This is a genomic window from Arthrobacter sp. AQ5-05, assembly GCF_003287975.1.
Classification (GTDB): domain Bacteria; phylum Actinomycetota; class Actinomycetes; order Actinomycetales; family Micrococcaceae; genus Paeniglutamicibacter.
Genome location: NZ_QMKQ01000028.1, coordinates 1 through 47,123, shown reverse-complemented (window position 1 = coordinate 47,123; position 47,123 = coordinate 1). Strand labels below are relative to the sequence as shown.

Genomic DNA, 47,123 nt, shown 5'->3' with positions numbered 1-47,123 from the left:
GCCCGGAAATGGGGTGGGAAAGCCTGCCGCCAGTGGTCAAAACCGGTTGCCGCCGGTGGTCAGTTCAATTGCCGCTGGTGGTCAGCGGGGATTGCCGCCTACGGTCACTTTAGAACTTCCGCTGACAGATGTGGACGGCGATGACCACCACGGGGAGCAGGATGATGGCTCCGGCCAGGAGCAGCGAGCCGGTGATTGCCCAACAACGCAGGCCACGTTTTTTCAAGCGCACGGCACTGCCCTCCTGGGTTCGCTGCCGAAGATGGCAACACTACCGCTTTGAGGGCCGAGGGCTCCCTCGACGACACGACGATGCCCATGCCCTTCGGGCCAACAGCATGCAGATGCCGGGAAACTGTGCCTTCGGGCAAAGCACAGGTGGCGGATGCGAGTCGTTCGCATCCGCCACCTGTGGTTCCCTGTCCGGGGCCGCGGCCCTCCCGGGTCGGGTGTTACTGGTTCTTGGCCTTCAGCTCCGCCAGACGGGCTTCGATTTCGGACACCGCCGGGGCGTCTTCGATTTGGGCGTCGGCAGTTCCCTGTTCCAGGATGTTCTTCTCGGCCTTCATGGCCGCCAGGCGAGCCTCGACCTCGGTGGACTCGCCCAGATCCTCAAGGGAGGCGAACTGCGCATCCAGGGAGGACGAAGCAAGTTCTGCCGCACCGCGCACGCGTGCCTCGTCGGAGCGGATCTTGGCTTCGAAGCGGCCAATCTCGGAGGTCGGATCGCTCATGTCCAGGGCCTTGACCGCGTCCATCATCTGGCCCTGGGTCTTGGCGTTGCGGGCGCGGGCCACCAGCTCGTCGCGCTTGGCCACCAATTCCTGGCGTTTGGTGGACATGGTGTTCAGGCCGGTCTTGAGCTGCTCGACCACCTGGCGCTGCGAGGCGATGTTCGGCTCGGCGTTCGATGCCTGCTTCTCGCTGGCCATCTGGCGCTGGATGGCCACGGTGGCCAGCTTGTTGAACTTCTCGGCGTTGGCGCTGTCGCCGGCGGCCGAGTATTCCTCGGCCTTGTTCGAGGCGGCCAGGGCCTTTGCGCCCCACTCCCGGGCGTCGTTTACCGCGGTCTTGTAGTCGTCCTCGAGCATGCGCAGGTTGCCGATAGTCTGGGCCACCGCGGTTTCGGCCTTGGCGATGTTGTCGGAGTAGTCGCGCACGTTCTGGTCCAGCATCTTCTGCGGGTCTTCCAGTGCGTCCAATGCCGCGTTGGCGTTGGACTTTCCGATGCGGAACAGTCGTGCAAAAATCGAGTTCTTCTTCATGGGGGGAGCGTTGCCCTTTCATAAGCCGCGTTGGAATAACTCTATGCGACACGCGGCCCCGACTGAACCCGGGACCATGGATTCCCCGGAGGCGAGGGGCATCCGCGGCGCGCCGGGCTGGACGAAGTGGCCGGCATCCGGTGGATCGGGTGTCCGGGTGATTGTTGCCTTGGGGCGTCGCAACTGCTTGGGTGGAGCCATGACCCCCGGACCGCTCCCGGTGATCTGGCAAGTCGTTCACCGGAAGCGGCTGGCCTTGGCCAACGACCTGGAAATGCTGGCGCCCGGGCACTGGGAGACGCCGTCGCTGTGCCCCGGCTGGTCCGTGCACGACGTGCTGGCCCACCTCGTCGACACCGCCAGGACCACCCGGCTGGGATTCGTCCGCCGCATGTTCGCTGCGGGCTTCGACTTCGACAAGGTCAGCGCCGTGGGTCTCGCCGGGGAACGCTGCGCGGACCCCCAACAGACGCTGGCCGGGGATCGCCGGGTGCTCACGCGTACCAGCACCCCGCCGGCGGCCTTGCCCACGCGCCTGATGGAGGCGTTTGTGCACGGGGAAGACATTCGCCGTCCGTTGGGAATCCGGAGCGACTACCCGGCCGCACACGTGGCCACGGCGTTGGAATACCAGGTGCGGACCAGCACCAAGATCGGTGGCGGCAAGGAACTCGCCGCCGGGTTCAGGCTGGTGGCCTCGGACACACGGTTCGAGCACGGTACCGGGGAGATGGTCAGCGGCCCGGTACCGTCCTTGTTGCCCGCTGTTTCCGGCCGGCCTTTGGGTGTTGGCGAACTTTCCGGGCCGGGCGCGGGGGCCTTCGTGAAGCACAACGCTTCCTGAGGCGGGTATAGGAGGTCCCGGACCACGGTGCTTCACCGCGGAATGCGCTTGATGCAGGCCCCAGGAAGTGCAGGGACCGGCGAACGGGGAGCGCGGTGCGGACCGAAAGGCAGTTAGCTGCCGGTCGGATCCGCGCCGCACTCCCCGCGCGGGGGTGGGTGCCTGGGCTACTTCCCGGCCGACGCGTGGTGCACGGCCTTCTTGGCGGCCTTGTCGCGGGCGATCAGCACCTTCTCGTCAACCGGGGCGTCGGCGCTGGCACGCAGCTTGCGGTAGTACTCCGCGGCTTCGTCCTGGCGTTCGGCTTCCCCGCCGTCGGCGATCTTCGCGCGCAGGTGCTCCGGACCGTAGCCAAAGGCATCGACCAGGTCCTGGGCGTGCGGACGCAGACGGGCGAGCAGGATGTTGATGTAGCCGGTGAGCGTGCGGGCCCGCTGCATCGACAGGCGCCCGTTCATCAGGTACCAACCGAGGTTTTCCTCGATCAGGGTCAGCGCGTACACATCGCGCAGCCAGGTCAGCACCGTGCGGGTCCCTGCGTCGGAGGTGTTGCCCAGGGCCGTGGTGAAGGCCTCCCAGCGCAGCAGTTCGCCGTGCGCGCGGGCCGCGGCGATCAGCGCGTCCTGCTTCTCATTGAAGGCGGCGGCGGAGGCCGCGCGGTCCTTGGTGCTGACCCCGCGCAGCGCGTCGGCGATCTCGGCGACCATGGTGTTGATCCGGTCGGTGAGCAGGGCGCGCTGGTTGGATTCGTCCTTGAAGAAGTTCGCGCTCTTGCGTTCGTCCCCGGTGTCGGCGACGGCCTGGGCGACCGAACGCAGCCCGGTGCGGTGCAGTGCGACGTTCTCGGCCTGCTTCACCACGTAGCGGGCCAGCACCCCGGCGTCGAGCTTGCGGAATTCCTGGCCGTAGTCGGTCAGCAGCCGCTTGCCCACCAGCTGCAGCAGCACGTTGTTGTCGCCCTCGAAGGTGACGTAGATGTCCAGGTCCGCGCGCAACGCGGTGAAGCGGTTCTCGGCAATGAATCCGGCACCGCCGCAGGCCTCGCGGGCCTCCTGCAGGGTGTCCAGTGCGTCCCAGGTGCTCAGCGGCTTCAGGGCCGCGGCGAGGGTCTCGAGGTCCTGGCGGTCCGCGTCGGTGTCGGTGGCACCGGAGAAGACGCCGTCGAACTTCGCCAGCAGTTCCTCGTGGGCGAAGGACGCGGCGTAGGTGCGGGCCAGGCGGGGGATCAGCCGGCGCTGGTGGCGCTGGTAGTCCATGATGTTTTCCTCCTGCGTTTCGGAGGAGGCGTTGAACTGGCGGCGCTGGTGGGCGTAGGTCACCGCGATCTGCAGGGCGATCTTCGAGGCGGCGGTGGCCGCCCCGTCGAGCGAGACCCGGCCCTGGACCAGGGTGCCGAGCATGGTGAAGAAGCGGCGTCCGGGGGAGTGGATGGGCGAGGAATAGGTGCCGTCCTCGGTGACGTTGCCGTAGCGGTTGAGCAGGTTGGTGCGCGGGATGCGGACGTTGGTGAAATGCAGCCGGCCGTTGTCGATGCCGTTGAGTCCGCCCTTGAGTCCGTCGTCCTGCCCGCCGATGCCCGGCAGGAAGCCGTTCTCGTCGCGGATGTCGACGTAGAAGGCGTGCACGCCGTGGTTCACGCCGCCGGTGATGAGCTGGGCGAAGACCACCGCGGCCTTGCCGTGGACCCCTGCGTTGCCCAGGAATTCCTTCCAGGCGGCCTTGAACGGGGTGTTGATGACGAATTCCTGCGCCTGGGCATCGTAGGTGGCGGTGGTGCCGATGGAGGCGACGTCCGAGCCGTGCCCGATCTCCGTCATCGCGAAGGCGCCGGGGATTTCCAGGTTCATGATGCCCGGCAGCCACTTGTCGTGGTGCTCGGCGGTGCCCAGGTGCAGCACCGCACAGCCGAACAGGCCCCACTGGACCCCGGCCTTGATCTGCAGGGACGGGTCGGCGGTGACCAGTTCCTCGAAGCTGGCGATGGAGCCGCCGTGGTTGTCCTCGCCGCCGAGGCGCCGCGGGAAGGCCCGGTGCACGGCCTTGGCGTTGACCAGTTCGTGCAGCTGGGTGAAGACGCGTTCGCGGTGCCCGTCCATGGACAGCCCGGGGGTGCCGCGCACGGCCTCGGTGCCGGCCAGTGCGCGGGCTTCCTTGCGGATCTCCGCCCAGCGGCCCAGCAGCTGTTCGCCGAGGGAGGCCACGTCGATGGCGACGTCGGCGGTGTCGATGGTGATTTGTTCCTGGGTCACTGGCGTTGCTGCCTTTCGGTTGTGCTGCCCTCGCGGTGCGGGGGAGCTGGCGCTGGATTTCTTGGATTCGTGAAGGTGGTCATCTTGCCGTGCGGCAAGGAGATGGGGCTATGGACGTTCGAGCGTGGTCTGGGAGGCCACGCCGTGGGTGAGCCACAGGGTCAGGCTCCGGGCGAGCTCCTCGATGCCGGGGCGCCCGGGGCCCTCGGGTGCGCGCAGCCACAGTTCCCCGGCGGCGCGGACCATGCCGATCGATGCGCGCGGCCAGAGCTCGAGGGCGGGGCTGGCCTGTTCTCCCGGCCCGACGCCCATGTAGGCGTGCATGCGTTCGCGCATCATCGTTGCCAGGTCCTCGAAGAAGTCGTTCAGTGCGCCGTCGCGGACCTGCCCTCCGGCACCGGCCGGGTCGGTCAGCACGTCCGTTGCGGGGCTGGCGGTGACGAAGAAGTAGATGTTCGGGGAAGTAGCGGCCATCTTCAGGTAGGCCAGTACCATGGCGTGCAAGGCATCGCCCTCGCCGCTGGATTTGAGGGCCGCGGAGATCACCTCGGTGCGGAAGTTGGTGATGACGTACTGGCCCAGCGCCTGGCGCAGCCCCTCCTTGTCGCCGAAATAGCGGTAGAAGACGGACTTGGAGGTGTTCGCCTGCGCGGCGATCTCCTCCATGGAGGCACCGGGGCCCAGCCGGTGGATGGTGTGCCGGGCGAGCTTGATCAGTTCCAGGCGCCGTTCGGCCCGGTGGGCATCCCAGCGGGCCGAACGGCCATCGCCTGCTGCTTGCGTGGGGGTGCCCGCGGTGTCGGGGGCTTGTGGGTTGTTCACGATACCCAGCGTATCAGGTACGCTGGGTATCAGTAACTCACCTCACATCTGCCCCCAGGAGCAACATCAGCATGTCCGACCAGACCCAAGCCATTCGCCCGGCCGTCATCATCGGCGGAAACCGCATCCCCTTCGCACGTTCCAACGGCGCGTACTCCAAGGCCAGCAACCAGGACATGCTCACCGCCGCACTCGACGGGCTCATCGCCCGCTTCGGCCTGCAGGGCCAGCGCCTCGGCGCCGTTTCCGCCGGCGCGGTGCTCAAGCATTCCAAGGACTTCAACCTGGTGCGCGAATGCGTGCTCGGCACCTCGCTCTCGGCCCGGACCCCGGCCTACGACGTCCAGATGGCCTGCGCCACCGGCATGGAAGCCATCGGCTCGCTGGCCAACAAGATCAAGCTGGGCCAGATCGACTCGGGGATCGGCGGCGGCGTGGACACCACCTCGGACGCCCCGATCGCGGTCTCCGAGGGCCTGCGCGCGGTGCTGATGGACCTTTCCCGCGCACGCACCACCGGCGCGAAGCTCAAGGCGGTCTCCAGGTTCCGCCCCCGCGACCTGGCACCGAACGCGCCGGGCACCGGCGAACCACGCACCGGCCTGTCAATGGGCGACCACCAGGCGATCACCACCAAGGCCTGGAACGTGACCCGCGCGGCCCAGGACGAGCTCGCCCTGGCCAGCCACAAGAACCTTGCCGCAGCGTACGAGAGGAACTTCTTCGACGACCTCATGACCCCGTTCGCCGGGGTCTCGAAGGACACCAACATGCGCGCCGATTCCAGCCTGGAAAAGCTCGCCACGCTCAAGCCGGCCTTCGGCAAGAACCTGGGTGCCGAGGCCACGATGACCGCCGGCAACTCCACCCCGCTGACCGACGGGGCATCGGCCGTGCTGCTGGGCTCGGAGGAATACGCCCGCGAGCACGACCTGCCGATGCTGGCGAACTTCGTGGACTTCGAGGCCGCCGCGGTGGACTTCGTTCACGGGGCCGACGGCCTGCTCATGGCACCGGCCCACGCCGTGGCCCGCATCCTGAAGCGCAACAACCTCTCCCTGCAGGACTTCGACTTCTACGAGATCCACGAGGCCTTTGCCGGCACCGTGCTGGCCACGCTGGCGGCCTGGGAAGATGCCGAATTCTGCAAGAACAAGCTGGGCCTCGAGGCACCGCTGGGTGCCATCGACCGCTCCAGGCTCAATGTCAACGGCTCCTCGCTGGCCGCCGGCCATCCGTTCGCCGCCACCGGCGGACGCATCGTGGCCTCGCTGGCGAAGATGCTCCATGAGAAGGGATCGGGCCGCGGCCTGATTTCCGTGTGCGCCGCCGGCGGACAGGGCGTCGTGGCGATCCTGGAGGCACGCTGACCATGGCCGACAAGTACCTGGAACTCGTGAACTCCGGCTTCACCAAGAAGCTCGCCAAGTCCCTGGGCGCCCCGCGCCCGGCGATCCTGCGCCGCTACGCACCCGGGGCCCCGCTGCTGCCCGGCCCGCTGCTGCTGCTCGGTAACTCCTCCGCCGCACAGGACCTGGCCGACACGCTGCTGGGCTGGGGCCTGGACGTGCGCCGGCACGCCTCCGGCGAGACCAAGCTCGGCGGGATCATCCTGCTGCTCGACGAGCTGGCGGACCCCGCCGAACTGTCCGAACCGATGCTCTCCGCCGGCGCGGCGCTGCGCCGGATGGCCCCCGGCGGACGCGTGGTCTCCTTCAGCCGCCCCGCACTGGCCACCGACGCACCGGCCGTGGCCGCAGTGCGCCAGGGCATCGACGGAACCGTGCGCTCCCTGGGCCGGGAAATGCGTGGCGGGGCGACCGCCAACGGCATCGTGCTCGCCGAGGGTGTCCCGCCCACGGCACCCTCCGCACTGGCGGCCCTGCGCTTCCTGCTCTCCGGGCGCAGTGCCTACGTCGACGGCCAGTTCATCGCCGTTGACTCGGCCGACGGGACGCTGCCGGAGGACTTCGACAGGCCCCTGGCCGGAAAAATCGCCGTGGTCACCGGCGCTGCCCGCGGCATCGGGGCGGCCATCGCCGCCACGCTGCACCGCGACGGCGCCACCGTGGTGGTGGTCGATGTCCCGGCCGCCGGGGACGCGCTGGCAAAGGTCGCCAACGAGGTTTCCGGCACCGCCCTGCAGCTGGATGTGACCCGGGCCGACGCCGGGGAAAAGATCATCGAGCACGCGCGCTCCCGCCACGGGGCACTGGACATCGTGATCCACAATGCCGGGATCACCCGCGACAAGCTGCTGGCCAACATGGACGCGGCCCGCTGGGACTCGGTGATCGCGGTGAACATCTCCTCGCAGCTGGCCATGAACGAGGCCTTCCTGGCAGCAAAGCTGCCGGGGCTGCGCATCGTATCGCTGGCCTCGACCTCGGGCATCGCCGGGAACCGCGGGCAGACCAACTACGCGGCCTCCAAGGGCGGGGTCATCGGCATGGTGCGGGCCTCCGCGCACGCATTCGCCGCCACCGGGGGAGGCATCAACGCGGTGGCACCCGGTTTCATCGAGACCGACATGACCGCGAAGATCCCGTTGGCCACCCGCGCCGTGGCCCGCATGCTGATGCCCTCGCTGATGCAGGGCGGGCTGCCGCTGGACGTGGCCGAAGCCATCGGGTTCCTGGCCTCGGATGCGGCCGCGGGCATCAACGGGCGCACCCTGCGGGTGTGCGGACAGTCGCTGGTGGGGGCATGAGCGACCGCGAACGGGTGGTCATGGATGCCGCGCCGTCGCTGGGCGCGCTCTACGCCAAGGCAGCCGGAAGCCGGCTGCGCGCCCTGCTGCCCGGCGGCAAGGCCGAAGGCGGAACGCTGCCCCGCGCCGAGCACCACCTCGAGGCCCTGGTTGCCGATCCCGCACGGCTGGTGGCCTACCAGCGCCTGATGGGCGACACGGTGCGCGACACCCTGCCCAGCGTCTTCGTGCACGGCATGGTGTTCCCGGTGGCGATGTCGGTGATGGTGCGCGAGGACTTCCCGCTGCCACTGCTGGGCATGGTGCACCTGTCCAACCAGGTCGACCACCTGCGGCCGATCTCCGGTGCGGCGACGCTCTCGGCCACCGCCTGGGCGGCTGACCTGCGCGAGCACCGCGCCGGAACCCAGCTCGATGTTCTCGTCGAGGTCGCCGAAGGCGGCGAACCGGTGTGGCGCGGGGTCTCGACCTACCTGGCCCGCGGGATCTGGCCCGGGCCTCGGCCCGGTGCCCCCGCCGAGGCCCGGGCGCCCTTCGACATCCCTGGACGCACCGCGTCGTGGAAGCTGGCCGCTGGCACCGGGCGCGCCTACGCGGCGGTGCTGGGGGACTACAACCCCATCCACCTCTCGGCGGCCTCGGCCAAGGCACTGGGCATGAAGCGCGCCATTGCCCACGGGATGTACCTGGCCGGACGGGCGCTGGCCGGCAGCACACCCCACGACACGGGCTACCAGTGGGGCATCGAGTTCGCCACCCCGGTGTTCCTGCCCTCCACCGTCGATGTCGCCTTCACGGACCGCGGGGACCAAACCGTCTTCAGCGGGTGGGGCGCGCGCAGCGGAAAGCCGCATTTCTCCGGATCGATCACCACCATGGCGCAAGCGCCGGGCAGCGGCCGGTAGTCGCCACGGCCATGAACCGTTGGGCCCAAGGTGCCCCGTGAACCAGACGCTGGTTTGCGGGGCACCTGGCTTTTGGCCCGAAGCACGTTCCCCGCGGCGGTAGGTGCCGCCAGGGGCGTTACTCGACCGGTGAGGTATGCGGGAAGCCAACCGGGCCGCGGGCTGTTGCCCGGCGATACGAACCAAGGGCGGCAGCGGCGGTCTTGTCCCAACCGTGCCCGGCGGCGAATTCGGCGGCCTGCGCGCCCAGCCGCCGGCGCAGCGGCGCGTCGGCGGCAAGCTTCGCCAGTGCCACCGCCCAGGCTGATGGTTCGGCGCCATCGACCAGGATTCCGGTGTGACCGTCGCGCACGGCATGGGGCAGCCCCCCGACGCGGCGGGCCAGCACCGGGGTGCCGCAGGCCTGGGCCTCCAGCGCCACCAGCCCGAAGGACTCGCTGTAGGAGGGGACCGCCACGACGTCGGCGCCGCGGAACGCCTTGGCCAGGTGCTCCGCGGGCATCGGCAGCGAGAACCGCACCAGGTGCTCCACCTGTTGTGCCTCGACCAGTTTCTGCAGGTCCAGTTCCTTGGCCCCGGAGCGCGCCCCGATCACCGAGAGCTTCACATCGAGGTCCGGGCGGTCGCGGGCCAGGATCCCCAGGGCCCGCACCAGGATCTGCGGGCCCTTCAGCTTCTGGATGCGCCCGGCAAAGACCACGCGCAGGGAATCCGGTGCGCTCTCGCGCTGTTCGCACACCCCGGGATGGAAAGTGGACAAATCCACGCCGGGCTCCACCACGTCAAGTGCCGCCGGCTCGGCGCCGTAGAGGTGGATGAGCTCCTCGACCTCGGCGGGGGTGTTGGCGGTGAGCCGGTCGGCCTGCAGGCAAAGCAGCAGCTCCCCGCGGATGCGGGCGGCGGACTCCTCGGTGTGCGCCGAGAGCTTCTTGACCTTGCCCAGGGTGTGCATGGTGTGCACCAGCGGCACGCCCCACGCATCCCGCAGCTGCAGCCCGACGATCCCGGAGAGCCAGTAGTGGGAATGGATCGCGTCGTAGGATCCAAGGCCCGAGGCGTAGCCCTGGATCGCCGATGCGGCCTCCGGAAGGTGCCCGGCCAGCTCCTCCTTGGTCAGTTTCCCGGGCGGGCCGGCCTGCACCTCGTGGCACACCACCCCCGGCGCCATGTCGGTGGATCTGGTCTCGGTGCCGCGGACGAAGACATCGACCTGCACCCCGAGATCGGCCAGGGCGAGCGCCAGGTTCCTGATGTACACGTTCATTCCGCCGGCATCCCCGGACCCGGGCTGTTCCAGCGGGGAGGTGTGCAGCGAAATCATGGCGATGCGCTTGGGGCTGTTCGTGGGTTCGGACATCGGTGCTCTGCCGCCTGTAAACGAGAAATGTGCCATCAATGTGCCCGTCCCTTTCCCCGAGGGGCTCGGGAGATGACGGGCAAACACCTTCATCCTACGCAACAAGTCCCACCCCGGATCATGCTCGGCCGCGGGCCCGAAATCCCCGACTTCCACCCGTGGAATATGACCCTGCTCACAAACACCCGCACCGAAGGGATATTTTGGCTCCGGGGCACGCAAATTGCCTTGTAAACACGGGGTTCTTGGGGCAGGGAGCCGCCGAATTGAAGTGCGCCCCAAACCCGTGCTAGAGTCTTATCTCGCCGCGGACAACGGAAACAAAGTTCTTCACGAACTTCTTCCGGTGCAGCGGCCACCAGCGAGGGTGGCGGAATGGTAGACGCGCTAGCTTGAGGTGCTAGTCCACGTAAGTGGGTGGGGGTTCAAGTCCCCTCCTTCGCACAGACAGACCCCCGATCGGATGAGAATCCGGTCGGGGGTTTTCTCGTTCCCGCAAAAGGCCCCGCCGCCGGCCCTATCCAGCCTGTCCCTCGCCTGCGTGCGCCGGGCTGGATAGGGTGGGGGAACCAGGTTTCGTCACGAGAGGCAGAAGGATTCCCCCATGTCAGCTGCGCAGAGCACCCCGGACACCATTGTCGCCGAGGACGAGGTCGCCGGCATTTGCCAGGCGCTGATCCGGATCGACACCACCAACTACGGCAACAACGAGGGTGCGGGGGAGCGCAAGGCGGCCGAATACGTCGCCGAACTCATCCACGAGGTGGGTCTCGAGGCCACGGTGCTTGAATCCGCCCAGGGCCGCGCCAACGTGGTCACCCGCATCGAGGGCACCGACAAGTCCCTGCCCGCCCTCATCGTGCACGGGCACCTCGACGTGGTCCCGGCATTCAAGGACGAATGGTCCGTGGACCCGTTCGGGGCCGAGATCAAGGACGGGATGATCTGGGGCCGCGGTGCGGTGGACATGAAGGACATGGACGCGATGATCCTGGCGGTGATGCGCCAGATGCAGCGCACCGGCATCCGCCCGCGCCGCGATTTGGTCTTCGCGTTCTTCGCCGACGAGGAGGCCGGCGGCGACTACGGGGCCCGCTGGATGGTGCAGAACCACCCCGAACTCTTCGAGGGCGCCACCGAGGCCATCAGTGAGGTCGGCGGCTTCTCCGCGACCATCGACGGCAAGCGCGCCTACCTGCTGCAGACCGCCGAGAAGGGCATCGCCTGGCTAAAGCTCACCGCCACGGGCCGGGCCGGGCACGGCTCGCAGATCAACGAGGCGAACGCGGTGACCCGGCTGGCGGCGGCCATCACCCGCATCGGCGAGCACGACTGGCCGATTTCCTACACCGACACCACCCGCGCCTTCCTCGAGGGCGTTTCGGGGATGACCGGCATCGAATTCACCGAGGACAACCCGCAGGTGCTGCTGAATGAGCTGGGCAACGTCGCCCGCTTCGTCGGGGCGACCCTGCAGAACACCGCCAACCCCACGGTGCTCTCCGCCGGGTACAAGCACAACGTGATCCCCGGGGCCGCCGAGGCGCTGCTTGATGTGCGCACGTTGCCCGGGCAGCACGAGGCCGTCATGGAAACGCTGCGCGCGCTGGCCGGGCCGGACGTCGAGTTGTCCTCGTTGCACCTGGACCGCGCGCTGGAGGTTCCCTTTGCCGGGGGACTGGTCGATTCCATGGTCGCCGCGCTGAATCGCGAGGACCCGGAAGCCGTCGTGCTTCCCTACATGCTCTCCGGTGGCACCGACAACAAGGCGCTGTCCCGGCTGGGCATCACCGGCTACGGGTTCGCCCCGCTGCGCCTTCCGGCCGAACTGGACTTCACCGGCATGTTCCACGGCGTCGACGAGCGAGTCCCGGTCGATTCGCTGAAGTTCGGCACCCGGGTTCTGCGCGACCTGTTGACCACCTACTGATACCCGCCCAGGCAATGCCCGGGCCATCCGGTGGCCGGCTGTCCCGGCGCCCCCAGACAACAGGAAGCGAAGCGAACCCCACGTGAAGACGATTGACGAGGTGCTCGGCACCGAAATGCTCGAAGGATTCCGGGCACGTGCCGGAGGCTACGACGAACAGAACACCTTCTGCGCGCAGGACTTTGCCGAACTCGCCGATGCCGGATACCTGCGGGCCATGCTCCCGGAATCGCGCGGGGGCTTCGGCTGGGGCATGGAAACGATGACCGCGGCCCAGCGCCTGCTCGGCGCTTACGCCCCGGCCACGGCACTGGCCGTGAACATGCACCACGTCTGGTGCGGGGTTGCGACGCTGCTCGCCGCCCGCGGGGACCACCGGTTGGACATGGTCCTGGACTGGGTGCAGGCGGGGGAGGTCATGGCCTTCGGCATCTCCGAGGCCGGCAACGACCAGGTCCTCTTCGATTCCGTCACCCGGGCCGTCCCGGCGCCCGACGGTTCCTATGCCTTCACCGGCATCAAGATCTTCACCTCGCTGGCCCCGGTCTGGACCCGGCTGGGGGTCTTCGGCAAGGACGAAAGCGGTCAGGAGCCCAAGCTGGTCCACGGCTTCCTGCACCGGGATGCGCCCGGCATCGAGATCCCGCACAACTGGAACACCCTGGGCATGCGGGCCACCCAGTCGAACTCGACGATCCTCACCGAGGCACAGGTGGCGGCCGAGCACATCCACAGCACCCTGCCGGTGGGCCCCGTTCCGGACCTGTTGGTCTTCGGCATCTTCGCCTCCTTCCTCTCGCTCACCGCCTCGGTTTACGTGGGGCTGGCCGAGCGCGGCATGCAACTGGCCGCGGCCAACCCGGTCCGGCGGAAATCACTGAAGAACGGCGGGCGGAGCTATGACCAGGATCCGGACATCAGGTGGCAGGTCGCCAACGCCGGGATGGAGATCCTGGCCCTCGATGCGATGCTGCGGATGACCACCCGGGACCTCGACGACTTGGTGGACCACGGGGGATCCTGGTTCCCGCGGCTGGTCACGCTGCGCACCGCGGCCGGGGACGCTGCCCGCTCCTGCATCGACGTCGCCGCCAAGGTCTCCGGCGGCGGGCAATACTTCCGCGGCTCGGAGCTCGAGCGGCTCTACCGCGACGCGCTGGCCAGCCTGTACCACCCCTCGGATGCCGAATCGGCACACTCCACGGTGGCCTCCTGGTTGCTGGGACCGGTCAAGGACTAGGCCGCGGGAGCCCCGGCCGTTCCGCCGGGACAGAGGTGGATATTACGAAAACAGGATAGACCAACCAACTTCTTTGGCGGCTTGCTGCCCGAGGGACGCGGCCGAACCAACCTGGCCAAGCAGGCCGGCGTGGACAGCACGGATACCTTCGGCATGCTGGACTATGCCGGGTGGGATCTGCCGGGCGCCGTCAACGTCGGAAAGGATCCCGGCCCAAGGGCCGAGCACATTCGGGCGCGTGTCAGTGACGTCGAGCAGCTCCTCGCCCGGACCGCCGACCATGCCATGGGCACCGTCGGCGGCGGCGGGTCGCTGCCCGGTGTCCAGCCGAAGGCCACACTGGCCCTGTTTGACGGGCAGTGGCACATTACCAAGGGCGGCGCCGTCTCCACGCACATCGTCAAGCCGGTGGCCGCAGGCGAGGAGTGGCGCGCGCATTGGGAGGCCTATTGCCTGTCACTCGGGCGAGAGCTGGGCCTGCTGGAATTCGAGGCCTCGGTCATGCGTTTCGAGTCGCGCACCGCGCTGGTCGTGGAACGCTACGACAGGATCATCCGGGGTGCCGGCGACGTCGAACGGCTGCACCAGGAAGACTCGGCACAGGCCCTTGGCCTCCCATGGGACGGTGACGCCAAGTTCGAGGCCGTGGACCACGGGGCCGCGCTCAAGAATATCGCCGGATTGCTGCCGGCAGTGAGAAAGCTCTCGCCCAGCCGGGGAGACCGGCATCGCCTGCTGGCCTACACGACCTTCAATGCAGCCATCGGCAACACCGACGCCCACGCGAAGAACTTTTCCATCCGTCACTTCCGGGACGGAAAGGTGGGGCTTGCGCCGCTCTACGACGTCACGGCGTTGGCGTTGGCCCCGGACGGACAACAAGACCTTGCGCTGCGCGTCAACGGCGTCTCGTACCAGCCGGCGGTGACAGTTGGACATCTCGTCAACGAGGGCGCGGCGTGGGGGATTCCGGAGCCGGCCGCCCGCGCACAAGTGGTCCAGACCCTGGAGAAGCTTTTCGATGCCTTTTCAACCGTCGATCCGCTCGACGCCGGCGATCGCATCGGTCGGTACATCTCGCTTCAGGTCCGCAACCTCCTGGAAGGTAAGCCCGCAGCGGTGTCCAGTGAACCCGCCCACCTCGCGAGGTTCTGACCGGGCTTGATCCATTGGCGGGACGACGTCTGCCGCCCCGCCGTCGTCGATCGTCCGCGGGGAAGCGGAGATGCTCAGCCGCGGATATCCAGGGTCGGCTTGACCCTCATGATGCGCCTGCGCATCCAGTACTTCTGCCCGCCGCCCTCATAGAGGCAGGTGCGCACCAGCTCCCATTTGCCGTATTCGGAGTGCTCCCGCACCGCTGCCCGGGCCACCGACCTGTGCTCGCCGGGGCGGGCGGTGATGACCAGGTATTCGAAGCGGTGTCCGGGGTCCCCGGGCATCTGGTCGATCGGGCTTGGTGCCGTGATTTTCTTTTCGATCATGACCCTGTCCATAGTGTGGCTTGTGCATGTAACGTCGAACACATGAGTACAGACCCGCGTGTTGCCCTCAGTGTATTGATCAGCTGCCTCGAAGAACACCTTTCGGCGGTGGCGGCAAAGCGTGGTGCCCAGGACGCCTCGATCAGCGCGGCATTCCTTGCCGTGGCCGATGCCTATGAGGAGTACGAGGATGCACTTTACGAGTCCTACGAGGAGTTCCTGCCGCTGACCGTGGTGGACGAGGACGACGACAACGACCCCTACGACGAGGACGGGCCGCTTCAGGGCAGCGGGCAATAGGACCGGGGCAAGGCCGGCGCGCGGAACCGGCACCCGGGTACCGGTGGTGGCCAGCGGAGGGTGGGACCACGGTATTAACTTCGCCCCGCCATGGAGAGCCAACGGGCGTTGGCGCGCCTTGGTGAAGTAGTGTCGGTACGTGAATTGGTTTGAAGCGGCATTCCTGGGGCTGATCCAGGGTCTGACAGAATTTCTCCCCATCTCTTCCAGCGCCCACCTGCGCATCGTCGGAGAGCTATTGCCCGGCGCCGCGGACCCTGGCGCGGCGTTCACCGCGATCACGCAGCTGGGCACCGAAACCGCGGTGCTGGTGTTCTTCTGGAAAGACATCGTGCGGATCATCGGCGCCTGGTTCAACGCGTTGCGCGGCCGGATTCCGCACAGCGACCCGGACGCGAAGATGGGCTGGCTGATCATCGTCGGTTCCATCCCGATCGCGGTGCTGGGCCTGCTCTTCGAAACCCAGATCGATACCTCCTTCCGCTCGCTGTGGATCGTGGCGACCACCCTGGTGGTCTTCGGCCTGATCCTGGCCGTCGCAGACTACTACGGCAAGCAGGACCGCGAGCTGGTCTCGCTCACTCCCAAGCACGGCATCCTCTTTGGCTTCGCCCAGGCCCTGGCCCTGATCCCCGGGGTATCGCGCTCCGGCGGCACCATCACCGCCGGGATGTTCATGGGCTACACCCGCGGCGCCGCGGCCCGCTACTCGTTCCTGCTGGCCATCCCCGCGGTCTTCGCCTCGGGGCTCTACAAGCTGGCCAAGTCCTTCGACGAGCCCGGGGTGTACTCGCTGCCGCAAACGGGCCTGGCCACCCTCATCGCCTTCGTCGTCGGATTCGTCATCGTCGGCTGGTTCCTGAAGTACGTTTCCTCGCACAGCTACCGCCTCTTCGTTTGGTACCGCGTCGCCCTGGGCCTGGCCCTGTACCTGCTGCTGGGCTTCGGTGTGATCAACGCCTAGCAAACCCGGCCCCGCATCGTGGAATAAGCGCGGGGGTCTTTGGGCTTGTTCCAAGTAACTGCATTGCGCCCCGGCCTGTCCGGGGCAAATCCCTAAGAGAAAGGACGCCCCGTGCTTGCATGGTCCGCGCCCACCGTCCCGCACGTGCCGGGAAACGCACCGATCCTCCAGGTGCATGACACCGCCACGCAGCGGCTGGTTGACACAGCCCCCGCCGAGAAGTCCAACGCACCGGCGAGCATGTACGTCTGCGGCATCACCCCCTACGACGCCACACACATGGGGCACGCCGCCACCTACGTGGCCTTCGATTTGCTGCTGCGCACCTGGCGCGACGCCGGGCGCGAAGTCACCTACGTGCAGAACGTCACCGACATCGACGACCCGCTGCTCGAGCGTGCAGCCGCCACCGGCATGGACTGGCAGGTGCTGGCCAAGGAGCAGACCGACCTGTTCCGTGCCGACATGGAAGCCCTGAACGTGATCCCGCCGCAGCACTACGTCGGTGCCGTGGAATCCATCACCTGGCTCGTCCCGATGGTCGAGGAGCTCGTCGCCAAGGACCTGGCCTATGCGGTGCCCGGCGAAAACGGGGAACCGGACGGGGACATCTACTTCGACGCCGCGGCCGCGGCGTCCGACGCCTGGGAACTGGGCACCGTCAGCGGCTACGACCGCGAGACCATGCTCGGCTTCTTCGCCGAACGCGGCGGGGACCCGGCGCGGCCGGGCAAGCGCGACGCCCTGGATCCGTTGCTGTGGCGCGTGGCCCGGCCCGGTGAACCGGAGTGGGACGGCGGAACCCTGGGCGCCGGGCGCCCGGGCTGGCACATCGAGTGTTCGGTGATCGCCCGCCGCTTCCTGCCCGCCCCCTTCACCGTGCAGGGCGGGGGGTCGGACCTGATCTTCCCGCACCACGAATTCTCCGCCGGCCACGCCGCCGCACTGGACGGCAAGGCGCTGGCACAGTCCTACGTGCACACCGGCATGGTGGGCCTGGACGGCGAAAAGATGAGCAAGTCCCTGGGCAACCTGGTGCTGGTCTCCAAGCTTCGCGCCGGCGGCGTGGAGCCGGTGGCGATCCGCACCGTGCTGCTGGGCCAGCACTACCGCAGCGACTGGTTCTGGACCGACGAGCTGCTCGCCGGGGCGCAGGACCGCCTGGCCCGCTGGCGCAAGCGCATCGGTTCCGCCTCCCTGGCCGAGGCCACCGCGATCATCACCCGGATCCGCTCGAAGCTGGCCGACGACATCAACGCACCCGCCGCCCTGGCCGTGCTTGACGCCTTCGCCGCGCAGGATCCGGCCGAGGACGACGGCACGCAGGGTGCCGGCGGTCAGCTGCTCACCGATGCGCTCGATGCGCTGCTGGGCCTGAAGATCTCCTAGCGATCCGGGCCGCCGCCTCGGCAGCGGCCCGGAAACCGGAACGCGTCCCGTACCCGCCCTGCCCCTTCCCTGGGGCAGGGGCAGGGCGCGGGACGCGTTTTGCGTATCCCCGGGGGATCCTTCCGTGAACCGCTAGTCGGGAGTGCCCGGGGTCCCGGGGGTATCCGGCGTATCCGGTGATTGCGGCGTCTCGGGCCCCCCGGTGGCCGGATCGCGCCCTTCGGTCGGTTCGTGTTCCCCGTGCGACCCTGCCGCCCCGGGACGGCGCCGGCGCTTGAGGTAGCGCTCGAACTCCCGGGCAATCGCCTCGCCGGTGGCCTCGGGCAGCTCGGTCTCGTCCTGCGCCTGCTCCAGCTGCTGCACATAGGCCGCCACGTCGGCATCCCCGGTGGCCAGCGCGTTGACCCCGCGCTCCCAGGCCAAGGCGTCCTCGGTCAGTTCGTGCAGGTCCAGGGTCAGCGGAAAAAGCTCCTCCACCCGGTGCAGCAGCGCCAATTCCGCCTTCGGCGAGGGCGGCTGCGCCACATAGTGGGGGACGGCGGACCAGATCGAGAGCGTGGGCAGCCCGGCGGCCTCGGAGAACTGGGCCAGCACCCCCAGGATCCCGGTCGGACCCTCGTAGGTCGCCTGCCCGGCGCCCAGGGCCTCGCGCACCTTCGGATCGTCGGAGGAGATCGAGGCCTGGATCGGGCGGGTGTGCGGCACATCGGCCAGCAAGGAGCCAAGCGCCATGACCCCCTGCACGTTTTCCTCCTCGGCGCGGGTGAGGATCTCGGTGATGAACGCCTTCCACCGGTAGGTCGGCTCCACCCCGCGCACCAGCAGCAGGTCCACCGGAGAGTCGGGCAGCGAGGCACGGTAGATGCGCGTGGTGGGCCACTTGATGACCCGCTTGCCGGCGGCATTGCGGTGCACCTGCGGCCGGGAGAACTGGTAGTCGTAGTAGTCGTCGTCGCCGATGCCCGCGATCTTCACCGCCCCGGTGGCCGCCTTGATCGTCTTGAGCGCCGAGCTTGCGGCGTCCCCGGCATCGTTCCATCCCTCGAAGGCCACCACCATGATCGCCGGGCGCATGGGCGCGGGCGTCGCGGATGCTGCCACCAGCGAGGAAAGTGTCACGGGTTCATTCATATCTTCGCTCACATCCTCACCCTAGCGCGCGCACCGGTCGCCGGGGCAATGGCGCACGCACTAGAATTGGCTCATGCCAACCCAGAATTGCGACCCCCTGCCCAGCGCTGCCCTGAACACCGACATCCAGGGCGTGTTGTGGGACATGGACGGAACCCTGCTTGACACCGAACCCTATTGGATGGCCGCCGAGGCGGCCCTCGTGGCCGAATTCGGCGGCCGATGGAGCGAGGACCAGGCCATGGCCCTGGTCGGCAACGCCCTGCCCGACGCCGCGGCCGCGCTGCAGCGCGCCGGGGTCAGGCTCCCGGAGCGCGAGATCATCGACCGGCTCACCGCCGAGGTCCTCGACGGGGTGCGCCGCCACGTCGACTGGCGCCCCGGCGCCCTGGAACTGCTCGAAACCCTGCACCGGGCGAACGTCCCCTGCGGGCTGGTGACCATGTCCGAAGAGCCGCTCGCGGCCCTGGTGCTGGAACAGCTGCCGCAGCCCTATTTCGGCTTCCGCGTCACCGGGGACATGGTCGCGCGCGGCAAGCCGCACCCGGACCCCTATCTGCTGGGCCTTGACCTGCTGGGACGCTCCGTGGCGGATCTCGAGCCGGCCCGGGTCATCGGGTTGGAGGATTCGGCCCCCGGCATCGCCTCGGCCGCCGCCAGCGGCATCACCGCGGTGCTCATCCCGCACATCGCCCCGGTCCCGGACTCCGGATCCTGGCACCGCGTCGGCTCGCTCGCACAGTTGGACCTTCAGACCCTGGGCGCCCTGGTGTCCGCGGGGGCACGCACATGAGCGAACCGGGCACCAAGCGTGCCGGAATCCCGCTCGGATCGATCTTCGGGGTCCCGGTCTCCCTGGCCTGGTCCTGGTTTGTCATCACCGGGGTCGTCGTGCTGCTCTTCGGGCCCAACGTCGCCAGCTCCATCCCCGGGCTCGGGGCCACGGCCTACCTGGTGGCCTTTGCCTACGCGGTGCTGCTGGCGGTCTCGGTGCTCATCCACGAGCTCGCACACGCCCTGGTCGCCAAGTCCTTCGGCTGGCCCGGGGCGAGGATCACCCTGAACCTGTGGGGCGGGCACACCCAGTTCTCCTCCTTCGATGCCACCCCGGGCCGCTCGCTGGCCGTGGCGATGGCGGGGCCGGCCGCGAACTTCGTGCTGGCCGGGCTCGGCTACTGGCTGCTGCTCTGGGTGCAGCCAACCGGCGTGCTCTACCTGCTGTGGTTCATCCTGGTCTGGGCGAACCTGCTGGTGGCGATCTTCAACGTGCTGCCGGGCCTCCCGCTCGATGGCGGGCGCCTGGTCGAATCGGCAGTCTGGCGCTACACCGGATCCCAGGACCGCGGCACCATCGCCGCCGGCTGGGCCGGGCGCGTGCTGGTGATCCTGGTCGTCGGATACTTCGTGATCATCCCGCTGACCCGCAACCAGCCCCTGGACCTGCAGGTGCTCGTCGTCGCGGTCCTGGTCGGCGGCTTCATGTGGGTCGGCGCCTCGCAGGGCATCACCCATGCCAAGCTGCGCCTGCGCCTGCCGCTGGTTAAGGTGCGCGCCCTGATGGAACCGGCCACGGCCATCCGCCAGGACTCAACGCTCGCCCAGGTCGCCGCCCGGCTGTCCAGCCGCGGCGGGCGGGTCATCCTCGTCGACGAGGCCGGGAACCCGGTCGCGGTGGTCGACGAGGAGGCCCTGGGCTCCATCGACCCCTCGCTGCTGGCCGGGTCCCCGGCATTGTCCGCGGCCCGCGCCCTGGGACCGGGAGCGGTGGTCGATGCCAACGCCGACGGCCGCGCCCTGATCGGGTACCTGGCCACGCTGCAGGGCAGCGAATACGCGGTCATCGACGAATCCCACCGCGTCATCGGGTTGCTTTCCCAGGCCCGCATCGTCGCGGCCATCACCGGCAAGCCGCACTAGCCACGGCGCCGCATTGCGGCCGCCGCCGACGAACACCCACCTATCCAGAACGTAAGGACACTTCCACCCCCATGAGCGAAAAGCCAGCAACACCCCACGGGGCCGAGAACCGCCGCGGCCCCTTCCGCCCCGGCGACCGGGTCCAGCTCACCGACCAGAAGCGCCGGATCCACACCATCACCCTGACCGCCGGCGGGGAGTTCCACACGCACAAGGGCGTGCTCTTCCACGATGCGTTGATCGGCGCCCCCGAGGGCTCCATCGTGGAGAACACCAACGAGGTCCGCTACCAGGCCCTGCGCCCGCTGCTGAAGGACTTCGTGCTGTCGATGCCGCGCGGCGCCACCGTGGTCTACCCCAAGGACGCCGCGCAGATCATCCAGATGGGCGACATCTACCCCGGCGCCCGCGTCGTGGAGGCCGGCGTCGGCTCCGGCGCCCTGTCCATGTCGCTGCTGCGCGCCGTGGGGGACCACGGCTACCTGCACTCCTTCGAGCGCCGCGAGGAATTCGCCGAAATCGCCCGCGGGAACGTGGACACCGTCTTCGGCGGACCGCACCCGGCTTGGCAGATCTCCATCGGCGACTTCCAGGAAAAGGTCCTGGAAACCGAGGAACCCGGATCCGTGGACCGCGTGGTGCTGGACATGCTTTCCCCGTGGGAGTGCGTCGACGCCGTCTCCACCGTGCTGGCCCCCGGAGGGGTCTGGGTCAACTACGTGGCCACCGTGACCCAGATGTCCCGCACCGTCGAGGCCATCCGCGCCACCGGCCTGTACACCGAGCCCGAGTCCTTCGAGACCATGGTCCGCGGCTGGCACGTCGAGGGCCTGGCCGTGCGCCCGGACCACCGCATGGTCGCGCACACCGCCTTCCTGATCACCTGCCGCCGGCTGGCCGACGGCGCCGTGGGCATCCCGGGCGCCAAGCGCGTGAAGGAACACACCTACTCCGCCGAGGACCTGGAAACCTGGACCCGCTCGCAGAACCCGGAGGCCTGGCACCACGAAGCCCTGGGGGAGCGCGGGGTCTCGGACCGCAAGCTGCGCCGCGCCGCCAAGGACGCCAAATCGATGATCCAGCGCGGTTCGCTGCCCGCCGGCACCGAGCCGGAAACCCGGGCCGAGGGCAACTAGACCCCGCGCGCCCCCGTGGCCGCGCACCTTTCCGGGCCCACCTGCCCGCGAAGGTGCGCGGTCACATTTCGTTCATTCCGCCGCGCCCATGCCTAGGATGGAAGCAAAGGTGAGGTGCCGGTTCACCCCGGCACCCGCAAACCCTCCGGATCAAGCGAAACAGGTGGATGATGGGCGAAGATACGGATCGCGCACGGCTCGAGGGCCAGGTCACGGCGGCCGAGCGGCAGCTGAACATCGTGCGGGACAAGAACCGCCAGCTTGACCGGCAGCTGGCCACTGCCGGGGCCAACAACTCACGCCTGGTCGCCATGCTCGAGCGCACCCGCGAGGAAATCCTGAACCTGAAGTCCGGTCTCGAAAAGGACGGGGACACCCCCTTCAGCCACGGCACCATCATCGACCTGCACCCCCGCACCCACCCGGCGCCAGGGGTCGCGATCTCCTCGACCGGCGTGCAATCGGCCGACATCGTCCAGGGCGGACGCAAGCTGCGCGTGGGCATCTCCCCGCTGCTGGACTTCGCCAAGCTGGCCATCGGCCAGGAGGTGCTGCTGAACGAATCCCTGGTCATCGTCGCCGGGCTCGGCTACGAGAAATCCGGGGAACTGGTCACCGTCAAGGAGGTCCTGGAGGACCACCGCGTGGTGGCCATGGGACGGGCCGACGACCAGCGCGTCATCCGCCTGGCCGCACCGCTGGTCAAGGACACCGTGCGCGTGGGAGATGTGCTGACCCTGGACACCCGCACCGGGCTGGGCCTGGAAAAGGTGCACCTGTCCGACATGCAGTCCCTGGTGCTCGAGGAGGTCCCGAACATCTCCTACGCCGACATCGGCGGGCTGAGCGACCAGATCGAGGCCATCCGGGACGCGGTGGAACTGCCCTTCCTGCACCCCGACCTCTACCGCGAGCACGGGCTCACCGCCCCCAAGGGCATCCTGCTCTACGGACCGCCGGGCTGCGGCAAGACGCTGATCGCCAAGGCCGTCGCGCACTCGCTGTCCGAGCGCACCAACGAACGCAACGGCGACACCGGCACGGCCAAGAGCTACTTCCTGAACATCAAGGGCCCCGAGCTGCTGGACAAGTACGTCGGGGAAACCGAGCGCCACATCCGGCTGATCTTTGCCCGCGCCCGGGAGAAGGCCGCCGGCGGCAACCCCGTGGTGGTGTTCTTCGACGAGATGGATTCGCTCTTCCGCACCCGCGGCACGGGGGTCTCCTCCGACGTGGAAACCACCATCGTCCCGCAGCTGCTGGCCGAGATCGACGGGGTGGAGCGGCTGGACAACGTCATCGTCATCGGCGCCTCCAACCGCGAGGACATGATCGACCCGGCCATCCTGCGCCCGGGCCGGCTGGATGTGAAGATCAAGATCCGGCGCCCCGACGCCCAGGGCGCCGCGGAGATCTTCGCCAAGTACCTCACCGCGGATTTGCCGCTGCACCCGGACGACCTGGCCGAGCACGGCAACGACCCGGCGGCGACGGTGCGCGCCATGATCCAGGCGACCGTCGATGCCATGTACTCCACCGGGGAACAGAACCAGTTCCTCGAGGTGACCTACGCCAACACCGAAACCGAGATCCTGTACTTCAAGGACTTCTCCTCCGGGGCGGTGATCCGCAACGTCGTGGACCGCGCCAAGAAGTCCGCCATCAAGGCGCTGCTTACCGGGCAGGAGCGCGGGCTGCGCATGGAGCACCTGCTGGCCGCGGTCGTGGAGGAATTCCACGAGCACGAGGACATGCCCAACACCACCAATCCCGATGACTGGGCGCGGATCTCCGGGCGCAAGGGCGAACGCATCACCTTCATCCGCACCATCGTGGCCGACAAGAACGGGCGCGGCAAGACCCTGCCGGCCCCCGGGGCCGACGAGACCGGGCAGTACCTGTGAGCGTCCACCGCGTCATGGGCCTGGAAACCGAGTACGGAGTGCTGGCCCCCTCGATGCCCGGTGCCAACGCCACGATGCTTTCGGCCCAGGTCATCAACGCCTATGCCGCAACAGTCCGCGAGGCCCGCGGAAGGATCGCCGGGACCCGCTGGGACTACGCGGACGAAACCCCGCTGATCGACGCGCGCGGCTTCACCCAGCCGCGCGCCCAGGCCGACCCGTCCCAGCTCACCGACGTCGAGCCGGAACTGGACGCCGAGCAGGTCGCCCTGGCCGGCGGGGACGTCACGATCGGGGACACCCTCTACCAGGCCGGGCCCTACGACCACGAGGTGCTGATGAACATGGTGCTGGGCAACGGCGCCCGGCTCTACGTCGACCACGCCCACCCGGAATACTCCTCCCCGGAAACCACCAACCCGTTCGACGCGGTGCTCTGGGACCAGGCCGGGGACCACGTGGCACTGGCCGCGGTGCGCCGCATCGAGTCGCTGGCCGGGGTGCCGGATGTGCACCTGTACAAGAACAACACCGACAACAAGTCGGTCTCCTACGGGGCGCACGAGAACTACCTGATGCCCCGGTCGGTGCCCTTCGATTCGATCGCCGCCGGGCTGATCCCGTTCTTCGCCACCCGCCAGGTCATCTGCGCCTCCGGCCGGGTGGGCCGCGGCATGCTCGGTTCCTACCCCGGGTTCCAGGTCTCGGCGCGCGCGGACTTCTTCGAGGCGCAGATCGGCCTGGAAACCACCATCCGCCGCCCGATCATCAACACCCGGGACGAGCCGCACGCGCACTGGGAAAAATACCGCCGGCTGCACGTGATCATCGGGGACGCGAACCTCGGGCAGGTTTCCACGCTGCTGCGCACCGGCACCACCGCACTGGTCCTTTCGATGATCGAGGCCGGCACCGCCCCGGCGATCGAGCTGCGCGATCCGGTCGCCGCGCTGCAGGTGATCAGCCACGACCCGACGCTCACCGCCAAGGTCGAACTGGTTGACGGGCGCAAGCTCACCGCACTTGAAATCCAGTGGATCTACGCCGAGGCCGCTGCCCGGCACAGCGGCGCCACCGATGCGACCGACGAGGCCACCGTGGAAATCCAGCGGCGCTGGGCGGAAACCCTGCACCTGCTGGAAACCGACATCTTCTCCGCGTCCTCCACCGTGGACTGGGTGGCGAAATACAAGCTGATGAGCGCCTATGCGCAGCGCCATTCCATGGATTTCACCGACCCGCGCATCGCGGCGATGGACCTGCAATGGGCGGACATCCGCCCGGAAAAGGGCCTATACCACCGGCTGGCCGCGCGCGGGCTGATGGAAACCCTGTACTCCCCGGCGCAGATCGAGCACGCCGCGACCAACCCGCCGGAGGACACCCGCGCATACTTCCGCGGGCGGGTGCTCAGCCAGTATCCGGAGCACGTGGTGGCGGCCAGCTGGGACTCGGTGTCCTTCACGGTTCCCGGGGGCCGGAAGCTCGAGCGCATCGCGACCCTGGAGCCGTTGCGCGGCACCAAGGCCCTGGTCGGGGGACTGCTGGACCAGCAGCTGTCGATCCACGAGTTCATTGCCACGCTGCGGAGCTAAAAGCCCTACCCAGTGGCAAGATGTAAGTAGCAGCAGAACCAAGGGGCCCAGGCCAAGCAGTCGCCGTGGCCGGCCCCCGGAACAGATGGAAGAGAGCGGACCGCCATGACACAGGAACACCACTCGGCACAACGCCGCGAGGAAACCCAGGCGCAGGAGCAGGAAACCACGGCCGCTGCCGGCCAGGACGCCGGGGTCGATGACCTGCTCGACGAGATCGACGGGGTGCTGGAGCAGAACGCGGAGGAATTCGTGCGCGGCTTCATCCAAAAGGGCGGGCAGTGACCGAACTCGGTCCCGGGCCCTCCTTCCTGGAGCACCTGAACCGGGACCGCCCCGACCTGCTGCCCGGCACCCGCGCCGTGCTGCCGGCGGATGCCGGCGCCCAGGTTCCGCACGGAACCACCATCGTCGCCCTGGCCTACGCGGACGGCATCGTGATGGCCGGGGACCGCCGGGCGACCATGGGCAACGTGATCGCCAGCCGCCGCATCGAGAAGGTCTTCGAGACCGACACCTACTCGGTCATCGGGATCGCCGGCGCGGCTGGCCTGGCCATCGACATCGCCAAGCTCTTCACCGTGGAGCTGGAGCACTACGAAAAGATCGAGGGCACCCGCCTGTCCCTGGACGGCAAGGCCAACCGTCTGGCCTCGATGATCCGCTCCAACATGCCCATGGCCCTGCAGGGGATGAGCGTCGTACCGCTCTTTGCCGGCTTCGATACGTTTTCGGGCAGCGGACGGATCTTCTCCTTCGACATCACCGGAGGGCTCTACGAGGAAGTCGAGCACCATTCGGTCGGCTCCGGCTCCCCGTACGCCCGCGGGGCGCTGAAGAAGCTCTGGCAGCCCGGCCTCGGGGCCACCGCCGCGGTAAAGGTCGCCGTTGAGGCGCTCTACGACGCCGCCGACGACGACTCGGCCACCGGGGGACCGGACACCGTGCGCGGCCTGTGGCCGGTCATCTACACCGTTGATTCCACCGGGGCGCACCGCGTCGAGGACGCAATCCTCGCGCAGATGGCGCGCGACATCATTGACACACGCACCGCCAGCGGGAGGGAGTCCTAGATGAGCGCACAATATTACGTATCGCCCGAACAACTCATGAAGGACCGGGCGGACTTCGCCCGGAAGGGCATCGCCCGCGGACGGGCGGTCATCGTCGCCTCCTGCATCGACGGGATCGCACTGATCGCGGAGAACCCCTCGGGTTCGCTGCACAAGATCGGGGAGATCTACGACCGCATCGCCTTCGCGGCGGTGGGCAAGTACAACGAGTTCGAGTCGCTGCGCCAGGCCGGGGTGCGCTACGCCGACACCCGCGGCTACTCCTATTCCCGCCACGACGTGACCGGCCGCGGCCTGGCCAGCGTCTACGCCCAGTCCCTGGGCGCGGTGTTCACCGCCGAGGCCAAGCCCTTCGAGGTGGAGCTGGCGGTCCTGGAACTCGGCGCGACCCCGCCCGAGGACACGCTGTTCTCACTGAACTTCGACGGGTCGATCGCCGAGCAACCAGGGCACATCATCATGGGCGGGGACACCCCCGCTCTGCGCGAGGCCTGGAACGCGTACTGGTCAGGCAAGGAGCTGGCGGCCGCCGGCATCGACGAGGTCATCCGCGCCGCTGCCCTGGTCTTGCCGGGCTTGAGAGAGAGCCCCGGGGACGCGCACCTCCTGGAGGTCGCCATGCTCGAACGGACCACGACCAGCGGTTCGCACCGTCATTTCCGCCGCCTCGACACCCCCACCATCGCCCGGATACTGGGCGCAGGGAAGTAGACAGAACATGGACCGCAGAATCTTCGGCATCGAAACCGAATACGGGATCAACTACTCGGACCCCGAGGGGCGCCCGCTCACGCCGGAGGAATCGGCCCGCTACCTCTTCCGCCGGGTGGTGGCCTGGGGGCGCAGCTCCAACGTGTTCCTCACCAACGGCTCCCGGCTCTACCTGGATGTCGGATCGCACCCCGAATACGCCACGGCCGAGTGCGACGAGCTGACCCAGCTGATCGCGCACGACCGGGCCGGGGAAGCGATCCTGAACGACCTGGTGCAAAGCGCCGAGGAACGCATGGCCGCCGACGGCTACAACGGCCGGCTCTACCTGTTCAAGAACAACACCGACACCGCCGGGAACTCCTACGGCTGCCATGAGAACTTCCTGATCCCGCGCAAGCTCGAGTTCGCCCGGCTCGCCGAGATCCTGATCCCGTTCCTGGTCACCCGGCAGCTGATTGCCGGGGCCGGAAAGATCGTGAACATCGAGGGCGAGCCGCTCTATGCGTTCTCGCAGCGCGCCGACCACGTCTGGGAGGGCGTCTCCTCGGCCACAACCCGCTCCCGTCCGATCATCAACACCCGCGACGAGCCGCACGCGGATGCCGAATACTTCCGCCGCCTGCACGTCATCGTGGGGGATTCGAACATGTCCGAGACCACCCAGCTCGTCAAGCTCGGGGCCACCGACCTGATGTTGCGGATCATCGAGTCGGGAAAGATCATGGAGGATCTGCGGCTGGAAAACCCGATCCGCTCCATCCGCGAGATCTCCCACGATTTCAACGGCAGCACCATGGTCAGGCTCGCCAACGGCACCGAGCTTTCCGCCCTGGCCCTGCAACGCCGCTTCCTTGCCCTGGCCACCGACTTCGTGCAGCGCGAAGGGGCGCACCACGACCAGGTGCCAGCGGTGCTGGATCTGTGGACCCGGACCCTGGACGCCGTGGAATCGGGCAATTTCTCGGGCATCGACACGGAAATCGACTGGGCGATCAAGCACAAGCTGATCACTTCCTACGCCAACCGGCACAACCTGGACATGGGCGCACAACGCCTGGCCCAGCTGGATCTGACCTACCACGACATCGACACCAAGCGCGGGCTCTTCCACCTGCTGGCCGCCCGCGGGCGCGCTGCCACCGTGGTGGATCCCGCGGAGATCGCCTTTGCGGTGGACAATCCGCCGCAAAGCACCCGGGCGAAACTACGCGGGGACTTTGTGCGCGCCGCCAAGAACGCGGAGCGGGACTTCACCGTGGACTGGGTGCACTTGAAGCTCAACGACCACCCTGGCCAAACGGTGCTGTGCAAGGATCCCTTCGTCAACAAGGACCCGCGGGTCCAGGAGATGATCACCTCGATGGGCGGCGCGCCGCAGGCGGCTTCCGGCCGCCTGCAATAAGGAGATTCACAGATTCGGCCCTTAGGCTGTCTGTAACCTGTTTCGAAAGCTCACCATTCAGTGTGGGTGTTTCCAGTCCCAAAATCCCCAACTGAAAGTTGATTTCGTGCGCAAAGTTATGGCACTCGTTGCAACGGCCTCGTTGCTGCTGGTGACGGCCTGTGGTTCAACCACGATGGCCTCCAGCGGTGACACCGCCCCCCTGACATCGATCAAGGTCACCCCGGGTGCGGATGATTCGTCCGATCCCACGGTCACCTTCGATACCCCGCTGGTTGCCACGGGAACCGCCGCCAAGGTCCTCGTCGAGGGCAAGGGCGAGGCAATCAAGGAAAACCAGAACATCAAGTTCAAGTCCATCGCCTACAAGGCAACGGATGCGAGCCTGCTCGGATCGGGCTTCGCCGGCGAACCGGTGACCCTGCCGACCAACGAGGAATTCAAGACCCAGCTCCCGGCGCTCTACGAGACGCTGATGCAGACCAAGGTGGGCTCCTGGATCGCCATGGTCGAACCTGCAGCCGAAGCGGCGGCCACCGACGGTGCCTCGCCCTCGGCAAGCCCGGAAGCGGCCCAGGCCGAAACCGTGGTCGTGCTGAAGGTCGTCTCCACCGAGGAGATCCCCCCGGCCGCACCGCCTTCCAAGAAGCTGGGCGCCGACGAGGTCAAGAAGCTCAAGGACGACGGAGCGCTGCCGACCTTCGAAATGAAGGATGGCAAGCCGGCCATCACCATCCCGAAGGACAAGGATGCGCCGGCCGGCCTGGTCGTTGACATCGTCAAGGAGGGCACCGGCAAGGTTGCCACCGCCACCTCAAAGGTTTCGGCCAACTACACCGGGGTGCGCTGGGAAGACGGCAAGCAGTTCGACTCCAGCTACGACCGGGGCAAGGCCTCGGACTTCGGGCTCGACGGCGTCATCCCCGGCTGGACCCAGGGCCTGACCGGACTGAAGGCCGGCACGCAGGTCATGCTGACCATCCCGACGGATCTGGCCTACGGACCGGATGCCGCGGCACAGGGAGCCCCCGAGGGCACGCTGGTCTTCTTCGTTGAGCTCAAGGAAGTAAAGTAGCTAGGACGCTTCTAGCAAACAACCGAAAGGACTTCACCCATGTCTTTTGGACAGCGTGAATACGACCGCACCAAGCCCGAGATCGATTTCCCGGGAACCGATGCCCCGACCGAGCTGAAGATCGAGGACATCGTCGTCGGCGACGGCGCCGAGGTCGTTCCGGGCTCGAACATCTCTGCCCACTACGTCGGCGTGGCCTGGTCCACCGGCGAGGAATTCGACGCCTCCTGGAACCGCGGCACCCCGCTGGACTTCCGTGCCGGCGTCGGCCAGGTCATCCAGGGCTGGGACCAGGGCCTGATCGGGATGAAGGTCGGCGGCCGCCGTCGCCTGGAAATCCCCTCGGAAATGGCCTACGGTTCCCGTGGCGCCGGCGGAGCCATCGGCCCGGACGAAGCCTTGATCTTCGTCGTGGACCTGGTCGCGGTGCGCTAGGAACAGCTTCACCGATCGACGCCCTTGGCCGTGTTTTCCCATGTTGAACTGGGAAACCACGGCCAAAGGCCATTAACGCGGCGTTGCATTGGCCCGGGTTCGGCACCACGGGGTAATCTTGCGGACGTGGCTCAAATTAATTCCGGTGGTCCTTCCCGTGCCGAGAAACTCGTCAGTCTCACCTATGCGTTGATCAACACCCCGCACGGGTACTCCAAGCGTGAGCTGCGCAAGATCGTTGACGACTACCAGGGGCTGAACGACGCCGCCTTTGACAGGAAGTTCGACCGGGACAAGAAGGACCTTCGCGACATGGGTGTTCCAGTGAAGACCCTGGGCACCGGATCCGACGAACGTTACCTGATCACCCCCGAGAGCTACAGGCTGCCCGAGGTCAGCTTCAGCACCGAGGAAGCCGCGGTGCTGGGCCTGGCGGCGCAGCTGTGGAAGGACACCGACCTCGAATCCTCCGCCTCACGGGCCAACGGCAGGCTCTCGGCCGGTCTGGAAGACAACGGTCACGGGATCCGGTTCACCGAATACGTCCCCCGGCTGCACGCCGCCGGGCCGGCCTTCGCCGCCTGCCTGGAAGCGGTCTGGGCACACCAGGTCGTCTCCTTCGAGTACTTCGATGCGCAGGGCCGCACCAGCGAACGAACCATCGATGCCTGGGGGATCGGGTCCCGCTTCGGGAACTGGTACCTGGTGGGCATGGACCACCAGCGCCGAGACGTGCGGATGTTCCGGCTCACCCGCATCCTCAGCCCCATCCACACCGGCAAGGCCCACGACACCCGCCCCGCCGGGTTCTCCATGGCCCGGACCCTGGGCCGGCTGGATCCCGACATCGCCGGGCAGACCGCCAGGATCTCGGTGGCCAAGGACGCCGGCTGGGCACTGCGCTCCCGCGCCGCATCCATCACCCCGGGCCGGGACCACGACGAAATCTCCCTGCAATTCCACGACCTCATGGCACTGGCGGCCGACGTGGCCAAGCTCGGCGCCCACGCCCGCGTGCTGGAACCGGCACCGCTGGCGGCCGTGGTGCGCCGGAAACTCGACGGGGCGCTGGCAGCCTCGAACCTCCCGGTCCCGGGTTTCAAACTGGGCAAGCGCCGCAACGCCGGACGGCCGCCGTCCACCGAGGCCGTGGCCCGGAACCTGGACATCATTTCCTACGTGGCAAGCCACGGTTCACCAAGCGTTGTGCAAACGGCCACCCACTTCGGGTTGACTGAAAAGCAGCTGCTGGCCCACCTGCAAACCATCATGATGTGCGGGGTGCCCAACGGCTTGCCCGATGAACTGATCGACGTGGAATGGGAGGCCGGCACCATCAGCATCAACAACGCCGAGGCCCTCAACGCCCCAATCAGGCTCAGCCTTCCCGAGGCCGCCACCATGCTTGCGGGACTGGCCTCGCTGCGCGGGCTTCCAGGATTCGAACATGCAGGTGCCGTCGATTCTGCCTATTCGAAGCTGCAGGCCGCCGCCGTCGGTTTCGAGGGCCTGGAAGCGGTTTTGTCCATCACCCTGCGTTCCGCCGAGGAAAACGAGATCCATGCGACCCTGGCGCGGGCGATCCGTGAACGCCGGGTTGTCGAGCTGACCTACTACAGCGCCTCCAGCGATGCCGTCACAGTTCGGCGGGTCGAGCCGATCAGGCTGCTGGAGAACGCCGGTCGCCAGTACCTTCGTGCCTTCTCGATCCCCAACGACGAGATCCGGTCTTTCCGCATCGACCGGATCCAGTCCGCGACCCTCCCCGGGGCGGTCTTTGACTTCGATGCGCAGCGGCACGAGGACGAGGCCGACATCTTTTTCACCCCCGGTGCCGCCGACGAACTCGTGGTGCTGGGCTTTGCCCCGCGGCTGGCCGCCCTGGTGGAGGAGTACGCACCGGAGAGCTGGGCCAAGGCCGGGGAAGAGCACATTGCCGAGATCCGGATGCCCTCCACCTCGACCATGCCGGGCATGGTTGCCTACCATGGCGGGGACCTGCGGGTCATCGGCCCCGATTCCTTGCGCACCGAGGTCGAGACCTGGCTTCGTGCGGCAGTTGACTCCCTGGAAGTGAAGTAGCGATGTTGCCTTGGTGGTTTTGGGCCCTGTTGTGGACCGTGCTGGTCCTGGCCACGCTGCTGTTCCTGGTGCTGGCAGGGATCAGGCTCTTTCGCGGCTTCATGGCACTGGCCCACGAGGTCGGCGAGGCCATGGACCGCACCGGTGAATCGTTGGACGCCGACGCCGCGGACCGCGACTACCCCGAGCCCTCCGACAGGACCCCGGCAGGGGTGGCCGCGTTGTTCCAGGATCCCGATGACGCACGCCAGGGATACGAGGCCGGCAAGCTTCGGCGGGCCACCGCCCGCCGCGACACACGTGTGCAGCGCAAAGCCCTGCGCGGACAACCCCAGCGCGTAGGCGATCTAGAATTGTTCTGACGTAGACTTAACTCGATTGAAAGGTAGGTTCCCCATGGGTGGAATCCAAGGATGGCATCTGGTCATCATCGTAATTCTGGCACTGCTGCTGTTCGGTGCCCCGAAGCTTCCCGGTTTGGCACGCTCCGTGGGCCAGTCCCTGCGAATCTTCAAGTCCGAGGTCCGCCAGATGAAGGACGACGACAAGGCTCCTGCTGCCGGCGACGAAACCGTCGAGGGCAAGATCGTTGATCCCGACCGTCGTGAGAACAACGCCTAATATTTCGTGAGCGAACAAGAAGCTGCTGCCACCAAGGGGCGGAAGAATAATCCCGAGGGCCGCATGGCCTTGAAGGAGCATCTGGTCGAGGCCAGGAACCGTCTCTTCATATCGCTGATTGCCCTGGTGCTGGGAACCGTCGGAGGGTTCTTCCTCTATGACAATGTCCTCGAGCTGATCATCGCGCCGGTGCGCGCGTACGGCGGCGAAGTCAACTTCACCTCCGTGATGGCGCCCTTCGACATCATGCTCAAGACATCGCTTCTCTTGGGCTTGGTCTTCTCCGCGCCCATCTGGATCTACCAGCTCTGGGCCTTCATCGTCCCGGGCTTGAAGAAGAAGGAACGCAACACCGCCATCGGCTTCGCCGCCGCGGCGGCACCGCTGTTCATCCTCGGCGTGGGCATGGCCTACTGGGTGCTTCCGCACGCCCTGAAGTTCTTCATCTCGCTGACCCCGGAAAACGCGCAGTCCTGGCTGACCACGGACACCTACCTGCCATTCGTCTTCCGCCTGCTGATCGCCTTCGGGCTGGCCATGCTGGCCCCGGTGCTGATGGTCGGACTGAACATGGTCGGCGTGCTGAAGGCCAAGCTGATCATGAAGCACTGGCGCATCACGGTCTTCCTCATCGCCCTCGTGGCCGCCATGGCGGCTCCCGGTGGCGATGCGATCACCATGTTTGCACTGGCTGGTCCGTTGTTCGTGACCTTTGCGACGGCAACGTTGATCTGCCACCTGAACGACAAGAAGCGCGACAAGAAACGCGCACAACTTGAGGCGGAAAACGCCGCCAACGCAGGCGAGGGGTCCAGCATTCCCGACTCGCCGGATCTTCCATAGGAACGCCCGTGTCCGCAACACGGACGCGGGCGCACCTACTACCCTCCTGAAAGGGGTCGCATCGTGAGCATGCCGGCCGAGCGATACACCGCAGCCAAGGAACAACCACAGGAGGAGGGAACCGGGCTTGCCGAGTTCCGGGCCACCCTGGGCTTCGACCTTGATCCCTTCCAGGAAGAGGCCTGCCGAGCCGTTGCCACCGGTTCCGGTGTGCTGGTCGCCGCCCCGACGGGTGCGGGGAAGACCGTGGTCGGCGAATTCGCCATCTTCCAGGCGCTGCGTTCTGGCCGCAAGGCCTTCTACACCACACCCATCAAGGCGCTGAGCAACCAGAAGTACTCCGACCTCGTGGCCACCTACGGCCCCGAGCGGGTCGGACTGCTCACCGGGGACATGACCATCAACGGCGAGGCCGAGATCGTTGTCATGACCACCGAGGTGCTGCGCAACATGCTCTACGCGGACTCCGACACCCTGGATTCCCTGGGCTACGTGGTCATGGACGAGGTCCACTACCTGGCCGACAAGTTCCGCGGCGCCGTGTGGGAAGAAGTGATCATCCACCTGCGCGACGACGTCCAGGTGATCTCGCTTTCGGCCACGGTCTCCAACGCCGAGGAGTTCGGCGGCTGGCTCGACACCGTGCGCGGGGACACCAGCATCATCGTCTCCGAGCACCGCCCCATCCCGTTGTTCCAGCACGTCATGGTCGGCGGCCGACTCCTTGACCTGTTCGCCGAGGACGTGTCCTTCGACCAGGTCGCCAACGCACCCGAGCGAGCCGCGGAGGTCAACCCCGAGCTGACCAAGATGGCCCACCGTTCCATGGCCGGCCCACGTTCCCAGCGCGGCCGTTCGCGCCGTGGCGGGGGATCCTGGGGGGAGCAGCGCGAGCAGCTCAGCACCCGCGTTTCGCGCCCCGACATGATCATGGCCCTTGACCGGGCAGGGCTGCTGCCCTCGCTGGTGTTCATCTTCTCCCGCAACGGCTGCGACGCGGCCGTTGCCCAATGCGTGCGCTCGGGCCTGGCCCTGACCACCATCGCCGAGGCCACCGCTATCGAACAGGCCATCGACCTGGTGGCGCACAAGCTGCCGCCGGACGACCTCGAGGTGCTGGGCTTCTGGCCATGGCGCGAGGGATTGATGCGCGGCTTCGCGGCCCACCATGCCGGGTTGCTGCCGATCTTCAAGGAAGTCGTCGAAGACCTCTTCGTCCGCGGCCTGGTCAAGGCCGTGTTCGCCACCGAAACCCTGGCCCTGGGCGTGAACATGCCCGCCCGCTCGGTGGTCATGGAAAAACTGGAGAAATTCAACGGCGAATCGCACGTGGCCATCACCGCGGGGGAGTACACCCAGCTGACCGGCCGTGCCGGGCGCCGTGGCATCGACGTCGAGGGCCACGCGGTGGTCCTGTGGCAGCAGGACACCGAACCGGCCGCAGTGGCCGGGCTCGCCTCGAAGCGGACCTACCCGCTGAACTCCAGCTTCCGACCCACCTACAACATGTCGCTGAACCTGACCTCGCAATTCGGCAGGGAACGGGCCCGCGGCATCCTCGAGACTTCCTTCGCCCAGTTCCAGGCCGACCGCTCCGTGGTGGGCATGGCCCGCCAGGTCCGCTCCCGGGAGGAGTCGCTGGAAGGGTACAAGAAGTCGATGACCTGCCACCTCGGGGATTTCACCGAGTACGCGGCGCTGCGTGCCGAATTGTCCACGGCCGAAAAGGACGCGGCAAAAACCATTTCCCGGCTGCGCCGCGCCTCGGCCACCGAATCCCTGGAAGCCCTGGTGCGCGGCGACATCATCGAGGTCACCGGCACCCGGCGTCTCGGGCGCTGCGTGGTCATCGAACAGGATTCCGCCTGGAACGACCCGCGCCCGACGGTGCTGACCGAGGACAAGCACATCCGCCGTGTCGGCGTCCAGGACCTCAATGGCCCGGTCGAGGTCATCTCCCGGATCCGGATCCCCAAGGGCTTCACCGGGCGCAGCCCCAAGGAACGCAAGGATCTGGCCGCGTCGCTGCACAATGCGCTGTCCGGGTCCCGCCCGCCGCGCGATGACGCCCCGGAGTACAACTTCACCGGCAGCGACGAGCAGGAAGCCCGCATCAGCCAGCTGCGCGCCACCTTGAAGGCCCACCCCTGCCACGGGTGCCCGGAGCGCGAGGACCACGCCCGCTGGGGCGAGCGCTACTCCAGGCTCTTGCTCGACACGAACAAGCTGCGCTCCCAGATCAGCGGTCGCACCAACACCATTTCCAAGACCTTTGACAAGGTGGCCAAGGTGCTGGAGGACTTCGAGTACCTGGTGCCCGCGTCCGACGACCTGGGCCAGGCGCAGATCACCGCTGCCGGGCAGCGGCTGCGCCGCATCTACGGCGAACGCGACCTGCTGACCTCGCTGGTCATGGAGACCGGGGCCATGAACGAAATGACCGCAGAGGAGCTGGCCGGTTTCATCTCCGCCCTGGTCTTCCAGGCGCGGCGCGAAGACCACGGGCCCGATCCGCGCATGCCCACCGCGAAGATCCAGATCGCCTGGGAAGCCGCGGTGAACCTGTGGTCGCGGCTCTCGGACGTCGAGGCGAATGCCGGCCTGCCCGAGACCGTCGCCCCGGATTCCGGGCTGATCTGGCCGATCTACAAGTGGGCGCGCGGCTCGGACCTGCGCGAGTGCCTGCGCGGCACCGACCTTGCGGCCGGCGACTTCGTGCGCTGGGCCAAACAGGTCATCGATGTGCTGGACCAGCTGGCGAAGATCCCCGACCTGGACGCGGGGTTGGCCCGCTCCTGCAACCGTGCGGTCCAGCGCGTCCGCCGCGGGGTCGTCTCCTATTCAAACGTTGTCGACTAGGATCCCCGCTCCCGGGCGCGGCCGGGCACCCGTTGGTTCGAAGCACGCCGAGGGATTCGTGCGTGCCTGCTTAAAGCAAAGGTAAGAAATGTCTGTTGAGTTGTACCGCAATGGTTCCATCTATTCCCCGGCCGATCCCTTTGCCACCGCCATGCTGGTCGAGGACGGCACCATTGCGTGGATCGGCACCGAATCCGCCGCCGGCGCGCTGCTTGATGCGCGGATGACGGAGATCGACCTGCAAGGGGCCCTCATCACCCCGGCCTTCGTGGACTCGCACGTCCACCTTGGCTCGCTCGGAGCCAGGCTCAACGGGCTGGACCTGGGCGGCGCCCGCGGCGCCGGCGAGGTGCTCGAGGCAGTTGCCTCGGCGGCAACCACGGGCAGCGGCATCCTCCTGGGTGCCGGGTGGGACGAATCGGCCTTCGGCGACGGCACGTTGCCCACCTCCGAGCAGCTGCAGCAGGCGGCCCCCGACCGCGAGGTCTACCTGGCACGCGTCGATGTGCATTCGGCGCTCATCAGCCCCAAGCTGGCCATGCGCTTCGGTCTGTCCGAAGGTCCCGAATACACCGGCGCCCTGGTCCGCGGGAAGGCCCACGGACGCATCCGGGATGCCATTTTCGCCCTTGACGAAGCAACAAGCACCGAGAACCACAATCGCGCCCTGGCGCACCTGGCCTCCACCGGGCACGGGACGGTCGTGGAGATGGCCGCCGGTCAGATCTCCGGCCGCGCGGACCTCGAGGCGTTGCTGGCCCGCACAGACGCGGAAAAGGCCGCAACCCCCGAGGTCTTTGCCTACTGGGGAGAACTCGTGGGCACCGAGGACGAAGCCCGCACGTTGCTGGCCTCGTTCAATTCCGATGCGGTTGTCGGACTGGGCGGGGACTTGAACATCGACGGATCGATCGGCTCGCGCACCGCGTTGCTGCGGGAAGACTATGCCGACGCCGCCGGCGAACGGGGCACCTCCTACCTTGGCATTGAGCAGATCAGCGCACACGTGGCGGCCTGTTCCCTGGCCGGGATCCAAGCCTCGTTCCACGTCATCGGCGATGCCGGTCTCGATTTGGCCCTTGAAGGTTTTGCCAAGGCAGCCGAATCCGTGGGGCTGGCCAAGGTCCAGGCGGGCCGGCACCGCCTGGAGCACGTGGAAATGGTCGATGCTGCCGCACGTGCCCGGATGCTGGACTTCGCCCTGACTGCATCCATGCAGCCGGGCTTCGACGCTGCCTGGGGAGGGACGGGCGGCCTGTACGCCCAGCGCCTGGGGGAGTCCCGGGCGGCCGGCATGAACGGCGTGGGGCAGTTTCTCTCGTCCGGCGTGCCCGTGGTCATCGGCTCCGATGCCCCGGTAACCGTGGCCAGCCCGTGGGCAGCGGTGAAGGCCTGCCTGGAACTGAGTGATCCGAAGGCACGCATCTCGGCCAGGGCGGCATTCATGGCCCACACCCGCTCCGGTTTCCGTGCCCTGGGCTCGTCGAACCCGATGGCGGGGCAGCTGGTCAACGGCGCCGAGGCCACATTTGCGATTTGGGATGCCGCCGAGCTTTCCGTGCAGACACCCGACCTTCGAGTCTCGTCATGGAGCACCGATGCCCGCGCCGGCACCCCGATGCTCCCGGTGCTGGAAGACGATCTGCCCAATTGCCTGCGCACGGTGCGTGCCGGCCGCGTGATCTTCGACGCGACGGGCGCAGCTTAGGCGGATCGGGCTTCCCCGCCCCCGGGTTCAGGGAAACGGCGTTTTGGCAAGGTCGAAATTGAAGTATTTGCTCGAAGTTGCGGCAAGTTCGCCCAATGCCGGTCGGACCGCCATATATCGGCTGACCTGATCGAATTCACGTAGCCAGTGGTCCGGAAACGGTTGACAGCTAAAAACTGGACGGTAGGCTGTAACCAGTGTCTGATCCTTCGATCCGGCTTACCGGTATTCCGGTCCGCAAGAACAAATTGACCCCGCTGGCATTAGATAACACCCTTTTGGCCGTTTGTCGGCCGGGAGGGACGGACCGAAGCCGCGGGGTCGATTTGTGCGCCCCGCCGATTGGCCGAATCGTCTTGCGCATCACACGGCGGGGAGCCGGGTTTCGGGGGAGCGGTTGCGTATAATTGTGCACTGACCCCCACCCGATCCCTGAAACCAGTCGCAGCGGGTTAACGCTACGCGGCACGTTGGTACCTGGCCCTTGAGGCCCTCTTCCGCGGATCGTTCCATCAGCAGAAAGGGACTGCCGCGTGCGCGTAGTCACGATCATTCCGACCTACAACGAGCTTGAATCGCTGCCCATCACCGTGGGCCGCTTGCGCGCCGCGGTGCCTGATTCGGATGTCTTGATCGTAGACGACAACTCCCCGGACGGCACCGGCGCCTTGGCAGACAAGATGGCTGCCGAGGACAAGTCCATCCACGTCATGCACCGCACGGGCAAGGCCGGCCTGGGTGCCGCCTACCTGGCCGGGTTCCGCTGGGCCTTGGACGCCGGGTACGACGTCCTGGTGGAGATGGATGCCGATGGTTCACACAAGCCCGAGCAGCTTCCCTTGCTGCTGGCAGAAATCCCCAAGGGCGCTGACCTGGTCATCGGTTCGCGTTGGGTCAAGGGCGGCTCGGTCGTCAACTGGCCGCTGCACCGCAAGATGATCTCGCGCATGGGCAGCTTCTATTCACGCACCATGCTGGGCGTGAACCTGCGCGACATCACCGCCGGCTTCCGCGCGTTCCGCCGTGAGACCCTCGAGGCCATGGACTTCGACGCCATCGATTCGGTGGGCTACGGCTTCCAGGTCGACATGACCTTCCGCGTGGCCCAGATGGGCAAGAAGATCGTCGAAGTTCCCATCACCTTCGTCGAGCGTGAACTTGGCGTTTCGAAGATGAGCGGGAACATCGTGGTTGAGGCGATGCTGAATGTGACCAAGTGGGGACTGAACGCCCGCTGGAAGAAGCTGACCGGCCGCAAGTAGAACCCTCCGGCCGCATCCCGGATGCGGCCGGACATGGCGAGGGCCCGAATGGATGATCCATTCGGGCCCTCGCCATTGCTGCAAACAGAAGGGTGTTGTCAGCCCTTCAATGCTGCCTGGGCTGCACCACGAGTGGTACGCAGCTTATCCAAGCGATCCTTCAGAATCGTTTCCAATTCGTCGATGGAACGACGCTCAAGAAGCATGTCCCAGTGGGTACGCACCGGCTTCTCGGTGCTCACTTCTTCTTGGACTTCACCGTTGACCAGCTTGGCAACCTTGCCGGTCTTGGACATCCAGGTTGCCGGGATATCTGCCTCAGCGGCAAAAATCACGAACACCTGCTCGCCGTCTTCGCAACGATATTCAACGCGCTGACGCGCTGCTGGCTCTACGCCAGCCTCAGTTTCCATGCTCTGTGCGCCAAGGCGCATTCCTCGCAGGCTGCGATCGCTCATGTTGTCTCCCTACTGCGATTACATACGGGTTCGGCTACCGATTTCAACGTCCCGGTTCACCGTAAAATTCCCGCGGGGCGCAAGTCTCGAAGTTTCCATTATACGGCCCAAACGCGGCTTCGGGCGGGCACCCTCGCTTGTGGGGTCGCCCGCCCGATATTTTGCCGCATGAAACGGGTCGTTACATCAGGGTGTTGCCGGTGCCTTCCGGCTTCTGGTCGTCGCCCGGGCCTTCGTTGAAGTTGCCCAGCGCCCCGCCGATCCCCTTCAAGGCCTCGCCGACCTCGCTGGGAATGATCCACAGCTTGTTGGCGGAGCCTTCGGCGATCTTCGGCAGCATCTGCAGGTACTGGTAGGCCAGAAGCTTCTGGTCCGGCTTGCCGGCGTGGATCGCGTCGAAGACCTTCTGGATGGCTGCCGACTCGCCATCTGCACGCAAGATCGCTGCCTTGGCGTCGCCTTCCGCCTTGAGGATGGATGCCTGGCGCTGGCCCTCGGCGGTGAGGATTGCCGACTGCTTGGTGCCTTCGGCCGTAAGAATCGCTGCACGGCGGTCACGCTCGGCACGCATCTGCTTCTCCATGGAGTCCTGGATCGACAGCGGTGGATCGATTGCCTTGAGCTCGACACGGGAGACACGAATGCCCCACTTGCCGGTGGCTTCGTCAAGGACGCCACGCAGCTGGCCGTTGATTTGGTCGCGGCTGGTCAGCGCCTCTTCGAGGTTCAGGCCGCCGACGACGTTACGAAGCGTGGTGGTCGTCAGCTGCTCCACTGCCTGGATGTAGTTCGCGATTTCGTAGGTTGCTGCGCGCGGCTCGGTGATCTGGAAGTAGACCACGGTGTCGATGGAAACAACCAAGTTGTCTTCCGTGATCACCGGCTGCGGCGGAAAGCTCACAACCTGTTCGCGAAGGTCCAGCATCGGCAGCAAGCGGTCAACAAACGGAATCAAAATCGTCAGCCCGGGAAGCAGGGTGCGATGGTACTTGCCCAGTCGCTCCACGATCCCGGCCCGAGCCTGCGGCACGATGCGCACGGAGCGCAGCAGCACGATGATCACGAAGATTGCCAGTACTACCAGGACGACCGTGAGGCCAAGACCCGATGTTTGCATCTCTTCTCTCTTTCGTTGGGGCGCCATGTTCCAGGCGCCGAAAACTTGTCTTGGAGTTGCTAGTCCAGGCCGGGCATTTGGGTGCGCAGCGTGATGTAGGCCGTTGCCCCGTCGATGCGGACCACCGAGCCATAGGTGCCCGGCTGCAGGGCGACATCGTCCTCGGTCCGCGCGGACCAGGTTTCCCCGCCGATCTTGGCGCGCCCGTTCATCCTGGAGGTGGGCTCCAGGACCAGGGCGTCTTCGCCGATGAGCCGATCGACGTTGGTGCGCAGCCCTTCCGGGTCCTTGCGCAGGTGCCGCAGGGCGATGGGGCGCACCAGCATGATCATGAGCAGTGATGTGACACTGAAGACCACCATCTGCAACCAGAATTCCCCGCCAAGCAGCGCAACGGTCACGCCACCCAGGGCCCCGACTCCAAGCATGATGAAGTACAGGTCAAGGGAAATCATTTCGATGATGGCCAGCAAGAGGAAGAGCGCCAGCCAAACAACCCATGCGTTGGTTACGAGCCAGTCGTACATTGTTGCCCCTTAAGTCCAGATGTGTTGGATACACACCAACCTCTATGCCTTCCATTTTGCCCGATGGGCATGCCCAATCGAATCAGCACAAGGGACGATGTTCCGCAGCCGGCCCTCATCACTGCGATGAGGGGCCGCCGGGCGACGGCGTTTTGGGCGTTCAGCCGATCCGGCGGAATTCCTGGATGCGGAACGCCGCGGTGACAAGCGTGGCGCTTCCGGCATCCGCGAGGCGGCTGCGCAGGCTCTCGGGGTTCAGGTGGTGCCCGGCCGGACCCATCATCGCCAGCTCGAACGCGGCCTCAGGATCAAGCACGAGAGGGATCTTGACCTCTTCGGTGGCTCGAAGCTCGAAGCGCCCGCCCATCGAGGCCACGACACCCGCGGCCTTGTCGGCGGCGATCCCCAGCAGGCCCAACAGCGCCGCACCCTCGGCCAGGTGGCCGGGCAGCGGGGTCACGACCAAGGCCGTTCCGCCAGGGCGCAGCACCCGGGAGAATTCGGCCCCGTTGTGCGGGGAGAAGATATTCAGCACGACATCGAAGGATTCGTCCTCCAGCGGCAACTCGCGCCACAGGTCCCACACCAGTGCCAGGGTGTCGGGGAGTTTTGCCGCTCGGCGCATCGCGTAGCGGGAGATGTCCAGTGCCACGGCGCTGGACGCCGATGTCCCGGGCAGGGCCTGCAGGGCCTGGCGGAGGTAGTAGCCGGTCCCGGCCCCGGCATCCAGAAGCCGGGGGTGCTCGTTTCCCCGCAGGGCGTTGCGGACCCTGTGGCCCAGGGCCTCGGCCAGGGACTCGTAGTGCCCGGCGTCCAGGAAGGAGGCCCGGGCAGCGACCATGGGCGCCCCGTCTTCGGTGAAGTTGGTTCCCTTGCCGGTGAGAAGGTTGAAATAGCCCTGCTTTGCGGCGTCAAAGCCGTGCCCGGCCTCGCACTCCAGACGTGCCGGGCGGCCCGGCTGCTGCTGCAGGGACAGCCCCAACTTGCAGACGGGGCAGCGAAGTCCCTGGTCAAGAGGTGTTGGCTGCTGCACGTGTGTCCTTCGTCTCAGGTGAATTCGATAGGCTAGCGCAGTGAAACCAGAGCAACTAGAACTACTGACTACTGTATCGGCGCCCAGCCTGAGCCCGGATGCAGGCCATGCCGTGGTGTCCGCCTCCCGGCCCAGCTTCGCTTCCGATTCATATGCGGGCCAATTGTGGCTGCTGGAGCTTGACGGGACCGCCCCGCCCCGGCGCCTGACCCGCGGAGAATCCGACAGCGGACCGCGGCATTCCCCGGACGGCACCTGGATCGCCTTCCTGCGCGCAGACGCGAAGGGCGTCGCCCAGCTGGCCCTGGTCGAGGCCGCCGGCGGCGAGCCGCAGGTGCTGACCGAGCGCACGCTGGGCGTTGGCGGTTTCGCCTGGGCCCCGGACGGCGGCTCGATTGCTTTTGTCTCCCGCACCCCCGAACCGGGCCGCTACGGCTCCATCGACGATGTCGGCGCCGGGGCCGAGGCCCCGCGGCACATCACCACCTTCAACTACCGCGGCGACGGGGTGGGCTTCACCGGAGACAAGGTCCAGGAACTGTTCACGCTGGGTGTTCCGGACATTGAGAAGGAGCCATTTGTCCGTCCCCGGGGCCGGGCCGCCCACGGGCTCCACAAGGTACCCAGCGGCCTGCCCGAGGTGGCCGTGCGGGCACTGGCCGAGCAGGATGTGGCCGATCCCTGCTACAGCCCCGATGGGCGGTGGATCTACTTTGCCGCCGCGCTGCACCAAGGGCATGACACGGACCTGCGGTCGCAGGTCTACCGGGTGCCCGCCGACGGGGAAGCCCCGGCGGTCCCCGAGCTGGTGCTGGGCGGCGCGGACTCCGAGTGGGCCTACCGGGCCCCGCAGTTCAGCAACGACGCTGCAACCCTCTTTGCCCTGGGCCAGTTCGTGGGGGAGTCGGGCACGGACTTCCTGGCCCGGCAGGTCGCCGTGTGTGCCGTTGATGCCCAGGCTATCGGCGTGCACGAGGCTTCGGTGCTGACCAACACCGATACCGTTGACTACACAGAGTGCGAGCAACTGGTGCCCCACGGCGACTCCGGGGTCCTGGCCCTGGCCCGGGTGCGAGGCACCGGGGAATTGCACCTGGTCACTGCCGACGGCGAGAGCTCGGTGCTGGGAGCCGGCCCGCAGCTCATCCACGGGGCGGCCTCGAGCGGGTCGAAGATCGTGGTGTCCTACAGCTCGGAGGAGTCACCGGGGGAGTGCGCCGCGCTGGAGGGCGGTTTGTTGCGCCGGCTGACCGGGTTCGGGAACACACTGCGGCGGCAAACCACCCTCAGCGCCCCACACGAGGCCAGCTTCACCGCCCCGGACGGGTACCCGGTCCACGGCTGGATCCACCTGCCGCAGGGCCCCGGTCCGCACCCGGTGCTGCTGAACATCCACGGCGGTCCGTTCTCGCAATACGGGCCCGCCTACTTTGACGAGGCCCAGGTCTATGCGGCGGCCGGGTACGCGGTGCTGCAATGCAACCCGCGCGGCAGTTCGAGCTACGGGCGGGCACACGGGACGGCCATCAGTCACGCGATGGGCACGGTGGACCTGCAGGACGTCATGGCCTTCCTTGACGGTGCCTGTGCGAGCGAGCCGGAACTGGACGAGGGCCGAGTGGGTGTGCTGGGCGGTTCCTACGGCGGCTACCTGACCGCCTGGACCACTGCCCACGAGCACCGCTTTGCCGCCGCCATGGTGGAACGCGGGTTCCTGGATCCGCTGTCCTTCGTGGGCACCAGCGACATCGGCTGGTTCTTCTCCGCTGCCTACACCGGATCGGATCCCGAGCGGGTTGCCGCCCAGTCGCCGATGGCCAAGATCGGACAGGTGCGCACCCCGACGTTGGTCATGCACTCCGAGGGCGACTTCCGTTGCCCGGTGGAACAGGCCCAGCGGTATTACGTGGGCCTGAAGCAACGCGGAGTGCCCACCGAGTTCGTGCTGTTCCCGGGGGAGAGCCACGGGCTCAGCCGGGCAGGGTCCCCGTGGCACCGCCGCCAGCGTTTTGAGGCAATCCTGGAGTGGTTCAATCGGTATTTGCCGGTCAACCGATCCGCGAACCGAACGGGCTCCTAGCCACCCGATGTCGGGCGCCGTCGGGTGGCACGGATCGGTTGAATTCCGTCTTGCCATCCAGGGATTGACCGGGCTTCGAACGCATGGGGGCCAACGGCGCCCGTAAGGTCCATTGGAGGCCAGGTTCCCGGTATCGAGCGGCGGTCATGCAGTTTGCCCCGGCGGCACCGCGCTCCACCGGGGTGTGCCCGGTGTTTCGGCGGGATCCGCCTCTGGCTAGGGATGCTCCGGCTCCAAGTCTTAATGGTGCAGCGGGCACCGTGGTTGCCCGTGGGTGATCGTTCCGGATCAGCCACCCATGGCTCGGCAGCTAAAAACCCAGCCCGACCCGTGCCTGGTCGATTCCGGGATTCGCCCAGCGCGGAAACTCGTGGTTGGCGCACAGCGACCGGGTCAGTGCCTTGTCGATGTAGACGGTGCCATCCAGGTGGTCGGTCTCGTGCTGGAAGATCCGCGCCTGCCATCCGGAGAAGTTCCTCCGCCGGGGGACGCCGTCGGCGTCAAGAAAACTGGTGGAAATGTCGGCGGGCCGCTCCACCACGCCCTGGTATCCGTTGAACGACAGGCAGCCCTCGTAGAAGGCGGCGGTGCGGTCACCGACCGGTTTGTAATGCGGATTGATGATTTCCAGGTGGTCCAGCGGCTCCCGCTCGCGAGCATGAGCGATTTCGGGGTTGGTTTCGTAGAGATCCTGAAGCACGGCAATCCGCAAGGGGATGCCCAGCTGCGGTGCGGCCAGGCCAACGCCCGGGGCATCGAGCATCACCATGCGCATCGTCCCCAGGAATCCTCGCAACAGTTCGGGCCCGAGTTGGCCGTCGAGCTCCTTGGCCCGCATCCTCAACACCGGGTGCCCAAGTTGGACGATCGGCGGCATCTCGCCCGAGCCAACGAGGTCGACGAGGCGGGTGACTTCGCTGCGGATCCAGGCGGGCGAGTAGGTGGCTGGTCCCGCGTCATTGAAGTCCGTCTTTGATTCGTAGCTCATGCGTTGGCACCTTGGGTGGCTGGTAGTGTGGCGGCGGTTTGCAAGGCGTTCAGCCGGCTGGCCAGGCGTGCAGCGTCCAGCTCCGGCAGGTGGCTCAGCGACTCCGAGAAGTCGCCCTGGGCCAGCAGGTCCAGGCGGATGTCGCGGTCGTACAGGACGTCGATGGCGTTGGCGAGGCGGCGCAGCCCAAACGGGCTCATGCCGGCAGCACCTGGTACGCCGGAAATAACCCAGTGATTGAATTCCTTGGCCAGTTCCAGGTAGTCCAGCGTCGAGGTCAACGCTTCGCAAAGATCACCAAATTCGAACCAAAGTTGCCCCGAAACCGCCCGGAGTGCACGGATGTCATGGCTGGTGGGCTTGAGGTTGGCCGCCTCGTGCTGCGCCGGCGCGCTGAGTCCAATCCGGTGCAATTCAGCGGCGGCCGGGTCAACCAGGATGCTGCCGGAATTGTAGCCGTGGCGCTGGGCATCGGCGACATCGATGCTGCGGTAGTCCCGGTGGGCATCGAGCTCGTGGACATCCATGTGCTCGCGGATTTCGTCAATGGTCGGCAAGATCAGGTGGTGGTAGTACTCGTCGGCCAGAAGTTGCTCGGGCGGATAGTTCGAGGTGGTGACCAACAGAATCCGTCGGCCCATGACGAATTTGAACATCCGCGCCAAGAGCATCGCGTCGCCTGGGTCGTTGCAGTGGAATTCGTCGAAGCAAAGAACCTCGACGTTGCCCAGGATCGACTCGATGGATTGCTCAATGGCGCTGGTGCGTGCCGCCACCCGGTCCATGCGTCCCCGGCCATTGCCAAGCGCCCCTGGCTCCTCGATCTGGGCCAATGCTGTCGCCGTGGCCTTGTGCGCGGTGGCATGCAGCTCCCTGAAGAATTCGTGGAAGTGGAATCGCCGCTTGTTGCTGGTTGGAAGGGCATCGAAGAAGGCACCCAGCGTCCAGGTTTTTCCCCGGCCGGGAGGCCCCCAAAGATAAACGTGGTCACCGGAGGGGGATTGGTGCTGTCGGGACAGGTGTCGCTGCGCGTTTCGTGCCAGCAAACCGATCGTGCCGCGTTGCTGCGGATCCAGGTCCAAGCCCTCGCCCATGGCACGCTCGAGAATGAGGTCCTGGATTCCTCGCGCGGTGCCGGCATGTGCACCTGCATGGACGTCTGAATATTGATGTGGCATACCATCGAGTTTCCCTGAATAACTATGCAAGCGCCAAAACAGGCCGAAAAGTAGTTATGTCAACCAACAGTTATCCCTGCCAGTGACGCGGAGGAGCGGCAGAAACACGCGGATTTCGCAGAGATACTTCGGGATTTTCCACTTGCGGCCGATTCCAGGCGCTGGCGGGCACCGAAATCCGTGGGCGCGCTCGGTGAGGGCCCACGGGCAGTTGCCGACGAACCGCCGCCGAAAACGAGAAAAGCGGGATTTTCGGGGGAGTTGGACACGATCGAGGCAGACGTCTGGATGTGCTGGAATGTGCGGATTTCACCACTTTCAAAACCCTGGGCATTGCGCCGATAATCTACATTATGTCAAGTTGCAGTTCGAGGACACTCCCCAGCAAGCACCCGTGTCTGTCCTGTCTCAGTATTGTTGGCAAAAATCTCAATATACTTGGCAAGATACGGATTTCATGGTTTGTCTCAGTTAAGATGGCAACATGGGTGCTTTGAGATCGCTGCCGATGAACGGGACCGATTCC

Annotated in this window: 42 protein-coding genes and 1 tRNA gene; 31 read left to right on the top strand and 12 right to left on the bottom strand. The window is 66.9% G+C overall.

All coding sequences use genetic code 11. From position 1 onward, the window contains the following. A partial coding sequence (locus tag DQ353_RS22040) for a hypothetical protein (protein ID WP_220094056.1) occupies positions 1-283 on the top strand: 283 nt, incomplete at its 5' end. Between the two features lie 169 nt (positions 284-452). On the opposite strand, the gene DQ353_RS17800 is transcribed toward DQ353_RS22040, so the two are convergent. Beyond that, entirely contained in the window at positions 453-1,265 is an 813-nt protein-coding gene (locus DQ353_RS17800) for a PspA/IM30 family protein (RefSeq protein ID WP_113764527.1), read from the bottom strand. Between the two features lie 199 nt (positions 1,266-1,464). Here DQ353_RS17800 and DQ353_RS17795 point away from each other — a divergent pair, with 199 nt between their 5' ends. Then, positions 1,465-2,109 (top strand): maleylpyruvate isomerase family mycothiol-dependent enzyme, encoded by a 645-nt coding sequence (locus tag DQ353_RS17795; RefSeq protein ID WP_113764526.1) that lies wholly within the window; start codon positions 1,465-1,467, stop codon positions 2,107-2,109. A 167-nt stretch (positions 2,110-2,276) separates the two neighbouring features. Here the strand turns inward: DQ353_RS17795 and DQ353_RS17790 are convergent, their stop codons facing one another. Next, a complete protein-coding gene (locus tag DQ353_RS17790) occupies positions 2,277-4,358 on the bottom strand; it encodes an acyl-CoA dehydrogenase family protein (protein WP_113764525.1) in 2,082 nt (693 codons plus the stop codon). A 108-nt stretch (positions 4,359-4,466) separates the two neighbouring features. Then, positions 4,467-5,180, bottom strand: coding sequence for a TetR/AcrR family transcriptional regulator (locus tag DQ353_RS17785; RefSeq protein ID WP_113764524.1), 714 nt, complete (start codon positions 5,178-5,180; stop codon positions 4,467-4,469). 71 nt (positions 5,181-5,251) lie between these two features. Here DQ353_RS17785 and DQ353_RS17780 point away from each other — a divergent pair, with 71 nt between their 5' ends. The 3 genes from DQ353_RS17780 to DQ353_RS17770 are packed head-to-tail and all read left to right on the top strand — an operon-like array spanning position 5,252 to position 8,795. Next, positions 5,252-6,550 (top strand): acetyl-CoA C-acetyltransferase, encoded by a 1,299-nt coding sequence (locus tag DQ353_RS17780; RefSeq protein WP_113764523.1) that lies wholly within the window; start codon positions 5,252-5,254, stop codon positions 6,548-6,550. A gap of 2 nt (positions 6,551-6,552) precedes the next feature. Continuing rightward, positions 6,553-7,890: a 3-oxoacyl-ACP reductase gene (locus DQ353_RS17775; protein WP_113764522.1), complete on the top strand. Its 1,338-nt coding sequence runs from the start codon at positions 6,553-6,555 to the stop codon at positions 7,888-7,890. Next, entirely contained in the window at positions 7,887-8,795 is a 909-nt protein-coding gene (locus DQ353_RS17770) for a MaoC family dehydratase (RefSeq protein WP_113764521.1), read from the top strand. Before DQ353_RS17775 ends, DQ353_RS17770 begins: the two co-directional genes overlap by 4 nt. Before the next feature lie 118 nt (positions 8,796-8,913). Here the strand turns inward: DQ353_RS17770 and DQ353_RS17765 are convergent, their stop codons facing one another. Then, a complete protein-coding gene (locus tag DQ353_RS17765; protein WP_113764520.1) occupies positions 8,914-10,152 on the bottom strand; it encodes a glycosyltransferase in 1,239 nt (412 codons plus the stop codon). Between the two features lie 361 nt (positions 10,153-10,513). On the opposite strand from DQ353_RS17765, the gene DQ353_RS17760 reads away from it, so the two are divergent. From DQ353_RS17760 to DQ353_RS17745, 4 genes are all read left to right on the top strand, one after another. Beyond that, positions 10,514-10,596: transfer RNA gene (locus DQ353_RS17760), tRNA-Leu, on the top strand. 160 nt (positions 10,597-10,756) lie between these two features. Further along, a complete protein-coding gene (locus DQ353_RS17755; RefSeq protein ID WP_113764519.1) occupies positions 10,757-12,082 on the top strand; it encodes a M20/M25/M40 family metallo-hydrolase in 1,326 nt (441 codons plus the stop codon). A 115-nt stretch (positions 12,083-12,197) separates the two neighbouring features. Next, the gene (locus tag DQ353_RS17750) at positions 12,198-13,322 is read left to right on the top strand and encodes an acyl-CoA dehydrogenase family protein (protein ID WP_113764531.1); all 1,125 of its coding nucleotides are present in this window, start codon (positions 12,198-12,200) and stop codon (positions 13,320-13,322) included. A 39-nt stretch (positions 13,323-13,361) separates the two neighbouring features. Then, positions 13,362-14,477 (top strand): HipA domain-containing protein, encoded by a 1,116-nt coding sequence (locus DQ353_RS17745; protein WP_286166886.1) that lies wholly within the window; start codon positions 13,362-13,364, stop codon positions 14,475-14,477. Positions 14,478-14,551: 74 nt separating this feature from the next. Here the strand turns inward: DQ353_RS17745 and DQ353_RS17740 are convergent, their stop codons facing one another. After that, positions 14,552-14,764, bottom strand: coding sequence for a DUF5703 family protein (locus DQ353_RS17740; protein ID WP_113764530.1), 213 nt, complete (start codon positions 14,762-14,764; stop codon positions 14,552-14,554). A gap of 84 nt (positions 14,765-14,848) precedes the next feature. Here DQ353_RS17740 and DQ353_RS17735 point away from each other — a divergent pair, with 84 nt between their 5' ends. From DQ353_RS17735 to mshC, 3 genes are all read left to right on the top strand, one after another. Further along, on the top strand, positions 14,849-15,106 hold the full coding sequence (locus DQ353_RS17735; RefSeq protein WP_113764517.1) for a hypothetical protein: 258 nt from the start codon (positions 14,849-14,851) through the stop codon (positions 15,104-15,106). A gap of 139 nt (positions 15,107-15,245) precedes the next feature. After that, on the top strand, positions 15,246-16,070 hold the full coding sequence (locus DQ353_RS17730) for an undecaprenyl-diphosphate phosphatase (protein ID WP_113764516.1): 825 nt from the start codon (positions 15,246-15,248) through the stop codon (positions 16,068-16,070). A 111-nt stretch (positions 16,071-16,181) separates the two neighbouring features. After that, positions 16,182-17,459, top strand: coding sequence for a cysteine--1-D-myo-inosityl 2-amino-2-deoxy-alpha-D-glucopyranoside ligase (gene mshC, locus DQ353_RS17725; protein ID WP_113764515.1), 1,278 nt, complete (start codon positions 16,182-16,184; stop codon positions 17,457-17,459). A gap of 132 nt (positions 17,460-17,591) precedes the next feature. On the opposite strand, the gene DQ353_RS17720 is transcribed toward mshC, so the two are convergent. After that, positions 17,592-18,602: a PAC2 family protein gene (locus tag DQ353_RS17720; protein ID WP_286166885.1), complete on the bottom strand. Its 1,011-nt coding sequence runs from the start codon at positions 18,600-18,602 to the stop codon at positions 17,592-17,594. 61 nt (positions 18,603-18,663) lie between these two features. On the opposite strand from DQ353_RS17720, the gene DQ353_RS17715 reads away from it, so the two are divergent. The 18 genes from DQ353_RS17715 to DQ353_RS17630 all read left to right on the top strand — a co-directional run bounded on the left by DQ353_RS17715 (position 18,664) and on the right by DQ353_RS17630 (position 39,216). After that, positions 18,664-19,383, top strand: coding sequence for an HAD family hydrolase (locus tag DQ353_RS17715; RefSeq protein ID WP_113764513.1), 720 nt, complete (start codon positions 18,664-18,666; stop codon positions 19,381-19,383). Next, on the top strand, positions 19,380-20,507 hold the full coding sequence (locus DQ353_RS17710) for a site-2 protease family protein (protein ID WP_113764512.1): 1,128 nt from the start codon (positions 19,380-19,382) through the stop codon (positions 20,505-20,507). The genes DQ353_RS17715 and DQ353_RS17710 overlap by 4 nt, the downstream gene beginning before the upstream one ends. 71 nt (positions 20,508-20,578) lie before the next feature. After that, entirely contained in the window at positions 20,579-21,643 is a 1,065-nt protein-coding gene (locus tag DQ353_RS17705) for a tRNA (adenine-N1)-methyltransferase (protein WP_113764511.1), read from the top strand. A 167-nt stretch (positions 21,644-21,810) separates the two neighbouring features. Continuing rightward, positions 21,811-23,547: a proteasome ATPase gene (gene arc / locus DQ353_RS17700; protein ID WP_286166884.1), complete on the top strand. Its 1,737-nt coding sequence runs from the start codon at positions 21,811-21,813 to the stop codon at positions 23,545-23,547. Positions 23,548-23,561: 14 nt separating this feature from the next. After that, positions 23,562-25,142, top strand: a complete 1,581-nt coding sequence (gene dop, locus DQ353_RS17695; RefSeq protein ID WP_113764529.1) for a depupylase/deamidase Dop — start codon at positions 23,562-23,564, stop codon at positions 25,140-25,142. 105 nt (positions 25,143-25,247) lie between these two features. Next, positions 25,248-25,427: a ubiquitin-like protein Pup gene (locus DQ353_RS17690; RefSeq protein ID WP_113764509.1), complete on the top strand. Its 180-nt coding sequence runs from the start codon at positions 25,248-25,250 to the stop codon at positions 25,425-25,427. Next, a complete protein-coding gene (prcB, locus tag DQ353_RS17685; protein ID WP_113764508.1) occupies positions 25,424-26,215 on the top strand; it encodes a proteasome subunit beta in 792 nt (263 codons plus the stop codon). The genes DQ353_RS17690 and prcB overlap by 4 nt, the downstream gene beginning before the upstream one ends. Continuing rightward, a complete protein-coding gene (gene prcA / locus DQ353_RS17680; RefSeq protein WP_113764507.1) occupies positions 26,216-26,926 on the top strand; it encodes a proteasome subunit alpha in 711 nt (236 codons plus the stop codon). 7 nt (positions 26,927-26,933) lie between these two features. Then, positions 26,934-28,331, top strand: a complete 1,398-nt coding sequence (gene pafA, locus DQ353_RS17675) for a Pup--protein ligase (RefSeq protein WP_113764506.1) — start codon at positions 26,934-26,936, stop codon at positions 28,329-28,331. A gap of 106 nt (positions 28,332-28,437) precedes the next feature. After that, positions 28,438-29,406, top strand: coding sequence for an FKBP-type peptidyl-prolyl cis-trans isomerase (locus tag DQ353_RS17670; RefSeq protein ID WP_146755318.1), 969 nt, complete (start codon positions 28,438-28,440; stop codon positions 29,404-29,406). 39 nt (positions 29,407-29,445) lie between these two features. Next, positions 29,446-29,841 carry an FKBP-type peptidyl-prolyl cis-trans isomerase gene (locus DQ353_RS17665; RefSeq protein ID WP_113764504.1) on the top strand — a complete coding sequence of 132 codons (396 nt, stop codon included), beginning with the start codon at positions 29,446-29,448 and terminating at the stop codon, positions 29,839-29,841. Positions 29,842-29,967: 126 nt separating this feature from the next. Then, positions 29,968-31,923 (top strand): helix-turn-helix transcriptional regulator, encoded by a 1,956-nt coding sequence (locus DQ353_RS17660; RefSeq protein WP_146755317.1) that lies wholly within the window; start codon positions 29,968-29,970, stop codon positions 31,921-31,923. Between the two features lie 5 nt (positions 31,924-31,928). Next, positions 31,929-32,285, top strand: a complete 357-nt coding sequence (locus tag DQ353_RS17655) for a hypothetical protein (RefSeq protein ID WP_113764528.1) — start codon at positions 31,929-31,931, stop codon at positions 32,283-32,285. 34 nt (positions 32,286-32,319) lie between these two features. Continuing rightward, positions 32,320-32,544 carry a Sec-independent protein translocase subunit TatA gene (tatA, locus tag DQ353_RS17650; protein ID WP_113764502.1) on the top strand — a complete coding sequence of 75 codons (225 nt, stop codon included), beginning with the start codon at positions 32,320-32,322 and terminating at the stop codon, positions 32,542-32,544. A gap of 6 nt (positions 32,545-32,550) precedes the next feature. Further along, complete coding sequence (tatC, locus tag DQ353_RS17645; RefSeq protein WP_353616709.1) at positions 32,551-33,387, top strand: twin-arginine translocase subunit TatC; 837 nt, start codon at positions 32,551-32,553, stop codon at positions 33,385-33,387. 69 nt (positions 33,388-33,456) lie between these two features. Then, positions 33,457-36,246 carry a DEAD/DEAH box helicase gene (locus DQ353_RS17640; RefSeq protein WP_113764501.1) on the top strand — a complete coding sequence of 930 codons (2,790 nt, stop codon included), beginning with the start codon at positions 33,457-33,459 and terminating at the stop codon, positions 36,244-36,246. A gap of 88 nt (positions 36,247-36,334) precedes the next feature. Further along, complete coding sequence (locus DQ353_RS17635; protein WP_113764500.1) at positions 36,335-37,954, top strand: amidohydrolase; 1,620 nt, start codon at positions 36,335-36,337, stop codon at positions 37,952-37,954. A gap of 533 nt (positions 37,955-38,487) precedes the next feature. Further along, complete coding sequence (locus DQ353_RS17630; protein ID WP_113764499.1) at positions 38,488-39,216, top strand: polyprenol monophosphomannose synthase; 729 nt, start codon at positions 38,488-38,490, stop codon at positions 39,214-39,216. A gap of 98 nt (positions 39,217-39,314) precedes the next feature. On the opposite strand, the gene DQ353_RS17625 is transcribed toward DQ353_RS17630, so the two are convergent. The 4 genes from DQ353_RS17625 to DQ353_RS17610 all read right to left on the bottom strand — a co-directional run bounded on the left by DQ353_RS17625 (position 39,315) and on the right by DQ353_RS17610 (position 42,351). Continuing rightward, positions 39,315-39,674 carry an RNA polymerase-binding protein RbpA gene (locus tag DQ353_RS17625; protein WP_113764498.1) on the bottom strand — a complete coding sequence of 120 codons (360 nt, stop codon included), beginning with the start codon at positions 39,672-39,674 and terminating at the stop codon, positions 39,315-39,317. Positions 39,675-39,855: 181 nt separating this feature from the next. Next, positions 39,856-40,791: an SPFH domain-containing protein gene (locus tag DQ353_RS17620; RefSeq protein WP_113764497.1), complete on the bottom strand. Its 936-nt coding sequence runs from the start codon at positions 40,789-40,791 to the stop codon at positions 39,856-39,858. A gap of 59 nt (positions 40,792-40,850) precedes the next feature. Continuing rightward, a complete protein-coding gene (locus DQ353_RS17615; protein ID WP_113764496.1) occupies positions 40,851-41,318 on the bottom strand; it encodes an NfeD family protein in 468 nt (155 codons plus the stop codon). 160 nt (positions 41,319-41,478) lie between these two features. Continuing rightward, entirely contained in the window at positions 41,479-42,351 is an 873-nt protein-coding gene (locus tag DQ353_RS17610) for a methyltransferase domain-containing protein (RefSeq protein WP_113764495.1), read from the bottom strand. A 40-nt stretch (positions 42,352-42,391) separates the two neighbouring features. Here DQ353_RS17610 and DQ353_RS17605 point away from each other — a divergent pair, with 40 nt between their 5' ends. Next, positions 42,392-44,431: a S9 family peptidase gene (locus tag DQ353_RS17605; RefSeq protein WP_113764494.1), complete on the top strand. Its 2,040-nt coding sequence runs from the start codon at positions 42,392-42,394 to the stop codon at positions 44,429-44,431. Positions 44,432-44,741: 310 nt separating this feature from the next. On the opposite strand, the gene DQ353_RS17600 is transcribed toward DQ353_RS17605, so the two are convergent. Beyond that, complete coding sequence (locus tag DQ353_RS17600; protein ID WP_113764493.1) at positions 44,742-45,419, bottom strand: peptide deformylase; 678 nt, start codon at positions 45,417-45,419, stop codon at positions 44,742-44,744. After that, positions 45,416-46,597 carry a cell division protein ZapE gene (gene zapE, locus DQ353_RS17595; protein ID WP_113764492.1) on the bottom strand — a complete coding sequence of 394 codons (1,182 nt, stop codon included), beginning with the start codon at positions 46,595-46,597 and terminating at the stop codon, positions 45,416-45,418. The genes DQ353_RS17600 and zapE overlap by 4 nt, the downstream gene beginning before the upstream one ends. Positions 46,598-47,123 lie beyond the last annotated feature (526 nt).

Coding starts and splice junctions, on each gene's coding strand:
- DQ353_RS17800 (WP_113764527.1), bottom strand. CDS start 1,265: ATGAAGAAGAACTCGATTTTTGCACGACTGTTCCGCATCGGAAAGTCC.
- DQ353_RS17795 (WP_113764526.1), top strand. CDS start 1,465: ATGACCCCCGGACCGCTCCCGGTGATCTGGCAAGTCGTTCACCGGAAG.
- DQ353_RS17780 (WP_113764523.1), top strand. CDS start 5,252: ATGTCCGACCAGACCCAAGCCATTCGCCCGGCCGTCATCATCGGCGGA.
- DQ353_RS17775 (WP_113764522.1), top strand. CDS start 6,553: ATGGCCGACAAGTACCTGGAACTCGTGAACTCCGGCTTCACCAAGAAG.
- DQ353_RS17770 (WP_113764521.1), top strand. CDS start 7,887: ATGAGCGACCGCGAACGGGTGGTCATGGATGCCGCGCCGTCGCTGGGC.
- DQ353_RS17765 (WP_113764520.1), bottom strand. CDS start 10,152: ATGTCCGAACCCACGAACAGCCCCAAGCGCATCGCCATGATTTCGCTG.
- DQ353_RS17755 (WP_113764519.1), top strand. CDS start 10,757: ATGTCAGCTGCGCAGAGCACCCCGGACACCATTGTCGCCGAGGACGAG.
- DQ353_RS17750 (WP_113764531.1), top strand. CDS start 12,198: ATGCTCGAAGGATTCCGGGCACGTGCCGGAGGCTACGACGAACAGAAC.
- DQ353_RS17740 (WP_113764530.1), bottom strand. CDS start 14,764: ATGCCCGGGGACCCCGGACACCGCTTCGAATACCTGGTCATCACCGCC.
- DQ353_RS17735 (WP_113764517.1), top strand. CDS start 14,849: ATGAGTACAGACCCGCGTGTTGCCCTCAGTGTATTGATCAGCTGCCTC.
- DQ353_RS17715 (WP_113764513.1), top strand. CDS start 18,664: ATGCCAACCCAGAATTGCGACCCCCTGCCCAGCGCTGCCCTGAACACC.
- DQ353_RS17710 (WP_113764512.1), top strand. CDS start 19,380: ATGAGCGAACCGGGCACCAAGCGTGCCGGAATCCCGCTCGGATCGATC.
- DQ353_RS17705 (WP_113764511.1), top strand. CDS start 20,579: ATGAGCGAAAAGCCAGCAACACCCCACGGGGCCGAGAACCGCCGCGGC.
- arc (WP_286166884.1), top strand. CDS start 21,811: ATGATGGGCGAAGATACGGATCGCGCACGGCTCGAGGGCCAGGTCACG.
- dop (WP_113764529.1), top strand. CDS start 23,562: ATGGGCCTGGAAACCGAGTACGGAGTGCTGGCCCCCTCGATGCCCGGT.
- DQ353_RS17690 (WP_113764509.1), top strand. CDS start 25,248: ATGACACAGGAACACCACTCGGCACAACGCCGCGAGGAAACCCAGGCG.
- prcA (WP_113764507.1), top strand. CDS start 26,216: ATGAGCGCACAATATTACGTATCGCCCGAACAACTCATGAAGGACCGG.
- pafA (WP_113764506.1), top strand. CDS start 26,934: ATGGACCGCAGAATCTTCGGCATCGAAACCGAATACGGGATCAACTAC.
- DQ353_RS17665 (WP_113764504.1), top strand. CDS start 29,446: ATGTCTTTTGGACAGCGTGAATACGACCGCACCAAGCCCGAGATCGAT.
- tatA (WP_113764502.1), top strand. CDS start 32,320: ATGGGTGGAATCCAAGGATGGCATCTGGTCATCATCGTAATTCTGGCA.
- DQ353_RS17640 (WP_113764501.1), top strand. CDS start 33,457: ATGCCGGCCGAGCGATACACCGCAGCCAAGGAACAACCACAGGAGGAG.
- DQ353_RS17635 (WP_113764500.1), top strand. CDS start 36,335: ATGTCTGTTGAGTTGTACCGCAATGGTTCCATCTATTCCCCGGCCGAT.
- DQ353_RS17625 (WP_113764498.1), bottom strand. CDS start 39,674: ATGAGCGATCGCAGCCTGCGAGGAATGCGCCTTGGCGCACAGAGCATG.
- DQ353_RS17620 (WP_113764497.1), bottom strand. CDS start 40,791: ATGCAAACATCGGGTCTTGGCCTCACGGTCGTCCTGGTAGTACTGGCA.
- DQ353_RS17615 (WP_113764496.1), bottom strand. CDS start 41,318: ATGTACGACTGGCTCGTAACCAACGCATGGGTTGTTTGGCTGGCGCTC.
- DQ353_RS17600 (WP_113764493.1), bottom strand. CDS start 45,419: ATGAGCTACGAATCAAAGACGGACTTCAATGACGCGGGACCAGCCACC.
- zapE (WP_113764492.1), bottom strand. CDS start 46,597: ATGCCACATCAATATTCAGACGTCCATGCAGGTGCACATGCCGGCACC.